The sequence below is a fragment of the bacterium genome (assembly GCA_016716565.1).
In the GTDB taxonomy this organism is placed as follows: Bacteria; Bacteroidota; Ignavibacteria; order Ignavibacteriales; family Ignavibacteriaceae; genus IGN2.
In genome coordinates this window covers 57,672-115,342 of sequence record JADJWC010000004.1, presented here as the reverse complement: position 1 = coordinate 115,342, position 57,671 = coordinate 57,672, and the positions used below count along the sequence as shown (strand labels likewise).

Annotated in this window: 48 protein-coding genes and 3 pseudogenes (2 of these 51 cut by a window edge); 18 read left to right on the top strand and 33 right to left on the bottom strand. The window is 36.0% G+C overall.

Features of this window, described 5'->3' with window-relative positions:
* The 6 genes from sucD to IPM14_15840 form a co-directional block, all read left to right on the top strand.
* Nucleotides 1–507: the 3' portion of a succinate--CoA ligase subunit alpha gene (gene sucD / locus IPM14_15865; GenBank protein ID MBK9099553.1), read on the top strand. It extends 447 nt beyond the left edge of the window; the window shows 507 of its 954 coding nt (coding positions 448–954); its start codon lies off the left edge, out of view; the stop codon is at nt 505–507.
* Between the two features lie 32 nt (nt 508–539).
* A complete protein-coding gene (locus tag IPM14_15860) occupies nt 540–743 on the top strand; it encodes a type II toxin-antitoxin system HicB family antitoxin (GenBank protein ID MBK9099552.1) in 204 nt (67 codons plus the stop codon).
* A gap of 10 nt (nt 744–753) precedes the next feature.
* Complete coding sequence (locus tag IPM14_15855; protein ID MBK9099551.1) at nt 754–966, top strand: type II toxin-antitoxin system HicA family toxin; 213 nt, start codon at nt 754–756, stop codon at nt 964–966.
* Between the two features lie 23 nt (nt 967–989).
* On the top strand, nt 990–1,421 hold the full coding sequence (gene ndk / locus IPM14_15850) for a nucleoside-diphosphate kinase (protein ID MBK9099550.1): 432 nt from the start codon (nt 990–992) through the stop codon (nt 1,419–1,421).
* 70 nt (nt 1,422–1,491) lie between these two features.
* Entirely contained in the window at nt 1,492–2,535 is a 1,044-nt protein-coding gene (locus IPM14_15845; GenBank protein ID MBK9099549.1) for a hypothetical protein, read from the top strand.
* A 193-nt stretch (nt 2,536–2,728) separates the two neighbouring features.
* Entirely contained in the window at nt 2,729–3,091 is a 363-nt protein-coding gene (locus tag IPM14_15840; GenBank protein MBK9099548.1) for a hypothetical protein, read from the top strand.
* A gap of 184 nt (nt 3,092–3,275) precedes the next feature.
* On the opposite strand, the gene IPM14_15835 is transcribed toward IPM14_15840, so the two are convergent.
* From IPM14_15835 to IPM14_15745, 19 genes are all read right to left on the bottom strand, one after another.
* Nucleotides 3,276–6,119, bottom strand: a complete 2,844-nt coding sequence (locus IPM14_15835; GenBank protein ID MBK9099547.1) for a T9SS type A sorting domain-containing protein — start codon at nt 6,117–6,119, stop codon at nt 3,276–3,278.
* Between the two features lie 89 nt (nt 6,120–6,208).
* Complete coding sequence (locus tag IPM14_15830; protein MBK9099546.1) at nt 6,209–8,671, bottom strand: T9SS type A sorting domain-containing protein; 2,463 nt, start codon at nt 8,669–8,671, stop codon at nt 6,209–6,211.
* Between the two features lie 21 nt (nt 8,672–8,692).
* The gene (locus tag IPM14_15825; protein MBK9099545.1) at nt 8,693–10,291 is read right to left on the bottom strand and encodes a T9SS type A sorting domain-containing protein; all 1,599 of its coding nucleotides are present in this window, start codon (nt 10,289–10,291) and stop codon (nt 8,693–8,695) included.
* Between the two features lie 32 nt (nt 10,292–10,323).
* Nucleotides 10,324–11,895, bottom strand: a complete 1,572-nt coding sequence (locus IPM14_15820; GenBank protein MBK9099544.1) for a T9SS type A sorting domain-containing protein — start codon at nt 11,893–11,895, stop codon at nt 10,324–10,326.
* Between the two features lie 19 nt (nt 11,896–11,914).
* Nucleotides 11,915–12,247, bottom strand: a complete 333-nt coding sequence (locus tag IPM14_15815) for a hypothetical protein (GenBank protein MBK9099543.1) — start codon at nt 12,245–12,247, stop codon at nt 11,915–11,917.
* A 244-nt stretch (nt 12,248–12,491) separates the two neighbouring features.
* Nucleotides 12,492–15,491 carry a response regulator gene (locus IPM14_15810; protein ID MBK9099542.1) on the bottom strand — a complete coding sequence of 1,000 codons (3,000 nt, stop codon included), beginning with the start codon at nt 15,489–15,491 and terminating at the stop codon, nt 12,492–12,494.
* A complete protein-coding gene (locus IPM14_15805; GenBank protein ID MBK9099541.1) occupies nt 15,461–16,558 on the bottom strand; it encodes a hypothetical protein in 1,098 nt (365 codons plus the stop codon). The genes IPM14_15810 and IPM14_15805 overlap by 31 nt, the downstream gene beginning before the upstream one ends.
* A 263-nt stretch (nt 16,559–16,821) precedes the next feature.
* A complete protein-coding gene (locus tag IPM14_15800) occupies nt 16,822–18,138 on the bottom strand; it encodes a nodulation protein NfeD (protein MBK9099540.1) in 1,317 nt (438 codons plus the stop codon).
* Nucleotides 18,139–18,284: 146 nt separating this feature from the next.
* Nucleotides 18,285–18,572 (bottom strand): preprotein translocase subunit YajC, encoded by a 288-nt coding sequence (gene yajC, locus IPM14_15795; protein MBK9099539.1) that lies wholly within the window; start codon nt 18,570–18,572, stop codon nt 18,285–18,287.
* A 20-nt stretch (nt 18,573–18,592) separates the two neighbouring features.
* Entirely contained in the window at nt 18,593–19,753 is a 1,161-nt protein-coding gene (gene tgt, locus IPM14_15790) for a tRNA guanosine(34) transglycosylase Tgt (protein MBK9099538.1), read from the bottom strand.
* Between the two features lie 32 nt (nt 19,754–19,785).
* Nucleotides 19,786–20,349, bottom strand: coding sequence for an elongation factor P (gene efp / locus IPM14_15785; protein ID MBK9099537.1), 564 nt, complete (start codon nt 20,347–20,349; stop codon nt 19,786–19,788).
* A gap of 143 nt (nt 20,350–20,492) precedes the next feature.
* Nucleotides 20,493–20,894: a DUF393 domain-containing protein gene (locus IPM14_15780; GenBank protein MBK9099536.1), complete on the bottom strand. Its 402-nt coding sequence runs from the start codon at nt 20,892–20,894 to the stop codon at nt 20,493–20,495.
* Nucleotides 20,891–22,120: an HlyC/CorC family transporter gene (locus IPM14_15775; GenBank protein MBK9099535.1), complete on the bottom strand. Its 1,230-nt coding sequence runs from the start codon at nt 22,118–22,120 to the stop codon at nt 20,891–20,893. The genes IPM14_15780 and IPM14_15775 overlap by 4 nt, the downstream gene beginning before the upstream one ends.
* A 44-nt stretch (nt 22,121–22,164) precedes the next feature.
* The gene (locus tag IPM14_15770) at nt 22,165–23,067 is read right to left on the bottom strand and encodes a decaprenyl-phosphate phosphoribosyltransferase (GenBank protein ID MBK9099534.1); all 903 of its coding nucleotides are present in this window, start codon (nt 23,065–23,067) and stop codon (nt 22,165–22,167) included.
* Nucleotides 23,067–24,722, bottom strand: coding sequence for a methylmalonyl-CoA mutase family protein (locus IPM14_15765; protein ID MBK9099533.1), 1,656 nt, complete (start codon nt 24,720–24,722; stop codon nt 23,067–23,069). The genes IPM14_15770 and IPM14_15765 overlap by 1 nt, the downstream gene beginning before the upstream one ends.
* A 53-nt stretch (nt 24,723–24,775) precedes the next feature.
* Complete coding sequence (gene mutL, locus IPM14_15760) at nt 24,776–26,626, bottom strand: DNA mismatch repair endonuclease MutL (protein MBK9099532.1); 1,851 nt, start codon at nt 26,624–26,626, stop codon at nt 24,776–24,778.
* Nucleotides 26,610–27,104, bottom strand: a complete 495-nt coding sequence (locus IPM14_15755; protein MBK9099531.1) for a dihydrofolate reductase — start codon at nt 27,102–27,104, stop codon at nt 26,610–26,612. Before IPM14_15755 ends, mutL begins: the two co-directional genes overlap by 17 nt.
* On the bottom strand, nt 27,101–27,940 hold the full coding sequence (gene thyA, locus IPM14_15750) for a thymidylate synthase (GenBank protein ID MBK9099530.1): 840 nt from the start codon (nt 27,938–27,940) through the stop codon (nt 27,101–27,103). Before thyA ends, IPM14_15755 begins: the two co-directional genes overlap by 4 nt.
* A gap of 77 nt (nt 27,941–28,017) precedes the next feature.
* Nucleotides 28,018–29,157, bottom strand: coding sequence for a glycerate kinase (locus IPM14_15745; GenBank protein ID MBK9099529.1), 1,140 nt, complete (start codon nt 29,155–29,157; stop codon nt 28,018–28,020).
* A gap of 37 nt (nt 29,158–29,194) precedes the next feature.
* On the opposite strand from IPM14_15745, the gene IPM14_15740 reads away from it, so the two are divergent.
* The 6 genes from IPM14_15740 (at nt 29,195) to IPM14_15715 (ending at nt 34,138) form a co-directional block, all read left to right on the top strand.
* On the top strand, nt 29,195–29,815 hold the full coding sequence (locus tag IPM14_15740) for a glycosyltransferase family 39 protein (protein ID MBK9099528.1): 621 nt from the start codon (nt 29,195–29,197) through the stop codon (nt 29,813–29,815).
* A gap of 92 nt (nt 29,816–29,907) precedes the next feature.
* Entirely contained in the window at nt 29,908–30,513 is a 606-nt protein-coding gene (locus tag IPM14_15735; GenBank protein ID MBK9099527.1) for a hypothetical protein, read from the top strand.
* The gene (locus tag IPM14_15730; protein ID MBK9099526.1) at nt 30,500–31,966 is read left to right on the top strand and encodes a glycosyltransferase family 39 protein; all 1,467 of its coding nucleotides are present in this window, start codon (nt 30,500–30,502) and stop codon (nt 31,964–31,966) included. Before IPM14_15735 ends, IPM14_15730 begins: the two co-directional genes overlap by 14 nt.
* Nucleotides 31,967–32,038: 72 nt before the next feature.
* On the top strand, nt 32,039–32,998 hold the full coding sequence (locus tag IPM14_15725) for a GNAT family N-acetyltransferase (protein ID MBK9099525.1): 960 nt from the start codon (nt 32,039–32,041) through the stop codon (nt 32,996–32,998).
* A 19-nt stretch (nt 32,999–33,017) separates the two neighbouring features.
* A complete protein-coding gene (locus tag IPM14_15720) occupies nt 33,018–33,461 on the top strand; it encodes a hypothetical protein (GenBank protein ID MBK9099524.1) in 444 nt (147 codons plus the stop codon).
* Entirely contained in the window at nt 33,461–34,138 is a 678-nt protein-coding gene (locus IPM14_15715) for a glycosyltransferase (GenBank protein MBK9099523.1), read from the top strand. Before IPM14_15720 ends, IPM14_15715 begins: the two co-directional genes overlap by 1 nt.
* A 92-nt stretch (nt 34,139–34,230) precedes the next feature.
* Here the strand turns inward: IPM14_15715 and IPM14_15710 are convergent, their stop codons facing one another.
* A complete protein-coding gene (locus IPM14_15710) occupies nt 34,231–34,953 on the bottom strand; it encodes a class I SAM-dependent methyltransferase (GenBank protein MBK9099522.1) in 723 nt (240 codons plus the stop codon).
* A 1,109-nt stretch (nt 34,954–36,062) separates the two neighbouring features.
* Between IPM14_15710 and IPM14_15705 the strand changes: the two genes are divergently transcribed.
* The 4 genes from IPM14_15705 to IPM14_15690 all read left to right on the top strand — a co-directional run bounded on the left by IPM14_15705 (nt 36,063) and on the right by IPM14_15690 (nt 41,555).
* Nucleotides 36,063–36,413, top strand: a complete 351-nt coding sequence (locus IPM14_15705) for a T9SS type A sorting domain-containing protein (protein MBK9099521.1) — start codon at nt 36,063–36,065, stop codon at nt 36,411–36,413.
* A 46-nt stretch (nt 36,414–36,459) separates the two neighbouring features.
* On the top strand, nt 36,460–38,823 hold the full coding sequence (locus IPM14_15700; GenBank protein MBK9099520.1) for a T9SS type A sorting domain-containing protein: 2,364 nt from the start codon (nt 36,460–36,462) through the stop codon (nt 38,821–38,823).
* Nucleotides 38,820–40,994 carry a T9SS type A sorting domain-containing protein gene (locus IPM14_15695; protein MBK9099519.1) on the top strand — a complete coding sequence of 725 codons (2,175 nt, stop codon included), beginning with the start codon at nt 38,820–38,822 and terminating at the stop codon, nt 40,992–40,994. Before IPM14_15700 ends, IPM14_15695 begins: the two co-directional genes overlap by 4 nt.
* A 90-nt stretch (nt 40,995–41,084) precedes the next feature.
* Nucleotides 41,085–41,555 carry a hypothetical protein gene (locus IPM14_15690; protein MBK9099518.1) on the top strand — a complete coding sequence of 157 codons (471 nt, stop codon included), beginning with the start codon at nt 41,085–41,087 and terminating at the stop codon, nt 41,553–41,555.
* On the opposite strand, the gene IPM14_15685 is transcribed toward IPM14_15690, so the two are convergent.
* The 12 genes and pseudogenes from IPM14_15685 to IPM14_15630 all read right to left on the bottom strand — a co-directional run bounded on the left by IPM14_15685 (nt 41,552) and on the right by IPM14_15630 (nt 52,866).
* The gene (locus IPM14_15685) at nt 41,552–42,448 is read right to left on the bottom strand and encodes a PorV/PorQ family protein (protein MBK9099517.1); all 897 of its coding nucleotides are present in this window, start codon (nt 42,446–42,448) and stop codon (nt 41,552–41,554) included. The two genes, IPM14_15690 and IPM14_15685, sit on opposite strands and share 4 nt — an antisense overlap.
* A gap of 124 nt (nt 42,449–42,572) precedes the next feature.
* Nucleotides 42,573–43,574: a hypothetical protein gene (locus IPM14_15680; GenBank protein ID MBK9099516.1), complete on the bottom strand. Its 1,002-nt coding sequence runs from the start codon at nt 43,572–43,574 to the stop codon at nt 42,573–42,575.
* Complete coding sequence (locus tag IPM14_15675) at nt 43,574–45,151, bottom strand: hypothetical protein (GenBank protein MBK9099515.1); 1,578 nt, start codon at nt 45,149–45,151, stop codon at nt 43,574–43,576. Before IPM14_15675 ends, IPM14_15680 begins: the two co-directional genes overlap by 1 nt.
* The gene (locus IPM14_15670) at nt 45,148–45,915 is read right to left on the bottom strand and encodes a hypothetical protein (protein ID MBK9099514.1); all 768 of its coding nucleotides are present in this window, start codon (nt 45,913–45,915) and stop codon (nt 45,148–45,150) included. The genes IPM14_15675 and IPM14_15670 overlap by 4 nt, the downstream gene beginning before the upstream one ends.
* A 60-nt stretch (nt 45,916–45,975) precedes the next feature.
* Nucleotides 45,976–46,986 (bottom strand): site-2 protease family protein, encoded by a 1,011-nt coding sequence (locus tag IPM14_15665; protein ID MBK9099513.1) that lies wholly within the window; start codon nt 46,984–46,986, stop codon nt 45,976–45,978.
* Nucleotides 46,987–46,988: 2 nt separating this feature from the next.
* Nucleotides 46,989–47,816, bottom strand: coding sequence for a DUF1207 domain-containing protein (locus IPM14_15660; protein MBK9099512.1), 828 nt, complete (start codon nt 47,814–47,816; stop codon nt 46,989–46,991).
* Nucleotides 47,816–48,811, bottom strand: a complete 996-nt coding sequence (locus tag IPM14_15655; protein ID MBK9099511.1) for a radical SAM protein — start codon at nt 48,809–48,811, stop codon at nt 47,816–47,818. The genes IPM14_15660 and IPM14_15655 overlap by 1 nt, the downstream gene beginning before the upstream one ends.
* Nucleotides 48,811–49,926, bottom strand: a pseudogene (locus IPM14_15650) (glycosyltransferase). Before IPM14_15650 ends, IPM14_15655 begins: the two are co-directional and overlap by 1 nt.
* Nucleotides 49,927–50,104: 178 nt before the next feature.
* Nucleotides 50,105–50,554 (bottom strand): annotated as a pseudogene (locus IPM14_15645) (polysaccharide deacetylase family protein).
* 7 nt (nt 50,555–50,561) lie between these two features.
* A complete protein-coding gene (locus tag IPM14_15640; GenBank protein MBK9099510.1) occupies nt 50,562–50,900 on the bottom strand; it encodes a hypothetical protein in 339 nt (112 codons plus the stop codon).
* A 58-nt stretch (nt 50,901–50,958) separates the two neighbouring features.
* Nucleotides 50,959–52,414, bottom strand: a pseudogene (locus IPM14_15635) (RtcB family protein).
* 23 nt (nt 52,415–52,437) lie between these two features.
* Nucleotides 52,438–52,866 (bottom strand): archease, encoded by a 429-nt coding sequence (locus IPM14_15630; GenBank protein MBK9099509.1) that lies wholly within the window; start codon nt 52,864–52,866, stop codon nt 52,438–52,440.
* Nucleotides 52,867–52,968: 102 nt separating this feature from the next.
* Here IPM14_15630 and IPM14_15625 point away from each other — a divergent pair, with 102 nt between their 5' ends.
* Nucleotides 52,969–53,829 carry an EamA family transporter gene (locus tag IPM14_15625; GenBank protein MBK9099508.1) on the top strand — a complete coding sequence of 287 codons (861 nt, stop codon included), beginning with the start codon at nt 52,969–52,971 and terminating at the stop codon, nt 53,827–53,829.
* Nucleotide 53,830: 1 nt separating this feature from the next.
* Here IPM14_15625 and pdxH read toward each other — a convergent pair whose 3' ends face one another.
* Nucleotides 53,831–54,478 (bottom strand): pyridoxamine 5'-phosphate oxidase, encoded by a 648-nt coding sequence (gene pdxH, locus IPM14_15620; protein ID MBK9099507.1) that lies wholly within the window; start codon nt 54,476–54,478, stop codon nt 53,831–53,833.
* 93 nt (nt 54,479–54,571) lie between these two features.
* Here pdxH and IPM14_15615 point away from each other — a divergent pair, with 93 nt between their 5' ends.
* Nucleotides 54,572–57,671, top strand: partial view of a multifunctional oxoglutarate decarboxylase/oxoglutarate dehydrogenase thiamine pyrophosphate-binding subunit/dihydrolipoyllysine-residue succinyltransferase subunit gene (locus IPM14_15615; GenBank protein MBK9099506.1) — the 5' portion only. The gene runs 512 nt beyond the window's last position; 3,100 of the gene's 3,612 nt are visible here — the first part of the coding sequence; its start codon is at nt 54,572–54,574; its stop codon lies off the right edge, out of view.

The window sequence follows — 57,671 nt, the reverse complement described above, 5'->3', positions numbered from 1 at the left end:
ATTGTTTCAAGAAGTGGAACATTGACTTACGAAGCGGTAAAGCAGATTGTCGATGTTGGACTCGGTCAATCAACGGCAGTTGGAATTGGCGGAGATCCCGTGATCGGTTCAAAGTTTATTGATATCATAAAATTATTTAATGAAGACCGCGAGACAAAAGGCATCGTAATGATTGGTGAAATCGGCGGAAGTGCTGAGGAAGAAGCTGCTGAGTTCATCAAAAAAAATGTGAAGAAACCAGTTGTTGGATTTATCGCAGGTAGAACCGCACCTCCAGGAAGAAGAATGGGACACGCTGGTGCAATAATCTCCGGAGGAAAAGGAACAGCTGCAGAAAAGATGGCAGCAATGAAGAAAGCCGGTATTCAAGTAGTCGAAAATCCTGCAGAGATTGGTATTACAATGCTTAAAGCAATTTCAAAGAAGAAGAAAACTACTGCCAAAAAAGTTTCTTCAAAGAAAAAAACATTGACAAAAAGATCTTCGATAAAGAAGAAAAAGAAATAAATATATTTCGAAAAATAAAGTAAGAGACTTAAATGAAAGTTAAAGTTGCTCTCGAAAAAAGTGATGAAGGTGGATATACAGTTTATGTCCCATCTCTTCCCGGGTGCATCAGTGAAGGTGAATCAATTGAAGAAGCAATAGATAATATAATTGAAGCCATAGAACTTTATCTTGAACCAATCGAGGATGATACTGCCGGGTTAAGCGATGTGATTATTAAAGAAATTAACTTATGACAAAGGTTACATCCTTCCATACTTTAAAATCATTAATACACTTCAAAGAAATGGATGGGTGGTAGTCAGGCAAAAAGGAAGTCATATCAGGATGCATAAACATATTCCGGGTGAACTTTTAAAGATTACTGTTCCAGCTCATACACCTGTCAAACGATCAACTTTGTCTCACATCTTAAAACAAGCACGAATCGAGACCGAGGAATTTTTAAAACTATTATAAGACATATTTAATTAGGAGAAAAATTGGGTAACAAAACTTTAGCTATCATTAAACCTGATGCAGTTCAAAAAGGATTTACAGGCGAAATAATTTCAATGATCTTAAAAGCCGGATTTAAAATTAAAGCGATGAAGATGGTGCATCTTACAAAATCTTCCGCTGAAGGATTTTACGCTGTGCATAAGGAAAGACATTTTTTCAAAGATCTTGTAGCCTATATGACTTCAGGCCCTTGTGTTCCGATTGCACTTGAAAGAGAAAATGCAGTTGAGGAGTACCGAAAACTTATTGGTGCAACTGATCCAAAAAAAGCCGCTGAGGGAACTGTTCGCAAACTTTATGCGGTTGATATTCAGCTTAATGCTGTTCACGGATCCGACTCCGATGAAAATGCTGAAAAAGAAATCTCACATTTCTTCTCAAAAGATGAATTACTGAACAATTATTCAGAATGAGATTAAATTTTTCTTCAGAATTTTCGCTTAAAATTAATTAATTGCAATTCGAATTTTTCCAGGAAAACCAATGAAAAATATTTTTATAATCATTTTACTATCACTCACTCTCATTCTTTCATGTTCTAAAGAGAATAAACAACAGGATAATAAAGAGCAGGAGAACATTACTTTCTCGTTTGATAGTACATCTCTGAAAACCACTGTTATTGATAATGCAGAAGAGCAATATTTTTTCATGAGATATAAATTTATTCCGGGAGAATCATTCAGGTACAGATTAACAACTATATCTGAAAGATCTCAGAGTATCGTTACCGACAGCACTATGAATGATAAGATGGGCCAGACAATAATATTCATAATTAATTTTAAGACTTTGAGCGTTGATAAAGATAGCGTTGCTGAACTACAATGCACTTTTAGTTCAATAAACTTAAAAGCTAATGCGCAAGGAAGAGATATTACTTATCAATCGGGAACTGAACTTGATACAACTGATAGAATCAGATTTGCAGAGTACGAATCCTACATTAATAATCCGTTTAATATCAGAGTAGGAAAGCAAGGTGAGATTTTAGACATTTATATGATTGATAAAATTATAAATCGGTTTCTTGAGCTGCGTAAACTTGCTGATTCACTCACTGCTCAGGAAAAGGTAATGGTTTCACAGGAACTGACAAACAGTTCCATTAAACCAATTCTTTCTCAGATCTTTCGTGAGGTGCCGGCTGATAAAATGGCAAAAGACTCGACCTGGTCGTATAAGCGTGAATCATTGCAGGTAATGGTCTTTAAAGTCGATTATGAAAACAAGTACAAAATAGATAATCTTGAAATGCTTGGTGATGATAAGATCGCTGTTATATCCGGCTCAATAAAAACTAATGTTAATGGTAAATCAAGTTTCACTGAGCAGGGTGTGAGTTATAAATTTGAGAAACCAATTTCCACAGCTAACGGTAAAATCTATTTCAACCTTGATAAAGGAAGAATTCAAAAAAGCAGGTCGCAGTCGGAAATGAAAAATGCTTATCAAATGGAACAAGGTATTAAGAAAGCACGTGCAAAAGAAGAAAGTTCCAATGTAAACATTCTGGAGCTGCTTTAACAAAAGTTTATGATCATATTGGCTTGATAAATTTGAGGAGTCTGCGTGTTTTACCTTTCTGAATAATTAGGAGGAATATTTTGCGATGTTCCTCCTTTTTTCTTTACAAATATTTCGATTTTTAATTCTTTTCGACTTATAAGACTGGTTAAATATTTGATGCAACTGACTAAAAATCATTCAGGAGAAAAAATTGAAAAAGTTATTCGTATTTATTTTGCTTGTTGCAGCAGGATTCCTGGTCTATAAATTTGTATTTGAAAAGAAAGAAGTGCTTGAGATAACTGCTGATAAATCCATCTCAACGCAGCATTCAATGGATATTGATGCACCTGCATTATCTCCTTCCAGATTTGGGTCTGTTCAGGGAACAGTTAAAAATGTGAGCGATAATCCAGTCTCGAATATTGTCCTAAATTACAAACTCAATGCTCAGCCTGTTGAAGCAAGAATCGACAGACTTGAACCGGGTGAAACAAAAAACTTTTCCACACAGAGTGTAAGACTAACACACCAGGAAGTTACGTTCTTTCTTGAGAATATGAGTTACGAGTGATCCAATAAAATTTTACTAGTACTTTACTGAAAGGTCGGGATTTTATCCCGACCTTTTTTTGAGAGGAATATATTCTTTACTTCAACAAACTTGTCTACCGTAGTATCAGCGAGGGAGAATCAATCCCTTTCTCACATTACCTTCGTAGGGGCACAAAATTTTGTGCCCCTACAATGTTGTTTGTTCACTTCAACAATAACATCTTCTTCGTTTCAACAAATGAACCTGCCTTGAGTTGATAGAAATAAACTCCGCTTGGTAGTGTGATTCCGTCAAACTCAACTTCATATTTCCCTGCTGTCTTTTCCTCATTCACAAGTGTTACTACTTTACTGCCGAGTATATCGTAAATGACAAGCGTTACAAATTGTTTTTCTCGGATCGAATATTGAATCTTGGTTGTTGGATTGAATGGATTCGGATAATTCTGTGAAAGTGAATAGGTCGAAGGAATTAGTTCTCCAGATACCATCAGTTTGGTGATAGTTGAGTTATCAATTATTACATTTTCCCCATCCTTCATATTGACATTCAAGATCTTTCCTGTCTCATCCTGAAGTCTTATATCCATATTTTCTACTTTTACTTTTAACGGATAAACTACCCCACTCATCTCAATAGCTTGAGTATTATTCAAGTCTTCGGCTATTCTTCCGCTTGAATATCTGATATCAAACATTCCTGCTGGTGGTGCTGGTGGCAACTCATACAAATTGAGATCAACCTCAATGTTTGCTGCATATAGTGTATAACTTCTACCCGCCGCATCTGTCAGTACTATTCTTCCCCAATCTTCCGGGAAGTATTCTACCACTTCACCTTTTGCCATAGTCTCTGGTATGATTATCTGTCCTGCCCCTGTCAGCTTAATCCAATAACCGAATCCCGGATCCAATGTTGTTGCTGGTGAGTATCCACCTGAATACTTATAGATCGGCCCACTCTGTAATCCAGGAGGATTTGTTGTTACGTTAGCTGCTGTTACACTTAGCTCATATCCACCAAACAAATTCCAGCCTGAAGCTGCTGTTAACGGAGCGTGTGGGACTATCTGTATTCCACCTGCTGGCCATTCGTCTCCTGTGTTATAGGTTCTGGCTCCTGAGTGTTTCATCCAATAACCTGTGCCTGGTACTGCATCAGTTACAGTCTGATATCCGCCAGCATATCTGAAGACGTTTGCACCCTGATCTCTGAATGCCCACCAGGTGTCTACATTTTGATCTGTTGGATGCAAGCCCGGAATGGAAACCATATTCCAACCGTTGGCTATTTCAACTGCTAGCTGAAAAGTGTTTAATGTGAATACTTTAAGATGGCTTGAATCTTTATATACTTTGACTTCGGGGATAGTAATTAAATTTCCTGTATATGTGAAAAATCCTTGCTGAACAAGAAGGTTATTTTGATAATTTTCCCAAAATACCGTCTCACCCACCGAAACAGAGAATTCCTGTAATCTTCTGAGTGTAATATCCGTAGTTCCTGAATCTGGCGCTGCTAATGTGCCTTGTGTAGTAATTAGATCGTGCACAAACAAGTTAACCTCCCAGCGGTCCGTCGAATCTATGATGTCGTCTGTCCAGTCAAGATAACCATTAATGCTTCCTATTGGATCTCCGTTCGTCGGCGAACCATTACCCGGATTATCATTGAATGAACAATTTGAAAAAGCCGGATAAGAAACGTTAGTACTATATCGAATAAGGAAATGGAAGTTTGGAAAGTTTGGGACCCATTGAGTATAAACATTTTGGTGATCCGTTTGACTCCAAAAGTGGAAACCACCGTGATTAGAATTATTCATTGAATCGTAGAAAGCTATCTTTTCAGTCCAGCCAACATTTACATCATTCTTCCCACAAAAAGTGTACATAACGGGAATTGAGGTGTTTTTTTTCTCAGTAATCATATAGCAAGAATTTAATCTCTCATTCCTCGTGTAATCTTCGTTTGTTGGTAGGTTTGTAGCCAACGTTCCCCACAATTGATTTGCGTAAGAAAAAGGAGAGGTCGCCATATTAAATTCTGGAGCAGAAATAAAAATAGCTGCAATTTTTTCGGGTACCATAATAAAATTTACTACATTACCAATTCCACCCATAGACCAGCCTGTCATATATACTTTTGTTGTATCCACCGGTAAATTGTTTAAACACCAGTTTACAGTAAATTCGACTCTTGCAGCAGTGTATTTGAAAATAGTGCCACTTGTAGGTATTGGATTACTATTAGAAAAAATATCAAAATCTTCATGGTATCCATAATATAATGAAGCTAATTGGTTTCCGTTTGGTAACCAGTCATCTATCGTTACTACATATTCATTTGGATCATCAATTCCCCATATATATTCTAGAAAATTTCTTCCACTAGGTCTCATATAAAATATTACCGGATGATCTTGAGAAACAAATCCATTTTTGTTTATTGCAAAGTGGAAGGCGAATGATCCTTCATTAGTCATCTGAGGATAGATTGATGAGGTTACTTTAGAAACAAATTGCACATATATTTCAAATACTCTTCCAGTTACAGATGCTGTTTCCTGCCAGACTGGGCGAGGTATAGCAACCGTCTCAGCAACAGGAACTGACAGTGAATTCTCTGAATAAATTATTGTAGTATCTTCAATCCCTCCGACCGATGTTGTAACAGTATAGTAAAAGGAACCTTCTTCTGTAGAGGTCGCAACAAATAAACCTTTAGTGTTTGGTAGCGGCGTTCCTGCCGAATCAATTTTAAAATATCTTGTGCCAGTTAATAATATGTTTGTTAGTCTGAGATTTCTAGCCGAGTTATCCCGGACTAAACCCAAATTTTGTGCGGATGCAAGTTGAAAACCATAATGGATTGGATCTGGTGATTTATACAAGTTATACCTAACACCAGTTACAGTTAAATTATCCCAGGTGACAAACACCTGTCCATCACGGTAAAACGCGTTGAGGTTAGTTACTGTTGTTTGTGCAAAAACGTTTAATTGTAAAAGAAATAATCCAGCAATCATTAAGTATGACTTTTTCATACTATCCTCCTATTTATGAATAATTAAAATTTTTAATTTCGGATGCGACATTTTCTCACCCCTAATACCTTCTGTCTTCAAACTCCTGATTACTTTAAAAGAATCATTTTCTTAACAGATGAATATTCTCCTGCTTTTAATTGATAGACATAGATTCCGGATACAAGGTTCGGGTTAATGGATGCCTGATTGAACTCAACTTCATATTTTCCTGCTGTTTTGTAATCATTAATAAGTGTGGCAACTTCATTTCCAAGTATGTCAAAAACTTTTATTGTTACATCACTGCTAACTGGTAACTGATAACTGATCACCGTATTTGGATTAAATGGATTCGGATAATTCTGATCAAGCGAGAATACTAACAGTGCAGAAACTACTACTTCAGCTTCCGGTGAGTATTCATAACTGCCATCAAAGTCTATTTGCTTTAAGCGGTATGTGTATCTTCCTGCTGAAACTTTTGAATCTGTGTGGCTGTATGATTTAGGTTCTGTTGTGGTTCCAAATCCCGAAACATAACCAATGGTTTCCCACTCATTGTCATTCTGAGCAAAGCGAAGAATCTCAAATCCCTGATTATTAGTTTCTGTTGCAGTTGACCAGTTTAGTATTACTTCTTTACCGTTTGCTGATGCAGTAAAAGATGTGAGTTCGACAGGAACACCACTGTTGGTTGTGTGAAGGATAAGACCATTGTCACCAACAGCCCATCCTGTAGTAGAATTGACAAAGCAGATATCATTTAATGAATTATTATATAAACCCGAATCAATTTGACTTGTCCAATTTAATCCATTATCACTACTAAATAGAATTACACTACCTCTGGAAAAATCAAATCCACTAACCCAGAAATAATTTGAATCAGAAGAAGCAGCACTAGTGAAGAAAAAACTATAGAAATCATTTTCAAAAGCTAATATCCAATTAACACCGCCATCGGTTGTTCGAAATATATCGCCCCAGCCAGACATAGTCTCGCATCTAGTTCCAACTGCAATGCCATTTTGACTATCTGAAAACGAAATACTATGCCATGCATTCCATTCAGTAGAATCCTGGACTGGTTGCTCGCTCCAAGTCTCCCCTCCATTTGTGGTTTTTAGAATCGAACCATCACAACCTTCACCCCAATATTGTGCGGATGCTATGAAACCTGTACTCGCATCAATAAAGTGAACATCTCTAAGTGAACCTGCTGGAGTTGATTGGTTTATCCAACTAATCCCTCCGTTTGTAGTTTTTAATACTACATCGCCAATTACCCATCCAATATTTACATTAATAAAATGAACTGCAGTCAGGGAGAAAACGGAATCACCCATTTGCTGAAACCAACTAACACCTCCATTGGTGGTCTTTATTATTGTACCGTTATCACCAACTGCCCAGCCATAATTATCATCAACAAACTGAATATCATTAAGAGTTTGATATATTCCACTTGTATGTGGCACCCACAATGATCCTCCATCAGAAGTTATCAACATTCTGCCACTATAGCCAACAATTATCCCATTGTTTTCATCTCTGAAAGCAACTGCATTTAAATTGTAAGTGAATGCATTATATAAAATACTCCAATCATTACCTCCATTAGTTGAATTTAGAATTGTTCCCACTCCCCCAACTATTATACCCACACTAGTATTACGAAAAGAAATGGAACAAAAAAAGTATCCAGGAAATGATTGGGGTGTCCATTGTATGCCTCCATCTGTAGTTTTGAATACTCCATTATCCCCTACAATCCAACCGGTATTTAAATCTTCAAAATGTATCTTTCTTAACCACGAGGAATAAGCGATAGTATGAGAGATCCAATTTGTACCACCGTTGGTAGTTTTTAAAACAATCCGATCCTCTACTAATCTCTTAGCAGTAATCCAACCAGTGTTATCATCAATAAAAAAAACATCCCAACAAAATTCACATGTGAGTGGTAGATCTTTCTCAATCCAAGTTTGCCCACCGTCAGTAGTTCTAAATATTAATCCCCGAGAACCTAAAATTGTACCTTTACTACCAACTATCCATCCTACATTTGCACTAATTAGATATGCGCCAGAAAATGAAATTGAATTACCTAATGTCTGTGAAGTCCAGTTATTGCCGCCATCTATTGTCCTAAGGACTTTACCATTATCACCAACCACTAATCCTCGATTGTCATCACAAAAAGAAACCTCATTTAAATTTTGACTTACCCCTGGTGATTGTTGTAACCAGCTAACGCCTCCATTTGTCGTTCTTGTGATGGTGCCGCCATCACCAACTGCCCAACCATTATTTGCATCAATAAAACACACAGCATTTAACTTATTTGTAACGTTGCTCTGCTGTTCAATCCAATTGATACCGTCATCAGTGGTTTTAAGTATTGTACCACTATCACCCACAGCCCAGCCGTTGTTTGCATCAATAAGTGTAACATCATATAGATTGCTGAATGTTACTATATTTAATGCTGGATACTGTTGATACCATTGTGCAAAACAAAATTGAGTTGCCAGTAAAAAGAAAAACAAAGATTGCAAAAAAGTTTTCATGACATCCTCCTTGGTAATATTTTATTTTATTAAAGTCATTTTTTTAACTGCAGAATATTCTCCAGCTTTCAACCGATAGAAATAAACTCCACTTGGTAGTTGTTCTGCATACCAGGTTACTTCATAAGTTCCTACCGGTTTTTCTTCGTTAACTAAAATTTCTATTTCGTTACCAAGTACATCGTAAACAACGAGAGTTACATATTGCTCACTGCTTACTGAATACTGAATACTGGTTGTTGGGTTGAATGGATTCGGGTAGTTTTGTTCAAGCGAGAATAATAACGGTGCAGAGATTTCTACTTCGGTTTCCGGTGAGAATTGAAAACTTCCGTCCAAGTCTTTTTGCTTTAGGCGGTAAGTATATTTTCCCGTCGAGACTTTTGAATCTGTATAGCTATAAGATTTAGGTTCTGTTGTGGTTCCAAAACCTGGAACAAATCCAATTGTTTTCCATTCGTTGTCATTCTGAGCGAAGCGAAGAATCTCAAATCCTTGGTTGTTTGTCTCCGTTGCAGTTGACCATTTGAGAAAAACCTCTTTGCCATTTGATGTTGCAGTGAATGATGTGAGTTCGACAGGAATAATTTCAGAAAGCGGTCTTCGCCAAACACCGCCTGAACCAAACATTATATTTGCTCCTTGCCCGAGATAAGCGTACCCATTATTATCTGAGCTTAGCGTCAACACTTCCCACGAATAGTTTAATCCTTCATTCCATAAACCTAGACTGTCTCCTTCATCAGAAAAGAGGAATACGCCCGCATCTTCAGTACCAACTAACATTCCTTCTGAAAATCCAATCGACCAGGAAAGACCAACTTGACAATTAATTGAACATATATACGTCCAACTGATACAATTATTTGTAGAAATTAAAATGTCTCTCTGCCCAGTCCCGCTCCCGTTCCATACTCCAACGAGAATTTTGCCATTTGAGAAAAGACCGAGAGAGTTCGTCATAGGTCCAGGGGGATATCCTAAAAAATTCCAAGTGCATCCATAATCTGATGATAAGTACAAATAATCCCCATACGCGCAGCCAAACCAACTTGATCCTACCGTCAACACGTAAGGCTCTTTAGAGGCGAATATGTTTCCACCTCTAACTTCCATGCCAGGTGTACTCCAGTTTAATCCGTCATCAGTTGATTTTGCTAAAGCAGATTGACCAGTAAAAGACCCACCCGTAATTATTCCACAGAAAACTATTCCAGAAGGATTTATTGTGATGTTTCTTGGCCAACTCCATCCAGTCGGAATGGAGTCTACTAATTGCTCCACAATGTCGGATTGAATCCATGTGTCTCCGTTATCAGTTGAAAAAAATAGAGTTGAATATGACCAATAATCATGTAATGTATCTTTTATCATAAACACTTTTCCTGATGGAGATATCGCAATATCAACTGCATTAGAATCAACAATTAGTGTCCAATTCATTCCTTTATCATTAGAGCGATACACTTCTCCACTAACTGCAGTAACTGCAAATATATTTGAGTCTTGAACGGCTATATCTTTTATGCCTTGTCCACTAAGTCCAACTGGTATCCACTGCCCAAAACAAATTTGTGTGGTGAGCAAAAAGAAAAACAGTGAGTACATTATTTTTTTCATCTCATCCTCCTAGTTATGGATTGATAAAAAATTTACTTCAATAACAACATTTTTTTTGTTTCGATATAATTGCTTGCTTTTAGTTGATAGAAATAAACTCCGCTCGATAAGTTCTCCGCATACCAAGTTATCTCATAAGTGCCTGCTGGTTTTTCTTCGTTTACTAATGTTGCAATTTCATTTCCCATAACATCAAATACTTTTAATGTTACATCACTGCTTACTGGTAACTGATAACTGAACACTGTTGATGGATTGAATGGATTCGGATAATTCTGTTCAAGCAGGTATGAAGTAAATGCTCTCCACTCTACTTCTACTACATCTGAGTACTCATAAGTACCGTTGAAATCAACTTGTTTTAATCTATAGTAGTATTTCCTGTTTTCTAAATTCTTATCCAAATAAGTGTAGTTGTGTTGCTCGGTGGTTGTTCCGTGACCATTCACAAATCCAACTGTGAAAAACTCTTTAGAGTCAGTACTTCTTTGAATTTCAAACCCCTGGTTGTTAGTTTCCGTTGCAGTTGACCAGTTGAGTATTACTTCATTACCATTTGAAGTTGCGGTAAATGAAGCGAGTTCGACAGGAATTATTTCAAATAGTGGTCTTCTCCATACACCATTATCCGTACCTGCATATACGTAACCGTTGTTGGCGAGAGTTAGTGCCTGAACATTAAGATTTGTTAAGCCATCATTCCTCGAACCCAAACTATCACCTTCATCGGAAAACAGAAATACACCCAAACTATCTGTGCCAATTAACATACCTTCTGAGAACTCACTTTGAAAAGAAAGACCAACTTGGCAATTAATTGTACATATATACGTCCAACTGATACAATTATTTGTGGAAATTAAAATGTCTCTCTGCCCAGCCCCGTTCCAGTTCCATACTCCAATGAGAATATTGCCATTTGAGAAAAGACCGAGAGAGTTCGTCATAGGTCCAGGGGGATATCCTAAAAAATTCCAATTGCTTCCATAATCTGATGATAAGTACAAATAATCCCCATGCGCGCAGCCAAACCAACCTGATCCTACCGTCAGCACGTAAGGCTCTTTAAAGGCGAATATGTTTCCACCTCTAACTTCCATGCCAGGTGTACTCCAGTTTAATCCGTCATCAGTTGATTTTGCTAAAGCAGATTGACCAGCAAAAGACCCACCCGTAATTATTCCACAGAAAACTATTCCAGAAGGATTTATTGTGATGTTTCTTGGCCAACTCCATCCAGTCGGAATAGAGTCTACTAATTGTTCCACAATATCGGATTGAACCCATGTATCTCCGTTATCAGTTGAAAAAAATAGAGTTGAATATGACCAATAATCATCTAATGTATCTTTTATCATAAACACTTTTCCTGATGGAGATATCGCAATATCAACTGCATTAGAATCAACAATTAGTGTCCAATTCATTCCTTTATCATTAGAGCGATACACTTCTCCACCATCTGCAGTAACTGCAAATATATTTGAGTCTTGAACGGCTATATCTTTTATGCCTTGTCCACTAAGTCCAACTGGTATCCACTGCCCAAAACAAATTTGTGCTGCTATCAAAAAGAAAAACAAAGTTTGTATAAATAATTTCATTTCATACCTCATTTATAAATTATTTTTGTAAAGACATTTTCTTTTCACATTTATAATCGCCAGCTATAAGACGGCAGTAGTATGTATTTCCATTTGGATCCCTGCTTTCGCAGGGATGACAAGTGGAAGCATCAAATTCTATTTCGTATGTGCCGGGATTTTGTTCTTCATCAACAAGTTTTTCTATCTCTTTACCCTCAGTATCAAATACAGTCAATATCACTCTTGCTCTAAAAGCCACACAATATTTAATTACTGTTCTCTCTTTAAATGGATTTGGGTAATTCTGGCTCAGGTAGAACTCAGATGGTTCAAATTCGTTTATAAGTGAATTATTTAAATGACCGTACATTGAAATTTTGTTTTTCTTCCTGAGACATATAAACAAAAAGTTAATTTCAGGATATATTATAATATTCGAGGGTGGCGATTATCTACCACAAATCTCCAAAAAACTATCACTTTTCTGTAATTCGCAAGAAAATGAATTTGGTGATTGGCAACAGTTAGTAATTTTTAGGTTGAAATTGCATTATTGATCCTCTACGAGGATCTATTTTTCAGCTGGTAGATTTTGAATTACAATTATTAAACATCTACGATGCTCTATTATTCTTATGGTATTGCGAGGGCGGGATACCAAATTGTTTCTTAAAACATTCGGCGAAGTAGGATGGATTGTTAAAACCGACTTCCAGTGCTATTTCTGAAAGATTTCCGAATTTATTTTCAATAAGTTTCGCTGCTCTGTTGAGCCTTATTCTTCTTATAAATTCAACAGGTGATTCACCGGTTAATGTAACTATTTTTTTATGTAGTAGTGACTTACTTACAGATAGATTCTCTGCAAATACTTCCACGCTGAACGATTCATTCGAAATATTCTGAGAAATGATACTATATGCTTGCTGTAAAAACTTTTTATCAACTGGTGTAATCTTTGTCTGGTTTAATTCAAAAAATCCTTCTTTTTGAAAATGCTGGTGAAGTCTCTTTCTCTGTTCAATTAGATTTTTTATCCTCGCTCTTAGCTCATCTGGTTCAAACGGTTTCATTAAATATTCATCGGCACCGGTTTCATAGCCAGTTAGTTTATCTTCCTTCGCCGCTTTTGCTGTAAGAAGAATTACTGGGATATGACTGGTTCTCTCATCAGTCTTCAGTTTTTCACACAGCTTAAATCCATCTATTTTCGGCATCATCACATCACTCACAATTAAATCAGGTATCTGTTCAATGGATTTGTTCCATCCATCTTCACCGTCTACTGCTTCCAGAACTCTGTATTCATTATTCAAATTTTCTTTAATGTAATTTCTCACGTCGGAGTTATCGTCCACTATAAGTAACAACTGAAGTTCTTCTTTTCCTAAGAACTCAATGTCAATCCTTTGTTCAGATTTGTTTTCAGTTTCCTCATAGTAATTCCGTCTTTCTTCCTCTTTTTCATACTCTTGCTCTTGATCTACTTCGCTTATCTCTTCGGGTTTTAAGTGCTCTTTGCCCAGAGGAATTTTCACTATAAAAGTTGCTCCTTTTCCTTCTTCGCTTTGAACATCAATCTTTCCTTTGTGAAGTTCAACTAGTTCCTTAGTTAATGCTAATCCTATTCCCGTGCCTTCCTGTTCTCTTGTGTGACTTCCATCCAATTGGTAGAAACGATCAAATATCTTTGACATCTTTTCTTTTGGAATTCCAATACCAGTATCACTGATTGAAATATCAATGTAATTTTCATTCCGACTAACATTTGTCTCAACGCTTCCACCATCTGCAGTAAACTTGAACGCATTCGAAAGAATGTTAGTAACAATCTTTTCAATCTTATCTTTGTCAAGGTAAACAATTATTTCATCCTCAACTGAATTGAACTTCAAAGTAATTCTTTTTCTCTCAGCATAAGAAGTAAATGACAGCAGCAATGCCTCCAATAATGATACTATGTTTTGAGGACTTGTCTGAAGCTTCATATTTCCGGATTCGAGCTTTGAGATATCAAGCAGCTGGTTTACAAGTCCGAGCAATTTCCTTGCGTTTCTGTGAATCATACTTATCTCGGACTTTATTTTTTCATCTTTTACTTTTTCAAATATTTGTTTGGCAGGACCAAGAATTAGTGTAAGAGGAGTTCTGAATTCGTGAGAGATATTAGTAAAGAACCTGGACTTCAACTCGTCGACTTCGTGCAGTTTTTGTGCTTCAAATTTACTCATTTCATATTCTTGCCTGGTCCTAATTCTTCTAAGCTGCGCTTTCCAGATGATATAAACGGCACTCACAATAAATAAAATATAGAAGAGATATGCCCAGGCGGTTTGCCACCAGGGAGGAAGTATAATAATTTTTATTGATGCACCAGATTCATTCCAATTACCGTAATTGTCAGATACTTTGACTCTGAAAAAATATTCTCCCGGATCTAAGTTAGTGTAAGTTACTGAGCTTTGGGTTAGGTCAGTATAAGTCCAATCTTTGTCAAATCCTTCCATAATGTAAGCATATCTGTTGTTTTCAGGTGAATAAAAATCCAGAGCAGCAAGCTCGAAAGAAAAAACTTTATCGTCATAATTCAGTTTGAGTTCATCACATTCAATAATAGATTTGGTTAGTATTGTCCGTCCGCTGAGGCTGTCATAACCAATTGGAACAGGTTTGTTAAATAATGAAAAGCCAGTTATATATACTGGTGGAGTACTGATATTTTCTTTAATACTATCTGGATGAAAAAATATAAATCCGCTGCTGCAACCATAAACAAACTCACCGGCTTTGGTTTTAGATCCCGACCATAATGCGTTACCTGGAAGTCCATCTTCAGTATCAAAGTTTCTAAAAGTATTATGTTGAGGATTTAACTTTGAAAGTCCATTATTTGTACTAATCCAAAGGTTACCCTGACTATCTTCTAAAATGCTATAAATATAATTTCCGGGTAAACCATCTTTAACTGTGTAATGTTTGAACTTGCTATTCTCTTTATCAAATTTATCCAAACCACCATCCAATAATCCAAACCAATAATTACCAAATTTATCTTGATAGATTAAGTTTACCGAGTTACTGCCCAGACTATTTGCATTCTTAGGATCATTTTCATAATGAACAAATTTGTTTTTCCAATAATCGTATGAAAATATTCCGTCAAGCCGCGCACTTACCCAGAGCAATCCGATTCTATCCACAAACAAGTTAGCAGCATAAGTCGAGCTAAAATCACCAGGGTGATCAAGTTTATACTTAATGTAAGTAAAGATTCCTTTGTCTTTATCAAACTTATGTAATCCATTGTCCGGTGTTCCAACCCATAAAATTCCTGATGGATCTTCGGCAATGCTTATTACTATATCTTCACTGATACTATTCGGGTCAGATGGATCATATCTATATGAATAGAATTTTTCTGTTTTTCTATCAAACTTGTTCAACCCTCCAAAATATGTTGCTACCCACAAATCACCTGATTTATCCTCATGAATATCCGTTATACGGTTATCGCTTATACTATTAGGATCGTTTGGATTGTGCTGATAATGAGTAAACTTATTTGTTGTTCTATTCCATTGATTTAATCCTTTATCGTAAGTTCCAATCCACAACACTCCGGATTTATCTTCACAGATTGCAGTAACATTGTTGCTGCTGAGAGAATTGGAATCATCCGGTTTATGACTATAAAGTTTGAACTGTCTCTGCTTTGTATTAAAATATTCAGCCCTTCGCCCTGGTTTGCAATCCAGAGCAATCCGGATTTGTCCTGATAAATCCAGGAGACATAGTTCCCCAATAGACTAAATTTATCAAGAGGATCGTGTTTGTATGATCTGAATGATAATCCTGAACTTTCATTAAGACTTGAGACAGACCTGCATAGTCCTTCCTCGGATGTACCTAGCCAAAGAATATCGTTATCATCTATGTGAATGAAGACAAGATAATTGCTGCTTAAACCGGAAGGAATCTTAGGATCGAATTTATGATGAACGAAAATAGGAATTTGATTATCATCTTTGTAAGTAAGCTTGTCCAGTCCACCCCCAAATGTTGCTATCCATATATTTCCAGATTTATCTTCCCGAACTCCTGCGATAGTATTAAAGCTGATGCTTGTGGGATCATTTGGATTATGCAGATAGCGAGTAAATTTTTTAGTAGTCCGATCGAATTTGTTCAGCCCGCCGGATAAAGTACCGACCCACAGATTATTTCTTGAATCTTCGAAAAAAGTCCAGATCCTGTTTTCGCTTACGCTTGTGGGATCATCAGGAATATTTTTATAATAAGTTGATTTCTCTGTTTTAGTATCAAATGAAAATAATCCGTCGTATTGTGTTCCTGCCCAAAGGGTGCCTGATTTATCCTCGTAAAGTGCTAAAATAAAATTATGCATAGCTGAAGAATCTTCAGGATTGAGGAATCTGGTAAAATTCTCCTGATCAGCATTGTATCGATTTAATCCGCCTCCGCCTGTTGCAATCCAGAGAACTCCTGATTTATCTTCACATAAAACAAATACTCCACCTCTGCCCAGACTATTTGGATCATCTGGCGAATGCCTGAACACTTTAAACTTCTGCCCATCATATCTGTATAATCCTTCTTGAACCCCGATCCAGATAAATCCTTTCTTGTCTTGAACTATACATTGAATATAAGTGTCAGTCAAACCATCTTCATTGGTAATATGTATGAATTGAATTTTTTCCGGGATATTAGTTTGAGTAAATGTCTGATGTGACAAGAACAAGGTGAGCAAAGATAGCAAAACACAATATTTGGTCGGTTCCCTCATTTGAGTAATAGTTATTTAACTCAAACGGAAGTTCTTAAGAAAAAATTAAAGTTGCAAGAGGTTTCCTCTTGAAAAAAATAAAATCATACTAGAAAGCAGAATAAAAGTACGCTTTGTGTGTTGGAATTAATATGATTTTACTTCTTCTCCCGCACAACAATCCGCATACCTTCAACTGCTGTGACGATAATCGGCTTTCCGTGTTCAATGTATTCTGAATCTGTGACAACATCAACTCGCTTGCCGTTTATTTCTGCTGTGCCTGCGGGACGTAAAGTTGTAATTGCAACTCCTTCTGCACCCAACAGTTCTGCATAATTTGTTCTGGAAGTGTATCCTTCAGCAGCTTTTTCTTCTTCAGAGAGAACAAATTTTTTGAATAAGTTTGACTTTGGCAAAAACTTTGCGAGCAGGAATATCAAAATCAGCGCTGCTGCCAGTCCGATCGTTAATTTGATTATTGCCGCTGACACCACATTAAAATCAAGGAATGGATCCGCACCGAGCATTGACAAAAACAATGATGCAACTATCAAAATAATTCCGCTGATACCTGCAACTCCAAAACCGGGAATTACAAAAACTTCGATCAGAATTAATCCAAGTCCGACAACAAACATTAATATTTCAATTACTGATGCAAGCTGAAGTATGTAAGATGATCCGAAGAAAAGAGCAAGTGCAAGCACTCCCGCAGTTCCGGGAACACCCCATCCGGGCGATTTAACTTCTGCGATCAATCCAAATATTCCAATCATTATTAAAATTGAAGAGATGATAGGATTGTTCAGGAAGCGTACTACATCTTCTGCCCAATTGGATTTCTCTGAAATTTTTTCTGCATGCTGCAAATTAAATAGTGAATAAACATCATCAATATGTTCAAGCAATGCGTCAGCAATTCCGTATTCTAATGCTTCTTCAGAAGTGAGTGTAACAAGCTGGGTTGAATCTACAAGTCCGGGAATAACAACCCGTTCATCAACCATTCCTTCAGCAATATTTACTGGCCTACCATTCTTCTCAGCAGTCGAACGCATCTCAGAACGCATATAAGATTGATACTTCTCCCCTACTTTTTCACCTGTCTGATCAACAACAGTGGCTGCACCAATTGAGCTTCCGGGAACCATAACAATTTTTTTGCAGGAAAGCGCTATCAATGCACCCGCAGAAATTGCCCGGTTGTTGATAAAAGCAATTGTAAGAAGATCAGTACTGATAATTGCATCTTTAATCTGTGTTGCAGCATCAACCCTTCCGCCGAATGTATTTATTTTGAATATGATTGCTTCAGCATCCTCTTTTTCGGCATCGGTCACTACCCTGCTTATGTAAGGCGCAAGTCCGAGATCAATATCTCCTTCGATGTATGCAACATATACTTTCTTCTGGGGAATTATTAGTGAAGATATCAGAAGGACGAATAAAAATATTTTGGTGAATGTTCTCAATTTGTTTCCCTGATTTCAATTTGAAGAAATTACTCTGCTATAAAAATAGTTCTCTAGCGAATAAAATAAAAAACCCCGGTTGTTGATCCGGGGTTATCAGTTCAAGTTAAAATATTCAAGAAAATAAAAGCTAAACTGATTCTTCCTTATTTAGGAAGAACAGTAGTTATTGCTGAACGCTCAACCTTTATTTTCGTGTTTTCGCTTATTTGTAAAAGCGCTGTCTTTTCTTCCAGACCAGCAATGATTCCATGGATTCCGCCATTGGTAACAACCTTATCACCTTTTTCAAGATTCGATAGCAGTTTCTCTCTTTCCTTTGCGCGCTTCTGCTGCGGTCTGATTATCATAAAATAAAAGATAAGAAAAATAGCTCCGAACATGATCAGCGTACTTACTAAACCGCCGCCGCCTTCACCACCTTGTGGAGCCATTGCAAATAATAATTGATTCACTATTCCTCCATCCCGTTTTCACGGGGATTATTTTTGATTGATATTTTTTCTATTGTTTTATTTTTCCATTCTTTGAAAGAACCGTCAAGTATCTGTCTTCTTGATTCACTAATCAGTGATATGTAGAAATGCAGATTGTGAATACTTGCTAACTCCAAAGCTAATAATTCTCCGGCATTAAACAGATGCCTTAAGTAGGCTCTTGTAAAATTTTTGCAGGTGTAGCAATCGCAATTATTATCGACTTTTTCAAAATCATCTTTAAATTTTGCGTTTGTTAAAGTCAACACGCCTTCACTTGTAAAGAGAACTCCGTGTCTTGCATTACGTGTTGGCATGACACAATCGAACATATCTATTCCGCGCTCGATTGATTCAAGAATATTTTCAGGACGACCAACACCCATTAAATATCTTGGTTTGTTTTCAGGCATAAAATCAGTTGTAAAAAATGTGATATCATACATCACTTCTGCTGGCTCACCGACAGCCAAACCTCCGATCGCATACCCATCGAAATCAAATTTCAGAAGGTCCTTCGCTGATCTTTCCCTTAAATCTCTATAGGTGCTTCCCTGAATAATTCCAAATAGAAACTGCCTGTGACCATATAAAGGTTTTGAATTTTCGAATGCTTCTTTATTGAGTACAGCCCATTTACTCGTGAGTTCAGTTGATTTATCTGCGTACTCATAGTCGCATGGATACGGTGTGCACTCATCCAATACCATCATTGTATCCGAACCAATGCTTCGTTGGATTTGGATTACTTTTTCAGGTGAAAAAAAATGTGAAGAACCATCAAGATGCGATCTGAATTCAACTCCGTCTTCTTTTAATTTTCTGAGACTCGAAAGACTATAAACCTGATAACCGCCGCTGTCAGTAAGAAGTGGTTTCTTCCAGTTGATAAATTTGTGAAGTCCACCAGCTTTCTCAAGTATTTCTGTACCCGGTCTAAGATAAAGATGATATGTATTTGAAAGAATGATCTGTGCGTTGATATCTTTCTCAAGAAAATCCTTGTTAACGGCTTTTACAGTTCCTTGAGTCCCAACAGGCATAAATGCTGGAGTTTCCACAACACCGTGATCAGTTTCAAAAAATCCAGCTCTGGCTTTCGAATTTTGATCTTTAGCAACGACTGAAAAATTAAGCAACTTGGCTCGGTTGGTAGTTTATAAAATGTATTTCATTTTGCCCGTTCAATATATCTCGATTCGTTTGGATTAACACGTATGCGTTCTCCTGTTGTAATAAAAGGCGGCACCTGAATTATCACTCCATTCTCTAACTTTGCTGGTTTGTTAAGATTTGAAATTGTTGCACCTTTCATTTGAGGTTCTGTTTCAACGACTTCTAAAATCATAGAAGAAGGAAGTTCTACACCGATTGGGGTTCCATTATAAAACTCGACATATATTTTCAGCCCAGCTACGAACCATTGTTCAATATCACCAACATCATCTTTTGCTAATGAAACCTGTTCGTAATTTTCGGTGTTCATAAAGTGATGAAGTGATTCATCCGAATAAAGATATTCCATTTCATGTTCTTCCAGAATTACAACCTCAAGTGATTCATTCGAACGGAAACGATGCTCGAATGAATTACCGCTGATAAGATTACGCAACCGTGTTTGCACCATCGCCCGAAGGTTGCCAGGTGTATGATGATGGAATTCCATTACTTTGCAAGGCGCGCCTTCAAAAAGAATTACCATTCCTTTTCGGATATCATTTGCTTGAATTGCCATAATTAAATTTTCTTTTAATAGTTAGTGATATTTGCAGACAAAATATGGCTGCAAATTTACTGAATTTTGATCTTTTACCGTATAAAAATTTAGTCTCGAGTTAAATAAATGATTGATAATCTGCTGGTTCTGATGAACAATTTTTATTCGAGAAATTTATTGACATTATTCGACGGAATATAACAGACATCTCTTCTTCCAAAGATTTTATACCGATGTTTAGCTATCAGGTCGTAAAATAAATCCCGTACAAATTTTGGGAAGATAATCAGCGGATAAATTAATTTAACCGGACTTTTAAGTTCTTTACTTACAAGAAGCGCCGCTGTGGACTTAGTGTACAATTTGTCATCAGAAATCAAGATGAAAGTATCAAGAGTAGAACTATCAAAATTAAATTTTCGAGTCAGTTCTTTTGCTAAATCCGATTGAAGTGATGCAAATCTGAAAATATCTTTTGTATCTCTTTTTATTACGAAGTTCACCCAGAAACTGCAAAAATTACAAACTCCGTCGAAGAGAATTATCTTCTTTTGATTTTTCAATTTGAAGGTGTGAGAAGAGAAAGTTTAACCAGATCTATTTTCTGTACAGTTGCACGGATTATTTGTATGCTGAAGTTATCAACAGTGATGACTTCACCGGGCGCAGGTATTTTTCCGCTCTTAGTTGTAATAAATCCGGAGAGTGTCTCGTAATCGCCTTCTTCAAAATTAAGATTATACTTTTCATTTATATGATCAACTTCAACTTTACCGCTGATGATATATGTGTCTTTTGCGATTCTTCGGCAAATAACTTCCTGAATATCAAATTCATCCTCAATCTCACCAAATAATTCTTCGAGAATATCTTCAAGTGTTACTATGCCTGCTGTTCCGCCGTGTTCATCCACGACTATTGCAAGTGAATTTCTTTTTTCTAGAAAATCATTAAGCACTTCAAAACTTTTTTTCGTCTCCGGAATGAAACTAACTTCACGAAGAATATCTTTGATACTTGCCGGAGATTTGAAGAGATCTTTTGCAAGAAGTACACCTTTAATGTTATCCAGATTATCTTCATAAACCGGCAGCTTTGAAAAATCTGATTCAACAAAAATTGTTAACACTTCTTTAATATCACTCGTAATTTCAACCCCAACAATTTCAGTCCTCGGAGTCATAGCTTCATAAACTCTCTGATCACCAAGTTCAATAACTTTGTTGATAAGAACACTATCTCTTTTATCAACTATTCCTGCTATTTCACTTTCCTTAACAAGACCTTTAATATCATCCTTATCAAAAAGGTGGTAGAGGTTATCGGTTTTAAGACTTGAAGTCTGAACAACTTTATTTGAAATGGCAGAAGTGATTTTAACAAAAGGAAGCAGCAGATAGGAAACCATACGAAGCGGAAGAGCAGTTAAAAGAACAATCCTATCGGCAAGCTCTCTGCCAAAATATTTAGGAATAATTTCACCAAAAAAAAGTAAAACGACGGATAATACTATCAGGATTGTCAGATCACCCCATCCAAAAAGTGAAGCTAGAAATACTGCGCCCAATGAAGCGTATGTAATATTGACAATATTATTTCCGATTAGAATTGTAGAGAAAAAGTTTTGTGGACTATTTATAAAATATTTTGCACTTAATGCAGCAAGATTTTTTTTGCGTGCTCTTACTTCAATTTTCAATTTGTTGGCTACAACAAAGGCAAGCTCAGTCCCTGAAAAGAATGCACTGAGTGCAAGTAAAATTAAAAGATATATTATCTGATGTTCCATAAAATCAACTTGTAAAAAACGTGTTCAGATTGTAGTTAGAATTTTTATATCAATTTATAAATAATAAAAACAGTAACGAATGCATATACCAGAACATTTAAGATCATGGGCAAATCAGTAGCAAGAGTTCTTGTAGTATTTTCTCCTTTTCCGCTGATGTATTCAAGATACATAAATCTAAAAATCCCAAATACAACAAAGGGTGTTGTGTAGATCAATCTTTCAGTTTGAAAAACTGATACGGTTCTCGGCGCAACCGTATATAGAGCATAACAAACGATAACTCCTGTTGCTGCAACAGTTGCCATCTGATCTGCAAAATTAAGCGAGTATTGTGTTAAAACTTTTCTGCTCTTTTGTTCTACAGTTTCAAGAATCTGTTTACTATTTTCGGTAACTAAAACAAGCTCCGACCTTCTCTTCATCACACCGAGGAACAAAGAAATAAACATTGTTGTCAGCAAAAGCCAGCTTGATATCGGTACCTGAATCACAAATGCTCCGGCAAGCACTCTTATCGAAAATCCAGCAGCGATTGAAAAAATATCAAGTAAAACAATGTTCTTAAACCAGAATGAATACAAAATATTCATCACCACAAACGTCACTACCAAAAAGATAAATTCTCTGTTGAAGTACATCATCATCCAGAAAACTAAAACTAGAAATAATGAAGATGTAATTATTGCCGTTGTTTTGGAAATCGCACCAGAAGGAAGAGGTCTGTTCTTTTTTAAAGGATGTGCTCTGTCAGATTCAATATCAACGAGATCATTGATAACATATATTGCGCTTGAGGCCAGGCAAAAAACCAGAAATGCATATAACGTTGTCAGGAAATAATCTTTATCAAACAGATGCAGCGAGAAAAGCAAAGGAACAAAAACGAATACGTTTTTTATCCATTGGTGAACACGGATAAGACGAAGAAACTTGAATAGTTTCATCAGAACACAACTACTTCCTCATAAGTTCCGAATACTTTTTTGAGTTCTCCGACCATTTCACCGAGTGTAACTTTATTATGTGCGGCTTTTACAAATATCGGCATTAAGTTATTTCCATTTTCAGCCGCAGCCAAAATTTCCGAAAGACTATTCTCTACCTCCTGCTGGTTTCTGCTCTGCTTTAGATCTGCCAAACGTTTCTTCTGAGCTATTTCAACTTCAGGAGAAATTGTAAGTATCGGGATTTCTATTTTTTCATTCTCTTCTACAAATTCATTTACACCAACGATAAATTTTTCTTTCTTTTCAACTTCCTGCTGATACCGGTATGCAGCGTCAGCAATTTCTTTCTGGAAATATCCGGACTCAATTGCAGGAATAACTCCGCCGATAGCATCAATCTGGTCAAAGATTTTGTTTGCTTCTCTTTCCATTTTGTCTGTCAATGCTTCAACGTAATAACTTCCGCCGAGAGGATCGACAGTGTTAATTACTCCTGTTTCATAAGCAATGATTTGCTGGGTTCTTAACGCAATACGTACTGCTTTTTCACTCGGAAGAGCAAGAGTCTCATCCATTGAATTTGTATGAAGTGATTGTGTTCCTCCGAGCACGCCGGCTAAAGCCTGGAAAGCTGTTCTTACAATATTATTTTCGGGTTGCTGTGCTGTTAAAGTGCATCCTGCTGTCTGTGTATGAAATCTCATCCACCACGAACGAGGATTCTTTGCACCGTATCTCTCTTTCATTCTTTTTGCAAATATTTTTCGTGCGGCTCTGTACTTTGCTATCTCTTCAAAAAAATCAAGATGTGAGTTGAAGAAAAAAGAAATTCTCGGAGCAAATGCATCGACATCAAGTCCTCTTTCAATGCATGCTTCGATATAAGCAAATCCATCGGCGAGTGTGTAAGCTAATTCTTGAGCAGCAGTTGAACCTGCTTCCCTGATATGATAACCGCTTACCGAAACCGGATTCCATTGCGGAACTTCGTTAGTACAGTATTCGATCATATCAGTAATTATTCTCATCGAAGGTCTTGGTGGATAAATATATTCTTTCTGTGCGATGTATTCTTTTAAAATGTCATTCTGAAGTGTTCCGCGAAGCTCCTTAAAATCGATTCCTCTGTCACGAGCAACTGCAAGATACATCGCAAATATCATAGCTGCAGGTGAATTGATAGTCATTGAAGTTGATACTTTATCGAGAGGAATTTTATCAAATAGTATTTCCATATCTTTGATTGAAGAAACTGCAACACCGCAAATTCCAACTTCACCTTCGCTCAATGGTGAATCAGCATCCCAGCCCATAAGTGTCGGAAGATCGTACGCAACTGAAAGTCCGGTTTGTCCTCTTTTCAATAAGTAATGATATCTTTCATTTGTGTCTTCGGGGGTCCCGAAGCCAGCAAACTGTCTCATCGTCCATATTTTTCCTCTGTACCCATTTGGATGTATTCCTCTCGTGTAAGGATATTCACCCGGGAATCCAATATCATTCAGATAATTTATGTTCTCAACATCATCCGGTCCGTAAAGCGGTTCAATCTTTTCACCACTGACTGAAGTGAACTTCATTCCGGTGGTTTTCATAGTTTTAACCTTCTCATCGTACTCTGTTCTTTTCTCGAGATACTTTTTATCAAGCATAAATTTTCTTTCTTTTGTTTGATAAGGAAATTAACTGTTTATTAAACTTAAATTTAAGTTCTGCCGAATCTTCTGTCAAACTCATTTAATGATATTTTAATAACAATTGGTCTTCCGTGTGGACAAACATAAGGCATTGTTGTAGCAAATAGCTGATCAATCAGCAATCTCATTGCCCTTTCATCTAATCTATCACCAGCCTTTATAGCTGTTTTGCAAGAATATGATTTTGCAATATTATCCTTTTGTTCAAGATGTTTTTCTCTTTCATTTGAAGCATATTCCTCAAGCAACTCGAACAGGACTTGCTCTTCACTACCCTTTTTTACATCGTCAGGAACACCCTCAATTTTTATTGTATCTTTTGCCTGAAACTTGATTTGAAAACCAAGCCGGCTTAAATAAGGCTCCAACTCTTTCAGCATTGCAATTCTTGCAGCATCAGTTTTAACTTTTTTAGGAAAAAGTAATTGCTGAGAAAACGGAATGTCAGTATCAAGTCTGTTCAATGCTTTTTCGTAAAGAATTCTTTCGTGCGCTACATGCTGATCAATTATCATCAATCCGGATTTTATCTGAGATAAAATATATTTGTTATGAAGTTGAATGATGAACGGTGACTCTTCGCTCTGATCCAGCTTGCTTTGATCAGCTTTTTGATGTGGAATTTCTTTCTGCTCTAATTCGATTGGCAGCTTATTATCAGGTCTGTTTCCAGGTTTAAAAACAACATCATCCGTAATTGAACCAAAGAGTAAATCAATTTCTTCTTCGGAATATCTTTTCGTTTCAGGTTGATATTTTTCTCTTGAAGGTCTGTCAGAAAAATCGCCATGATGAACAGGTTGGAATTTATTTACAACAAGCTTTTCTTCGGAAAATTCATGCTCGCTGAATGCCATTGATGGCACAAGGTCGTAAGAGGCCAGACTTCTTCTTACAACAGAAAGAATAAAATTATAAACATCCTTTTCGTCATCAAACTTTGCTTCAAGTTTTGAAGGGTGAATATTAACATCAATCCGTTCTGGATCAATCTCTATGAAAAGGAGAAAGAGCGGGTAGTCACCTTTTTCAAGAATATTTTCGAACGCAGTGAATACTGCATGATTTATATTTTTATTTGAAATATACCTTGAATTCAGAAAAAGATACTGCTCACCTTTTGTTTTTTTCAGCAGACTTGGCTTGCCAACAAAACCATGAACACTTATTAACTCAGTTCTTTCCTCAACTGGAATCAGTGCATCAGGCATATTCTCACCAAATACCTGTCGAACTCTATTCTCAAGAGATTCAGCCGGATAATCAAATACAATATCAACACCATTTAACAACTTGAATGATATCTGACAATGACTAAGTGCAATCCGGTTGAATGTGTCAACAATATGTTTGAATTCTGTTGTATCAGTCTTCAGAAATTTTCTTCTTGCAGGAACATTGTAAAAAAGATTTTTTACTGTTACGCAAGTACCTTTTGGAAAGGAACCTTTATCGACTTTGATATTTCCAGTTTCATCATTCCTGAGAACAGTTCCAATTTCTTCCTCGCGGGTTTCGCTTCTGATTTCGAATTGACTAACTGCAGCAATTGAACTTAAAGCTTCACCGCGGAATCCGAGTGTTTTAATTGCTTCAAGATCTTCAAATGCTTCTATCTTACTCGTTGCGTGCTTTTGCACAGAAAGAATCAGATCTTCCTCACTCATTCCGGTTCCGTCATCGCATACCTGAATTAAATTTTTCCCTGCTCGTTTTATACTAACTTCAACTGTTTTTGCGCCTGCATCAATTGAGTTTTCCATAAGTTCTTTGACAACTGATTCAGGGCGCTGTACAACTTCACCGGCTGCAATTTTACTAGCGATGTTCTCGGGCAATATTTTAATTCGCTTTGCCATTCCTTTTCACATATCTTCTGATTTCAAATTGCTCTCTGTCTTCCGTTGATTTAATCTCCCAATCGCTTTGCTTTATTTCCGGGAAGGTAACTTCTCCATCAGCTTTAAATTTCATAAACGATAATATCATTTCATCTGCCAGTGACATAGCCTGTTTATAAATATTTCCACCACCAATAATAAAAGCTTTCTCATACTTATTGGATTTACAATATTCAATCGCTTCATTAAGCGAATGAGTTAATACCGTTTCATCAAATTCAACTTTAAAATTTTTATTTCTCGTAACAATTATATTCTCTCTGCCTTTCAATGGTTTACCAAGTGTTTCAAAAGTCTTTCTTCCCATTATAACGGGTGAGCCCAGAGTCGTCTGCTTAAAATGCTGAAACTCTTCCTTAACATGCCACGGCATTTCACCGTTAGTTTTGCCAATAACATTATTTTCTGCAATTGCTGCGATGATGATTAACTTCAAACAGCAACCTCAAAAGAGATTTTATCATGATACTGATAATTTATAAGCTCGAAATCTTCAAACTTCAATTCATCCATCGGCTTGTCAGCAATTTTCAATTGAGGAAGCGGCAGAGGTTCCCGTTTCAATTGTTCTTTCAGTCCTTCAAGATGATCATACCTTTCAGTCTCGGTTCCCTTTTCACCGACGTAAATATGAGCATCCACGATTGTATGAGCAAATTGGCCAAGTTCTAATTCAACTTGCTGTGCTATCACCTGAGTGAGCAATGAATAAGCTGCCAGATTAAATGGTATTCCAAGTGCAATATCACCTGAACGCTGAGTAAGGTGACAATTTAGTTTCCCATCGTTCACATTGAAAACAAATGTATAGTGACACGGCGGAAGTTTACTTGTGGTTGCGTTTCCAGGTTCCCATGCTGAAATCACGAGTCGCCTGCTATTTGGATTTCTCCTGATCTCATCAATCACATACTGAATCTGATCCACCTCTCGAACCACCCAATCGCCATTCTTATTTTTCTGTGCGCTCGGAAAATGCCGCCAGTAATATCCGTATGCTGTTTCCAAAACTCCGTTTTCATCAGCCCACGCATCCCAAATTTTAGTATGCTGCCTCAAATTTCTGATATGGTTATCACCGGATAGATACCAAAGAACTTCGTGAAGCAATGATTTCCACTGCATTTTTTTAGTTGTCAATAATGGAAATCCATCACTCAGATCTACTTTGTAAAAGGCTCCGAAGTAAGAGATTGTATCAACGCCAGTACGAGTTTTCTTCCTCACACCATTTTCTATTACAGTCTTTACAAGATCGAGATATTGCTTCATCTTTGTATAAATTCTTTAGTTAGAAGTGATATTGATTTTGATGCTAATTTAGCAATTTTTCACGATGTGATAAAATATTAAAAGTTTAGCTCACCCTTTATTTTCTCACAAGCTAATTTCAATCCTAACTTATAATTAGCTATTGATTCTGCAGGATTTTCAAAAAAGCTTTGTAATTCAACAGGATAGATTTTTTCAGGTAATTCTTCCCTGGATTCTTTACTGATCCCCCCACAGACAAGGAAGATTTTTTCAATATTTGAATAGAATAATTTAATCAAAATTCCTGCTCCCTTACCAAAACCGGTTTGTATATCATATGCTCCTTCACCAGTGATGAGATAATCAACTTTATTAAGATGATATGCGAATCCAAGATTTGACACTAGAAAATTTTTGGATTTTATCACTGATGAGTCATAAAAAAGTTGTATCGCAGCCGGGATTCCTCCTCCAGCCCCGGATAAACTTTGAGTAATATAGACTAAGTTATTGTTTTTTAATAGATTCAATAGATGATTAAATCCTTTAATAAGTAGTGAAATCATCATTTCATCTGCACCTTTTTGTTTTCCATAGATCATTATACCACTATCGTTTCCCATCAGTAAATTATCGACATCAACTATCGGAATAATTTCAAAAGGCAATTTTATTGGAGTGTATTCTAATTTGGAAACACTTAAATAATTCTCCGGGATCACGTTTAGGAGTATATTTGACGAATCATACAATGTAAGACCTAATTCAGACATCATGCCCATTCCCATATCGATTGTTGCTGTTCCTCCAATTCCAATAAAGACTTTGTTTACACTGATTTTTTTCTGCTCAATTTCTTCATTTATTTTGAGTAACAACTCTCCTAATCCTTTGGAGGAAAGTTTTAGGGGATTCCTGAAATGCTTCGGTATAACCTTCAATCCCAGTACTTCTGCTGATTCTATATAAATCTCTCGCCTTTCGTGACAATAGAGAACCGGACATTCAAAGCTAGAATCATCGTATGCTGTTGATATTTTATAATTTCTGATTTCTCCACCAAAATAATATTTACAAACATTCAGGAAACCATCTCCCCCATCGGAAATAGGTCTGACTAATAGTTCAGCATCTTTAATATCAGACAAATAATATTTCATCGTTTCAGCTATGGTTACTGAATCATCACACTCTTTAAAACCATTAGGAGAAATCAAAATTCTTTTTCTTTTCAAAGTATAAAAACCAATTTATTTATATTTGAGCAAGTTTATGGAAAAGCTAATTAAATTCAGTGTTTCAAAGATAAAGTTAATTGTACTTATTTATATTTTAATTCAATTAACTCTTGTTTTTACTAAGAATATAACTTACAGAAGCGACTCATTATATTACTACAAACTTGCGCAGGAATGTATTTCGCTGAATGAATTTTATCCGGCAGACAAACACTTGTACGAGGATTACATTACAGCTCCTCTTTACATAAACACTCTTGTCCTCATTCTACATATTTACAATTCACCTGTAATGATTGGTTTACTGAACATAATAATAGTTCTTGCTCAATTATTTTTTACATACAAAATAACAAAGAAGATTTTTAATGAAGAAGCATCAGGTCTATTAGTTTTACTATATGTTTTATGCTTAAATACTATGGGAATGGTTTTGCAGAATTACACTGAACTTCTCTTCACATTTTTGATTAGTATTTCGATTTACCTGTTTTCATTAAAAAAAATTATCTTTAACATATTATCAGGGGCTTTTATAGGTGCAGCAATTGCTGTACGCCCTTTAGGCTGGGCATTGATTGTTGCATTAATTATGGTTCAGATTTTTTATAGCATTAAAAAAAAAATTATGCCAAATATTCCTACGTTTATATAGGAACTTTAATATTCATTTTAACTTTTGGTGCAATCACATATTCACATTTTGGTCAGTTTGAATTTACATCCACAACCGGACCTGTTAATCTTTTGATTGGTGCAAATGACGATGCAACGGGCGGATTTAATGCAACTGTTCATCAACCAGGAAAAAGCGGCTACATCGAGAATAGTGATAAATTAACCTACATTCAAAAAGGAGAGTTTCATAAAGAACAGGCATTCAAATGGATAAAAGAGAATCCGATCAAATGGCTTTTGCTTGCACCACTTAAATTGCTTCACGCATACGGATGGGATGATATTTCAATTTCAACTTTGCTTGGTTTTGATGATACAAACTTTTTAAGAGTGATAAGAATTCTGTTCATAGAAAATGATTTTGAAAAAGCTTTACCGAATACAACGACAACAGGAAAAATCTTTTACCTTTCAATCCTAATAATAACACATTTGTTTTATTACTTTATGCTAATAGCTATGGTGTTCGGTATTTACAAAATATTAAGACAAAAAAATAATAATGAGCTGGTTCAGATAATTTTACTTTTTATCCTTTTCGCTACTTTGATGTTAATGTTAACTGTTGGAACTCCACGATACAAATATCCAATGTTCATTCTTCTGCTTCCATTTGCAGCATATTATATTCAGACAAAATTCAAGTTCGGAGTAAACAAACTTGGCAAAAACTGATAATGGGACCAGACACGTTTTACTATTAAGCTTTGTATTTCTTATCGGAATTCTCGTCAGACTTTTTTTCTTTACAGGTCACATTTTTTCTGATGATGCTTATTATACGTATCTGAGCCAGACACTAGTCAGCCGTGATATTCTGCACGATTATCTTGGCTATCCTGTTTTTCCGTTGCGGTTGGGATTTATCGGACTTACAGCATTTTCAATGATGATTTTCGGAGTAACTGAATTCGCTACAATCTTCTTCCCATTCCTGTTTTCTATTCTTAATATTTTTTTAACGTATAAACTAGCCGAACTTTTTACTGCAAAAAAAGAAATTGCTTTAATGTCAGCTTTGTTGATTGCGTTTTTTCCTACTGATGTAATTTTTGCCTCGATTGGTTTTCCTGATTTGATTAATATCTTTTTTATAAATCTTGGAATTTATTTGCTCTTCAAATCCTACGTAGAGAATAAGAAACTGCTGTCTTTTCTAGGAGGATTATCTTTATTTCTCTCAATGCAATTCAAAGAAACTATATACTATGTTTTAATCCTGATGATCGCTATGATCATCTACTTCTTTATTAAGAACAGGAGAATAAATTTTCAGCTTGCAGTTGGACTAATTTTTATTTTCTTAAATTATTTAATTGAAGGATTTGTTTACCTCCTGTTGCACAATGATTTTTTCTATCGGATCACGACTACTAATCTCAATTACCAATACAGCTTTTATGATTTCTTTCCATACACGGCGCAGAAATTATCAGGTTCAAGAAACTATTTGCGAAATTTATTTGATCAGATTTTCCTGATAAACATAAAATCAGTTTTTTTGCGGAGGTTTTATTTGTTTCTTCCACTTGTGACTATGGTACAGACCTATTTTAGCTTACGAGATAAGAAGAACAGCCTTTTATTATTTTGGTTATGGGGAATGGCAATTCTACTCATTGCATTCACAACTTCATTCTCTGAATACAAACCTCTCGACCTTGCAAGAAGCTGGTATATATATCCATTACTGATGCCGATGATTATTTTATCAGCTATCTTCATCAATCGTTTTTCAAAACTTATTAAGACTGGATTGATAGCAATATATATTATTGGAAGCTTAATAATGTGTTTTGAATACCAAATCTTTTTTAATACAGAAAATCTAAATTCACTAAAAACTTTTCTCAGACATAATCCAGCAAAAACCATTTACACCGACCATTATACAAAATACAGCGTCGATTTGATTCGCGATTATAATGCTGATTCAAAAAAAATCTCAGGCAAAAATTTTAATTTTAGTCAAATAGCAAATAGTGATTGGATTCTGTTTAACAAAAAGCATATTGAAGAATTGCAAATGCAAAAGTATACGTTACCTGATTTTTCAATCTTAAATTCGAATCAATATAGAAAAGTTGCTTCATTCAATGACTTTATTTTCTATGAGAAATTAAACTGAAATTTATCTCATTATTCCTTCAAACATTTTAGTAAATTTACCGCAATATATTTTTAATACTTACTAAACCGAATGGAAATAATCGAATACTCCGAGCAATGGAAAGATAAGTGGGATCAATTTGTACTTGAGTCGAATAACGGTACGATGTTCCATATGCAGAAATTTTTCGACTACCATAAACCCGGTAAATTTAATTTCAACCATCTGATTTTTCTGGACAAAGGAAATATTGTAGCACTTCTCCCCGGTTCTCGAATCGGAGATTTGTATGAATCACCAATTGGTGCAAGTTACGGCTCCATTGTTACAAAAGATGTGAAGTTTGCTGAAGCAATGGATATCGTATCAACATTAATTGAGTACGGAAAGAAAACAGGAATAAAAGAATTTCTCTTAACTTCTGCTCCTCGTGTTTATGAACGACATCCAAATGAAAATCTTGATTTCGCAATGCTGTGGCAGGGATTTAACTATGATCTTCATTACATTTCAAGTGCGATAAAACTTGATCCAAACGAGGAGATTATTTCAAGATTTCAACAGACAGTGAGAAGGAATATAAGGAAGACATTAAAAGATCCCGACATCAAAGTTGAAATTAATAATCGTTACGATGAATTTCATCCTATACTTGTTGAGAATAAAGCCAGACATAATGTAAAGCCAACTCACTCACTTGAAGATTTAATTAAGCTGACACAGCTGCTTCCGGATAACCTTGTATTGTTCATGGTTTATTACAAGGATAAACCAATTGCCGGTTCGTCTTTGTTTGTTGCGAATCAAATTGTGACGCTTTGTTTTTACAATATGCTTCTTTATGAATACGAACATTTAAAACCAATTCATCGTGTGATGTACGAGGTTGTTAAATGGTCTACAGAAAAAGGATACAAGTATGTTGATATTGGCGTATCGCAAGATACAAAAGCTGAAAATCCAATGACACCAAGTATGAATCTTATCGACTTCAAAGAAAAGTTTGATGCGAAGACTGTTATGCGCAACACTCTCCGTAAAAAATTATAAATCGAGTTGAGCTGAATTGATGAGCTCGAATAAAAAAGTTCTTATTACATTCCTCGGCAACATCAATTATGATACGCGATGCAAAAATCTTTACGATACACTTTCAGCAAATAATTATGACGTTGAATTTATCGGCTTTGACTGGCTAACTGCTGGATTTAAGGAATCTAGTGGTGCAATTTCAATCTACAAACTGAAAAAAGGTTTTCTCTCACTTTCCTTCTATCTGAAATTTTTATGGCATTTGAAAGTTAAACTGCTCAGGACAAAAGCATCGATTATTTTCGCAGAGGATATTTACACACTTCCTTTTGCTGTCATTTTTGGAAAGCTGAAGCGTGCAAAAATCTATTATGACTCGCGTGAACTATTCGGTTACTTAGCAGGATTAAAAGAAAAAAAGTTTAAACAGGCTTTCTGGAAATGGATTGAAAATTATTTATTAAGCGGGCAGATTTTGTAATGGTAACGGGTCCGATGGATGGTGAATTCTTGCAGAAGGAGTTTCGGATAAATAACTTAATCCTTTTGCGAAATCTTCCGAGATACTATAAACCTGTGCTCCAACTTGATCTTCGTTCACAATTACAAATTGATAAGACAAAAAGAATAATTCTCTATCAGGGAGTTCTTCTAAAAGGTAGAGGAATAGAACGTGTGTTTTCAGTGTTGAATGAATTGACAGATAATGTTTTTGTAGTTGCCGGTGGTGGTGAATATGAAGAATATTATAGACAACTTGCCATTGAAATGAATGTCAGTAATAAAGTTTATTTCCTCGGTAAGTTAACACAGGATGAACTGCCAAAAATTACTTCATCTGCTGATATCGGAGTATCTTTGATAGAAAATGTTAGTATTAGTTATTATCACGCACTTCCAAATAAACTTTTCGAATACATAATGGCTGATGTTCCGGTTATTGTCAGCAATCTGCCACAAATGAAAGAAATTGTTGAGAAGTACGATGTCGGTTACGTAGTTGAATTGGAGAATAAAGACGAATTGATTTCTGCAATAAAAAAGCTGACCGAGGATGAAAGTCTTTACGAAAGTAAGAAGCAAAACTGCCATATTGCTTCGCAGGAATTGAATTGGGAAAAGGAAGTTACCAACCTACTACAAACCTTTAAGAACTAGAATGCTTTTGTCATTCCCACGCAAGTGGGAATCCATTTATTTCCATAGTCTTGGATTCCTGCTTTCGCAGGAATGACAGTGAGGTGGCAACTTCACTTCTTCTTAAACTCACAGATGATATGCACAGGTTTATGATAAATCCAGTTTGCGAATTTATCTTTTAACTTCCACAACCAGAACGGAAAAAACTTGAGTATCACGTGGGTTCTTAAAAAAAGAAGCGCTTTATTCCCGAAAGTCTCATAATTGAATTTTCCCAGATCATTGCCCGTATACAAACTTTGAAGTTTATGCTCATCGAAGGAATGGATGTGAGCATTGGCAGGTGTTTTTTGATTGCAATGAATACAGAGATAATATATAATTTTTTCCTTGTATGGAGTTGTAACTATCAGACTTCCTCGCCTTTTCACTACACGGAATAATTCTTTGATAAAAACAGCTGGATCGAAAACGTGCTCGATTATCTCCGATGCAATTACACAATCGAAAGAATCATCGTTAAAGGGAAGATGAAATGAATCTGCCGTAACTGCAAAATGTTTTGGATTGGAATAAAGCTTTTTGACAATTGACGGATTTGTAACAGAAATATCCATCGAAACAATTGACTTCCCTTTTGGAAGAAATTCTTTTGCAACCCAGCCATTCCCGCAGCCGACATCGAGAATTGAATTAACACTATTCGGAATTTTTGCGATGATAAATTCCCTTACACGTCTTTCATCGTGTGCTGTGGCACCTTTGCGTTCCTCGAAGTAATCGAATTCGACAGCGTCTTTTTTGTAATGATCTACGTAATTGAAATCGCTCAAATGACTTATTCCGTTAAAATTTATGAGCAAAGATATTAAAAATTGTCGGATGCTTCTTATCTAAATTGAATCTTAAAAAGTAATTTATTACGTTTGAAGCAACAAATCAGGGAGTAGTAGCCATGAAAGCTCTAAAATATTTTGCCTGTTTTCTGTTTCTCGCCCTCACTTCAAGAATTTATTCTCAGGACCATAGTATATATATCTTCGATCCGGATGATGTATCATCAAGTTTCCAATACACCCTCTCACAATTGACAGAAGATTCTGTTTTCATTGCCGAATCACTGGATGATTCAATTTACAATTTTGATGCAGCATTTCTATTCATTGATTTTCCATATGTTTTGTCAGAAATAAATGCTGACATATTAAAAAATTATTCAGCAGAAGGTAAACCGATGTATTTAGTTTCCAATCCAGCTATTGACTCAACTAATCAGGCATTCTGGAATCACATCGGATTAGATGAAATGCTTTACCTACTTGTTTCTTCATTTGTAGATTCAGTAACAGGTATTGATACAACTTTCACACACGGAATAGTTATCGATACAAGTTTTATGAGCTCGGGCATTCCTGCACCGATAGGCACCATTTCACCGATTCTAATAGGGCAATCTGCAGGTCTTGATATTCATCCAACTTATATATCAACGGTTGATACATTAAACGTTATTCTAGATTTATACAATCTGATAGATGACTATAATTTCCTGGAAAGAGTACTGCAAAGATTTGAATTAATTCCTACACCAATTAATGTACAAATACAATTTTTCCCACAAGTTGATACTGCGCTAGTAAATGGCGGATGCACAACTCCTGAAATTATTTGTAAAAATTTAATCAGTACGAATGAACGTGACAGCATTTCAATTGAACCGGGTTTTAATACTTATTTCTATTACTATGATTCTACAGGTACCCAGATACCGCTTGATAATTATTATTTCATTGTGATTGATTCACTAGATGAATACGATTACGAACTTTGGTTTCATCCAAAATCCTGGCCACCTTATGATCCAGTTATTATTCCGTTTGATTCTATTTTTTATTCAGAGCAGAACAAATATGACATTCAATTAATAGTTAGGCAAAATGGAATGCGAATAGATTCTCTTTCGCAGCCATTTCACGCTGATTTTGGTTTGTCAGTTGATGACTCAGGAATATTCCCTAATGAATTCAGTCTCTCTCAAAACTTCCCCAACCCGTTTAATCCAAGCACGGTAATCAGTTATCAGTTACCTGTGGCTGGTAATGTTACGCTTAAAGTTTATGATGTTTTGGGAAATGAAATTGCAACTCTTGTTAATGAAGAAAAACAGGCCGGCACTTATGAAGTTGAGTTTAATCCATCATCCAGCATCAAGAGTCCAGTATCTGGTATCTATTTCTATCGATTGAAATCTGGTAATTATATCGAAACTAAAAAGATGGTGTTATTGAGGTAACAAATAATGCAAACTAAATTTATAAATTTTAAGAGCAGAGCTAATTATGAATAAATTATTCATTTCAATATTTATAACCATTTTATCTTACATTCAAATTCCAGCACAATGGAATGTCATACATAATTTCCAGCAGAACGATTTTTATTCTATAGATTTTATTTCAGAGCAAAAAGGATTCCTCAGTGGAGAAGCCCTTTTCGCAATGACTAATAACGAGGGAAAATCTTGGTTTAACATAAGTAGAGTTTTTGGGAATGAATTATTATCTATAAAATTTTTAGATGAAAATAACGGTGTAGCAATAGGTCAATATTATTTATATGGTCCTGGCTTTATTTATTATACTAATGATGGAGGATTTAATTGGGAAGAAGGGTATCACTTGCCATACGCTTATGCTGCAGTTAAGGATGTTTTCCTTTTGGATAACAATCATGGCTGGGCTGTTGGAGATGATGGTAATATTTTTAAAATCATTACTGATATTAGTTACTGGGATTATGTAATATCACTCCCTGTCGATTTATTAGCAGTTTATTTTATCGATCCAAACATCGGCTGGACTTCAGGTTGGGGAAAGTTATATAAAAGTACTGATGGTGGTAGTACGTGGATAGAAAAACAAACAGGAGTAAATAATAGAATTTGGGATGTATATTTTTTAAATCAAAATATTGGCTGGGCTACCGCATATCCAAATAATTTACTGCATTCAACCGATGGTGGTGAAACATGGACTACTACAGTAGCAAGTATTCCTTCTGTATATAAATTGTGTTTTATTTCAGACAGTTTGGGATTCGTAACTGGTAATAGTAAGCTTCTTAAAACTACAAATGGCGGAAACATCTGGACTTCAATCTCAATTCCTGGAGCATCATGGTTTGACGGAATTTCATTTGTTAATGATTCGACCGGTTACATCGCTGGAAGATATAGTAAATTATTCAAAACAACTGATATTGGAGAAACGTGGACTGAAATGATGCTTACAGAATTTAATAATTTAAATTCGATTGATATGTATAGTTTAACACGAGGTGTTGCTGTAGGTGATAGCGGCACAATAATCAAAAAAAATAATGACTCTTGGTTCTCAGGGATTACAAATACATTGCAAGATTTAAATTCAGTGTACACTTTCAATCAATCAACTGCCATAGCTGTTGGTAATAGTGGGGTTATCATTAAATCAACCGATAATTATCTTAACTGGATTGAGAAAAATTCCGGAGTTAATATAAACTTGAATTCAGTTCAGTTTCTTGATAATAATGTTGGATGGATTGCTGGCGATAATGGAGTGATATTAAAATCAAGCAACACTGGAGAGACTTGGAATATCTTCACTTCTGGATTTTCTAACAATCTAAATTCTGTTCAATTTATTAATACTAGTATCGGTTGGATTGCAGGTGATAATGGCTTGATTATCAAATCACTCGATGGAGGGCTGAATTGGTTTCAGCAAAATTCAAATATAACCAGTAATATTTTAAAGATTCAGTTTTGTAATCAGGATACTGGCTTCGCGTTGGCAAAAAATGGAATTATTCTCAGATCAAATGACGGTGGGAATAATTGGAATACCATCTACGATGATCCTTATTACGAATTATATGATGTAAACTTTGTAAATACACGTAAAGGTTGGTCGTGTGGTCAATATGGATATATTTATCGAACAACCAATGGGGGATTTTCTTGGACACCTCAATTCAATTCGCCATATATTGGTCTTAAAAATGTTTGTATAGTTGACAGTAATATAGTTTTCACTGCTGGTGATGATGGGGTGATAGTTCTTACAACCAACGGCGGTCAAGGACCACCAGTTCCAGTAGAATTAATTTCTTTTACAGCTGTCTCAAAAGGCAATGAGGTTGTACTTAATTGGTCAACCGCTACAGAATTAAATAATCACATTTTTGAGATTGAAAGAAAGACAGAAGATCAGGAATTTTATACTATAGGATATGTTGAAGGAAATGGAACAACTACAGAATATCATGATTATACATACACAGATAATCATCTTGAACGAGGTGAATATTTTTACAGATTAAAACAGATAGATTATCTAGGAACATTTCAATACTTAGATGATTTGAGAGTAAACGTCAATGGAGTATTTGAATTCAGTCTCTCTCAAAACTACCCCAACCCTTTTAATCCAGTAACCAGTATTCAGTATGCAGTAAGCAGTACGCAATTTGTCACGTTGAAAGTTTATGACATTTTAGGGAATGAAATTGCAACTTTGGTTAACGAAGAAAAGCAATCCGGTACTTATGAAGTTGAGTTTAACACATCATCCATCAAACATCTCCCATCTTCCGGAATTTACTTCTACCAACTTCGCGCTGGTTCTTTCATTGAAACAAAAAAGATGGTATTAATAAAATGAAGACTTTGAAATATATCTACTGTTTTATTTTCTCCTTAATCCCTTCTTTATCTGCCCAAAACTTTTGGCAGCAGACAAATGGACCTTATGGAGGTGATGTAAGAGCAATTGCCATTAATTCCAATGGCTACATTTTTGCTGGAACGGATTATGCAGGGACTTACCGTTCAACCAATAATGGCGAAGATTGGGATCAGATTAATAATGAATTACCAATGACTTATGCTCGTGGTTTAGTTATAAATTCTGACAACATAATCTTTATCGGATTTAATGGAGACGGGGTCTTTCGATCCTCTGACAATGGAGAGAATTGGATTGCAATAAACAACGGATTACCTTCAAATGCTTTAGTAAAAGCTATAGCGATAAATTCAAATAACCACCTTTATATTGCAACTTCAAGTCCCGGTGTTTTCCGTTCAACGAATAATGGCGATAGTTGGACACTTGCTAATACCGGATTATCTACAAATGCTCAGGTCCTAGCTATAAATCAGAGTGATCATATATTCGCCGGAACATCATCGTCTGGTATTTTTCGATCAACAAATAACGGAGCTAATTGGATACAATTAAATATCGGTTTACCTTATGCCGATGTCAGATCGCTAGCTATTAATTCAAATGGTCATGTTTTTGCAGGTACGTATGGAAACAGTATATATCGTTCAACCGACAATGGTGAAAGTTGGATCCACTTGACATCGGGACTTAATCAACCATATATTATTTCCATAAAAGTCGCATTGAACAGTTATATTTTCGCCGGGACTAATTATGGTGTTTATCGCTCTACAGATAATGGAGAAACCTGGGAAGAAGTAAACAATGGTTTAGACCATCCTTACGTACTTTCATTAACAAGTGATACAAATGGATATATTTATGCTGGAACCAAATTTGGAGATGGTATATTCATTTCAACAAATTATGGAGATAGTTGGTCACAAATTAATGAAGGTATAACAGGAACATACCTTACCTCTCTGGTGATCAACTCTGATGAATATATTTTTGCAGGCACTTTCGGTGGTGTTTATCGGTCAAGTGATGGGGGTGAAAACTGGATCCAAGCAAACAATGGCTTAACCTACCCCTGGGTTCAATCACTCGGAGCAAATACTTACGGGCATATTTTTGCAGGTGCTGGTGCCGGAGGTGGAATATTTCGTTCAACAAATAATGGAAATAATTGGATTGAAGTTAATACTGGTATAACAGTGCCTTATATTTATTCTTTTACCTGCAATGCGCTGGGGTATATATTTGCCGGAGGTGCAGATGCCTATATTTTTCGATCTACAAACAATGGAACAAATTGGACTGAATTACATCTGAGTGGAACCTCAAACTCAGCTATTCAAGCATTAACAATCAATAATCATGATCATTTATTTGCTGGAACCACAAATGAAGGTATATTTTATTCTTCGGATAATGGTGAATCTTGGTCTCCGAAAAATAACGGATTACTCTATCCGTACGATATAAGAGCTTTAGAAATAAATTCATTAGGATATATTTTTGCTGGAACTGTAGTCACAGGAGTCTTCAGATCTACTGATGATGGTGAAAGCTGGGTTCAAATTAATAATGGATTAACTAAACTTGATGTTCTTTCTTTGGAAATTGACTCAGAAGATAAAATCTTTGCTGGAGCATTTGGTGGTGTGTTCCTCTCACGCGACCATGGCGAGAGATGGGATGAAATTAGTACTGGGTTAACTGACACTTATGTTCGTTCATTAGCTATTGATTCAAATTATTTTATGTATTGTGGGACCGTTTTTGGTGGTGTAGCAAGAAGTGAAAATCAAATAATTACTTCACAACAAGATTCGAATCCACTCAAAATTTACTATTCCTTGTCCCAAAACTTCCCCAATCCGTTTAATCCTTCGTCGAAAATAAAATTTCAGATTCCGGATCAAGTCCGGAATGACATTCGTTTTGTAACCCTGAAAGTTTATGATGTTTTGGGAAATGAAATTGCTACGCTGGTTAATGAAGAAAAACAGCCCGGAACTTATGAAGTCGAGTTTAACACATCATCCATCAAATATCTCCCATCTTCCGGAATTTATTTCTATCAACTAAGAGTCGGAAATACTTCAACAGGTTCAGGGCAAGTTTACATCGAGACAAAGAAGATGATGCTGCTAAAATAGACTATCTGGAATTTTAAGCGGCAAAATCTTTGGCCGAATTATTGCACTTCGTTAATTTTCAATAAACAAAATTTTCAATTAGGAGATTTGATGAAAACCTTTTTCGTTTTTATTATTTTAACCATCAGCATTATTGCACAGGACGAAACAATAAATCTGCGCGGATACGATGTTAAACTTGGAATGACTATGATGGAAGTTTGGGAGAATTTAAAATCAGGTTTCAATGTTGTTGAGGAAGATGATGGGACTTTCTATATATCAGATAAGAATGACTCCCCTGTCGGTATTGTAAAGTTCAAAGATGAAATTGCTGTATCAATTATCAAGGATTGGGGAACAACAACTAAAACCAATTCAGGTCAGGTTTTCAAAACGCTCTGGAACATATTAAAGCAATATGAAAAAGATCTAGATGATGTGAAGATTATTCCGATTGAAACGTTTACAGCAAAGGGAAGTAAATATTCGTTTCAGATTTATATTACGGAGAACAGGTACCTGGATGTAACTATCCAGCACACAGTAACAATACTGGAAGTGCTTGAGAAGAAGAGTTAAAATTTAAATTGAATAGAAAACAGGTTTGCGTTTCCTAATCCAAGAGAGAAAGGCATATAGGCATAATCTAGCCTGAGACTTCCCCAGGAAATTCCGAGTCCGCCTGTAAATCCTCTTGATTCATACCCGGACTGATAACCAAGACGCAATGCAAATGTCTTGTTATACATTATCTCCGTACCACCGATTAAATGAATATCATCAGTATCAAGATATTTTTGGAATTCAGCAGCTAAAACGAAATCAGTCTTTGAGCTTTCGTGATTAAAATTGTACGCACCGCCCAAACGAAATTCTGTCGGTAGTTTAGTTTTTTCGACTCTTAGTTCACTCATTGAACCGATATTCCTAATTACAGTTGACGCAGTCAAACCCTCGATTGGGGTTTTGTAATTTAATCCAAAATCGAATCCAAAACCGGTAGACTCATCACTAAGCAAGCTTTCATAAAGATATTTGACGGTGAGTCCAAAATCCAGATCATCAACAACATTAAATCCAGAAGATAAACTTCCGAAAAAATAATTAGCATTGAATGTTGTGATAGGATCACCCGGACGCTCCCTGACTTCAATATCATCCACTGTGGTTACATTAAATCCAACCGCCCAGGGAAGACTGAACATATTCCATTTAATTCCGCCGACTTCACTCCTTATGTCCTGGATCCATTCGTTATGCATAAACATTGCTTCATTATGATCAAATGAAACCAATCGTGATGGATTATAAAATAACGCTGATAAATCATTTGAAGCAACTGCACCTACATCACCCATTGCAATATTCCTTGCACCAAAACCAAATTTCAGGAATGATAAACCACTGCTGCCGGCTGATTGTGCCAGAGAAATTGTCGTAACAGCTAATATTATTGTAACTATTTTTTTCATCATTTATTCGTTTATTGAAGTCATTGTGAATCCGGCGATTGCCGGATGAAGCAATCTCAAAAATGAACTAAAGATTCTTTCGTCGTCCGGAAATCTCCGGACTCCTCAGAATGACAGTCTTTTTCTAAAAATTAAAATTAACGCTTACGATATGCCTGTCAGCACTTGAATATTGTTCAATCTGAAAAGCATAATCAACACCTACTACTAAATTACTGAACGGCTGAAAGAATGAAAAACCAAATGATGGTTTAACAGGCCAATCAGTATTGCTTGCATTAAACTGGTCGACTCCGCCGCGAATATAAAATCGATCGTAGATGTTATATTCAACTCCGGCTCTGAGGATATTCGTTTTTACTGAACTGTTTTCAAATTCTATTGATCCCAGCAAACCGAGTTCTTTATTTCTGTAGCTCACACCAAGTTTGCGGAGATTCGGAAATTTATCTTCCGTATTTAATCCATCCTGCTGGTAAATTGGTGAAGTGTCCCATTCGTATTTACTCATCAAATCTGCAACTACGAAGGAGATATTAAAATTTTCATTGATTCTGTACAAAGCACCGATGTCCAAACCAATGCTGGTTGAGCTTACTTCTTCGTAAAGATTGTAGTAGAAAAATTTAGTTGAAATTCCGATTGATATTTTTTCAGAAATTCTTGCAGCAAGTCCAATAAAAAATTGATTCTCTGATGTTGAGAGTTCACCAGTCGGCAACCCGTTATTATCTCTTCCATCAATATTACTGACGCCGGAATTGATTACACCAACACTGATACCTGCTGTGGTTCTCGGTTTGCGTGTTTCTGTAACTGTATCCTTTGATGAGTAAAAATCAAATCTTCTTGTGTAGTTGAAAAAATTTAATGCTCTGTCCAGAGTAAGAAATGAATAACCTGCCTGGAAAGAATTGTTTTCCTGGAAAGGCGTTATCGCGGGATTATAATAAGAAACCAACTCGCCTTCAGTAATTGATGACATCGCATTTCCCATTCCGATTCCTCTTGCACCAAAACCAATTCTGCTGAAAGCTCCGGGGCTAACTGACATTTCACTGAATTTCGGCTGAGCAAATATCAGTGAAGAAAAAACTAATAGTGATATGAAAAAATAATTCTTCATCATTGCATATAAATTATTTTTCCGAATAATGGTTCGTCATCATTTATGTCGATACGATAAAAATAAACTCCATTCGGCAGATAGTTTCCATTATCATCTCGTCCATCCCAGAATTCAGGAGCGCCCTCAAGATCTCTGTTACGCGGTGCATTTTGTATAATTGTTCTTATATAGTTCATCCCGAAATCAAAAATTCTTATCGTTACATCAGCTTCTGCTCCACCAGTGCTATACTTTATCTTAAGCTGTTCCTGTCTTGGAGAAAACGGATTTGGATAAGCATAGGTTTCAGAATTTGATTTCAGTGGCTGCGAAGCAAAATAAACCTTCCAATCTCCATTATATGCACTTGTTTCAATGATTCTTGCAAGTCCGTCATTTGAACCAAGCCAAACAAACTCATCATCGGAGGCAGCACTGTAAAAGATGCTGGTTGTTAACTCTACACCCGATTCTTTATCCACAATATTATTTGGAAGAATCCAGGTTCTGCCCTGGCTCAAAGATCTGAAAGCTCCATTATCTGTTAAAGCGATTACATCCCCATTCTTAAATCCAAAATTATGACCACGTTCCTCATTCAGAGATGTCTTCCAATTATTTCCGCCGTTCGTTGAAAAACTTATCGCATAAAACTCATTCGGATCCTCAGCTTTCCAGGAAGAAGCCCAAATGCTGTTGTTATAATGATTAAATCCAAGAGCAGTAATAAAATTTCCGCTGATTGGTTGATTTTGATTTTGGTGATTTAATTTTATCCATGAAGGATTTTGTGCGGAAGCATTTGTAGTTTTATTAATACCATTTGCAGTTCCAACATAAACCGTTGAATCATTAGCCGCAACAACTGAAAATGCTCTGTAATTCAGCCAGCCTGTACTGCAGAAATTTCCAGCTGTTGGTGAAATACATTTATCTCTTTCAGAAAGTATATCCGAGGGAGAAATAGAATTCAAACTATCGGTAGGAAGAATAATTCTTTGCCAGGTTTGTCCCATATCTGTGCTTCTTCTTGTTCCACCAGCAAAAGATGTAATCCAAACTGCATTTGGAGTGAATGCAATATCATAAGTCAGATTTTGTTCTGCGACAGTTATCGGGAGAACATTTAATACATTTTGTCCGAAAATTACCACTGATGAATCAGGATGATCTACAGGCTGCGGAAGAGCTGTCCAGGTTGAACCACCATCTGTTGTAAATTTCAATCCTGTTCCTTTCGGTACATTTCCGCCACCGGGACCAGGAACAGAAGTAGCAGTTGCAGCCCAAATTGAACCATCGTATTTGTTATATGCTAAAGCGGAGACGTTATCATCACCGAATGGTGAAGTTCCATAAAAGTTTGTCCAATTAATTCCTCTGTCAAATGAAACACTCACACCTCTGCTGGTTCCGAGCCAAACTTCATCACCGATTGTAACAATATCAAGAATGCTGTTGCTTGTGGGATTTGAAGAAGTAATTTTGGAAAAATAATTTTGGTCACCGGGAAGTTCAAATGTTTCAGGCTTGACCTGAGCTGAAACCTCAACAACGATTAGGAAAAGAAAAAGGTTAAAAAATAATTTTATCATTGAATCAATACAAAATGATTTAAGATATTACTCAAGTCACCTATTCTATCTTTAGCTCTGAATTCAAAACGGTAAGTTCCTTTTTGATTGCTTTGATCAACCTGAATTAATCTTGAGAATATCCCATCTCCAGCAGTCACATCGCCATGTTCCGATGTACCATCATCATAAAGGAAAACTTTACTGTTATTTGAAGTACCATCAGGACGATATACAATAAAATAAACTTCCAGAATATCATTCAAACCGTTTGGATCTGAAGCTTCGACGGATGTGAAGATCACAGTAGGTTGAGTAACTACAACTGTATCGGGATCAATTGCCGTATTAGCAATCGCAGGAGGAACATTCTCCTGACCATTCTTAAAGTAAAATGTTGCGTGAGCAACCTGCTTAATTCCCCCTTCAAATCCTTCAGCTGAAAATCTGACAGTATAATTACCAATAGGGTTTTCCCGTTTTAGAATAAATTGATTTTCATAAAGATCATCAATGATTTCATACATCTCTATCGGTGCTGAATTTAATTTTGAATTATCAGATGCATATACATCAAAATAAGCTTTGTAAACCTGACTGGGCGGAGTAAAGATAAGTCTGAGATTAAGAAGTGAATCTCCTGGAATTTTCATATCAACAGTATCTTTTATTCCAGCAATAGAGCTTACCTGGTAATTATCAGTTCCGGAATCGATAATATCATCGTAAGTTTTTTCACATCCCCACAAGAGAAGTGGAATCAGCAAGAAATAGATTTTTCTCATAGTAGAATAATATTTTGATGCAAGTACTCTCACAAGGTAAAAATTAAGATATTTTGCAATTTATTGGGGTAATGTAAGCATAATAGGCATCGGAGAAAAAGATATCAGGAAAATAAAAAAAGAAAAATAACCAACAAACATTCTTCGTGAATCAAGATGAGTAGCATCGAGAACAGGTGGATGTTTAAGCTTAATTACAAAGTAAAGAACCAGTGCCCAGAATAACCACCCTGACCAGCCTATTCCATAATCCAATTCCAGGAAGGTATCTGCAAATCCTATTAGTCCAAATACAAACATTATTGAAAACGCAATCACAGAAATTTTGTAATGTGTTTTTTCACCGAACATTGCAAAAGAAATATGCCCACCATCCAACTGACCAACTGGAATCATGTTCATTGATGTGATGAAAAGTCCAAACCATCCGACACATAAATATGGATAATGATAAATTTCACTCATTGGCGGGAAAAACTGTCCGGGTCTGACAAACCTTTCCTTTAAGAAAGAGAAAAGGAGTGAATCACCGAAAACTAATCCGTAACCCTCTTTTCCATAAGTTGGTTCGAGATAATCAGGATGAATTTTTATTAAATACTCGATACCCGGAACATTTAAAAAGCCGTAAATGAGAATAGCAATTGTTACAACGAATCCTGCAATAGGTCCTGCAACACCAATATCAAACATAGCTTTCTTAGAATGTATGCGCGACCTGGTTCTTATAACTGCCCCCATCGTTCCAAAATTTATCATATATGGAATTGGAGGAAACGGAATATAAAATGGAAGTGTCGCTTTCACTTTATGATAAACAGCAGCGAAATAATGACCAAATTCATGAAAAGTTATTATCAGTAAAATTGAAATTGAATATGGTAACCCAGTCAACAATTCAGTCAGTTCATACGGACCGCCAGAAGCACTAATCCACTGAACACCAGCGAGTGTAGTCGTGATGAATGTAATGATAAATAAACCGAGATGAAGAAGCGGTCGTTCTTTTTTTGGTTTTGGAGTAGGTGTGGAGAAATTTGAAAAATAATTCTCCCCGTAAGGTTCAGGCATTTTTAAATATCCAGGTTAATTCCGATTGTAGCATAATTTTCATTTAGATCGTAAAACTCTCCGTGTACACTCTTGCCAGAAAAGTATGATGCTAAAATACTGAAACCTCGTGATTCAGGATGACCAAATTTTATTCCTGCAGAAATGATATTGTTGCCTACATATTTATCTGTTCCAACTAATTTAAAATCATAAGCAACGAAAGGTGTAAATACTGATGTTGCAAGTTTATCAGGGTAGTAATCAAATCCAATCTGAAAAATTTCTTTTTTAATTTCATCCGGGACGATATGAATATTATAAGTAATTCCGAGGTAAACGCGTAAATCATAAATTTTATAGTAACCAATCAGCTCAAAAAATTCTTTGCTGTAAACAAATGGTTCTCTGCCATTCATCCAGCTTTCTGTTCCAGCATCGTAATAACCATCAACAAGATGTGCACTGATGTGATTGAAACGAAGCCTCACACCCAATTCGCTTTCATCAATTTCATACTTGTAACTTCCATTAACTCCAAATAGATAATCGACGGTTTCAACCGGGAATTTAAAATTTGCTTCCGATCGTGCACGTGTGTAAGTAAAAAAATCAGCGCCAAATGAAAATGATCGGTCCTTATCAATCCAGTGAATAATATCGTGTGAAGTTCCTATATCAATTCGTACTTTTTCAAGATCGAAGAGATATTGAAATCCAGTTTTTGGTTCAAGAAAATTAGCAGTGAATGGTTGAATATTTAAATCAGCCGGAAACCATTCAGTTGTCGTTTGTGCAAAAGAATTAATTCTGAGGATAAGCAATAATGAAACAATAAGTATAAATCGCATTAATTACTTTCTGGTTTCGAGATGAGTTTTTTCTGAATCTTCTGTTTGATGAGTTTGTTGTAGCTGTATTTGAATTTGGAAGTCAAACTTGAAATTGCGTACAAGTTTGTTGGGAATGCAAACGAAGGTTCGAAGTAACAATTAACTGTGCAGCCCTGACAAAAATCAAATCGTCCTTCCATTTTAAGAAAGTGTTTTATCTTTTCAGATTTTCTGATTTCACTAATTGGTTTGTCAATTTTAATTTTATCATTTGCAAAATGATAACAGGGCAGAATAATCTCATTATAGGGTGAAATGACAACAACTCTTGAAACAGCTTTGCAGCTTGGATTGCTGATATCGTTTCCTCCATCTCTTCTTAATTTCATAAAAGCTTTGTTAAGATATACATTCATTTTCCCATCACAATAATCATCGACAAGATCAACTGCTTCCTGAGTTAATCCGGGATTACCAAAATATGAAAAAACCGGATTTACCAGTAAAACCAAATCATACTTTGCAGCTAATTCGTGCATTCGTGGCAACTTTTTGTACGTCTCGTTTGTTACAGTGAAAAGAACATCAGGAAATTCACCAAGCGATTTTGCTATTTCAATACTTTTGAAAATTGATTTGTAGCAATCAACTTTTCTAATTTTATTGTGCTCTTCTTCATCGGGTGAATCCAATGAAAAGTGCAGTAGATTAATTTTTCCCGCAAGCTTTTCAGCGAACTTTGGATAAAGAAGCGTATTGGTTGTAATGCTTGTCTGCATTTTAAGTTCGTGAGCAAACTCAGCCATTAAGTGAATGTCTTTATGCAGAAGAGGTTCACCACCGGTCAGATCAATAAACTTTACTCCAAGCTTTGCAAGCTGCTCAACATTTGATTTAAAATCTTCAAGATCGGCATATGGTGTATCCTTAAAATTGGTGTGATCACCAAAATGGCAGAACTCACAAAAAGCATTACAACGATATGTCACATAATAATTGCAGAGAAGCAGCATCAGTACGTTCTATCTTTCCATTTTACTTTTTTGTTGAATAATATTGCAAACGGCAGTACAACCACATAAACGAGATAATAAATTTCAAACACTAAAAAATATTTCAAATTCTTCTGAAGACCTAATTTTTGATGAATTGGATAGAGCACGAATAAATCAATAGATATTTTGAACACAACAATGTAAAGCAGGACCGCACTAAATATAAACGGGGTCACAAGAATGAATAAATTAGTAAGAAATGCCCAAGTCATCAACAAAATACCAAGCGGTGGTGCATCAATTCCGCCAACTGCCCAGCGTTTCTTCTGCCGAAAAAGTTCAACAAGGTTTTCTGCTGGTTTTGAAATTACTAACGAATCTTTGTTTAATGGATAGACTGCCTTGTATTTTTTTAGTTTATGAATCGAGTTAAGCAACAGAAAATCTTCAGTCACACTGAAAGTCAAATTCTCAAATCCACCTACCTCATCATAAGCTTTTTTCCGGAATGACATATTGTTGCCAATGCAGCTGACTGGTTTTCCAAGATTTATCGTACCCGCGGAAATAAATAACAAATAAATAAAATCTATTGCCTGCATTCCGCTAAATACACCATTAACGTTTTGAGAAGTGTATCCATTTACAACTCCAACATTATCAGTGTAATATGAAGCTATTGTTTTCGCCCAGAATGAACTAACTACGCAATCCGCGTCTGTAGTTAAAATAATTTCCCCAAACGCAAGTTTAATTCCTTCTGCCATTGCTCTGACTTTGCCTTTTAAAACTGATTGTTCATTTTCCTGAAGGTGAATAATTCTGAAATGCTTTTTACCATGAATAAATTTTGAAGCTATTTTTAATGTATCATCAGTCGATGCATCATCAACGATGATAATTTCAAGTTTTCCTTCCGGGTAGATAAGTTGGGCCAGCGATTCAAGACAAGTTAGAATATTATTTTCTTCATTCCTTGCTGCAACAATAATTGATACTGACGGCAATTTCTCTTCAGTTAATTGCGGAAAGTTTTTCTTTGCACCAACAATGAGAACCGCTGAGATAATAAAGTATCCCGATACAAGAATTAAAAAATTATTTCAAACAATCTGCAGGTTCTCCGAATTCATAATTTCTCTTTCCAGCGAGATCAATCGTGTAGTTCAACGCTTTTTCAATTATAGAAGCACTCTTTACGTTGTCGTGAAATACTATAATTGAATTTCTATCTAAATACTTTTCAATAGCGAATTTTACTTTTTCAATATTATTCTCAAAATCATATGTAAGCAAATTCCACATTACACATTTCATATTTAATTCTTTCATCAATCCATTTGTCTTCAGGTTAAATTTTCCGTGTGCCGGTCGGAAATATTTTATATCATAATTGAATTTTTCTTTCATCAAACTATTAAATGCAGATAATTCTTTAATGGATTCCTCATTGTTCATAGCGGTAAGCAATTTATGCTTCATAGTGTGGTTTGCGATTGTATGTCCGGCGCTCAAAATTTTTTCTGCTAATAAAGGTTGGTTAATAATGTTATCCCCCACACAAAAAAAGACTGCTTTTATTTTATTTAAAGAAAGAATTTTAAGAATCTTTTCGGTAGCTTCTATTGTCGGACCATCATCAAAAGTTAACAGGATTTTATTATTAACAGTTGACCATATAAAATCATGAAACAGTTTTTGAATTAATAATGGTGGTTTGAATCGATTCAATGTATGATTATCCGTAATCTTTATAAAAATATTTTAATCAGGAAGCCTGTGACTTTAAATATTTATTATACGCATTCTTTAAATTCTCTTCCAGATTATGATATAATTCTTTATGCTTCTCCCCTTTTGCAAATATATCAGTTGCACAATAACTGCAAAGAAAATAACCGATCAGCGTGTTGAGATCGCGATAGATGAATGCGTTTAAAGATAAAGCCGGGTCATTCCCAATAACCAATGCATCAATCTTTCGCTTCAAGCAGCTAGGACATAAGTCGCCATCATAAAACCAAATTTTCTCAACTGCTTCGCCGTAAATTTCATCTGATCTGTTCAGCAATTCGAGGAGTATATTATCAATAAATTCTTTATCCAAATTCTACCTGTAATGAAAACTTCAATCTTCCATCATCCATTTTACATTTTCCATTCGATCAACCTTTAATCACTCCAACAGGTTTTATTTTTGCAACTTTCCGGGTAATACCTTCTTTATGCATCACATCAACCACATCTGACACATCCTTGTACGCATCTGACATTTCTTCAGCAATCGTCTTATACCCTTTTGCCTGAATTGCTATTCCCTTTTTATTGAGTTCAGCTACAAGATCTCTACCCTTTGCACTTTTCAGCGCTTTGGTGCGGCTTAAATTTCTTCCAGCACCGTGACAGGAACTCCCGAATGTTTCTTCCATTGCTTTGTCTGTTCCGACTAGAATGTAGGAATATCTTCCCATATCACCTGGAATAAGAACCGGTTGACCAACATCATGATATTTTTTCGGAATCAATTTACTTCCTGGAGGAAATGCACGTGTAGCTCCTTTCCTATGAACACACACTTCTTTTTCTTCATTCCCGATTTTGTGCTTTTCAATCTTTGCAATGTTATGACACACATCATATAAAAGTTTAAATCCCAATTCTGATTCATTGATTGTGAATGTCTCTTTGAAAACTTTTTTTAGCAAGATGCATTATCACCTGACGGTTATTCCATGCAAAATTAGCAGCGGCTTGCATTGCAGCCAGATAATCCATTCCTTCCTGAGAATTGATTGGTGCGCATGCGAGTTGTCGGTCGGGCAATTTGAATCCATATTTATTGCTAGCTTTAAGAAGGATTTTCAGGTAATCATCACAAACCTGGTAGCCAAGTCCGCGGGAACCAGTATGAATTTGAATTACAATTTGTCCGGGAAATAATCCAAATACCTCCGCAACTTTTGAGTCGTAAATATCTTCAACAACATCAACTTCAAGAAAATGATTTCCTGAACCGAGAGTTCCCAGCTGGTCTGCTCCCCGTTCATAAGCACGCTGACTGACTGCATCGGTGTCTGCATTTTTTAACGTTCCGCTTTCTTCAGTAAAATCAATATCTGAAGAAACTCCAAGATCGTTTTCAAGTGCCCAAACAGAACCTTTTGACAAAACTTTTTTTAAATCTGGTATTGAAAGTTTTTTAATTGCACCACTTGCACCAACTCCTGTTGGGACAGCATGGAACAATTTTGAGACGAGGGTATCAATTTTATTTTTTAGCGGTTCATATTCCAGATTTGTTGTTGCCAGTCTTACTCCGCAATTAATATCATAACCAACTCCTCCCGGAGAAATTACTCCTTCATCAAGATTTGTTGCTGCGACACCTCCTATTGGAAAGCCATAACCCCAATGGATATCTGGCATGGCAAGTGAATATTTTTCTATTCCCGGAAGGTGGGCAACATTTACAACCTGCTTTAATGCCTCATCATCTTTCAAACCTTTTTCAATCATTTCCTGCGAGATATACACTCTTCCCGATACTTTCATATCTCCGTTAGCGGGAATCTCCCATAAATTTTCTCTCACTCTGGTTAATTCAATTCCGCCGATATTCATGATTATTCTCCTCGAAGAAATTGTTAAATATCAAAAACAACAAGGGTTGAGTACTTGCCATTTACTTCCACTATCTCAACTTGATGATACGTTACAGATTTTATTTCGTGCTTCATTGGAAAATCGATTGACACAGGTGCTCCTTTTAATTCGGCAGATAGCTCAAAACCTTCAGCATCCTCAAATAGTTTAAATGATTCGATTGATACATACAACCATCTTTTTGCAAGCAGTAAATAATTAAGCTCATTTAAGAAAGTAACCAGAAGCTCTTCTTTGGATGAAGCTGAAAGTTCAATTTCCATATAATCATCTGCTTCAATGGATTCATCGCTGGTTATTGCAGTGAACCATGCTTTTGCACCAGCTTCAAATAAATCCTGAAGACTGCTGCCTTCCAATTCTGCTGCAATGTCAGCAGTGTGATCCACGAATTTGTAATTGCCATTCATACAATAAAAAATATCCGATTTGTTGAGCTTAATTTAGTGATGATTTTATAAAAAATAACTTTAATTAAATCTGTTTATCCGGTAGTTATATTTGCTGAACAAATGAAAAATCTTTCCGAACATCAAAAAGGAATACTTTACGTTTTCACTGCTGCCTTACTCTGGAGCAGCGGTGGACTCTTTATAAAGCTGATTTCCTTTAATGCAATGCAGTTATCTTTTTTCAGATGCTTGATAGCTGCTATCACATTTGCTCTAATTTTTAAAAAACGAACACTTATTTTCAATAAGCTCAGCCTGATCAATTCATTTATTTATGCGATAGTTTTAATCACATTTGTTATTGCCACAAAAACTACAACTGCTGCAAATGCTATTTTCCTGCAGGCAACTGCACCGATTTACGTATTGATATTCGAGCCTCTGCTAAATAAAACACGATACGAAAGAATCAACATCATTACAGTCGGTGTCTGCATAATCGGAATGATTTTGTTCTTTGTAGGAAAGCTTGAACCAGGACATCTTGAAGGAAATCTTGTTGCATTAATTTCTGGAATTACGTTCGCGGCATTGTTTTTAGGGATGAAACAGAATGACCAGAAATATCAACAGAGCAGTATTTTCTGGGGAAATATTCTTGTTGCATTGATATGTATTCCTTTCCTGTCGTCACTAAAAGTAATCAGCTTTTCAGATTTGTGGATGGTTAGCTTTCTCGGAGTTTTTCAGATAGCACTTGCTTATGCATTCTTTGCTTCGGGACTAAAAAGAATTTATGCAGTTGAAGCTTCCATCATTTCAATGATTGAACCTGTACTCAATCCGGTTTGGGTTTTCATTGGATATGGCGAGACACCATCAGTAACGGCAATTATCGGAGGAGTAATTATTTTGTGTGCAATCCTAGTGAGAAGTTTAATTTCACAATCACCTATGATTAAGAAGAGATTCAATTTTTAGTTTAAGGTGCAAGCCTGAAAATTTTCCAACCACTTTTCATTTTCCTGTAACAAATTCTGTCGTGCAAACGGTTTTCCCTTCCCTGCCAGAATTCAAAATAATCCGGGACTAAAACAAAGCCTCCCCAATTTTGAGGAACCGGTATTCTTTTCCCTTTAAACTGATTTTTTAATTCTGCGAACCTGAGGTCAATAAAATGTCTGTCGGAAATTATTTTACTCTGTTCTGAAGCCCAGGCGGCGATGCGACTAGCAAGTGGTCGTGAATTAAAATACTTTTGTGATTCCAAACGTGATATTTTTTTTACTTTACCTTCAATCCTAACCTGTCTTTCCAATTCAGCCCAAAAAAATAAAAGTGCTGCCGATGGATTTTCTTTTAGACTTTTTCCTTTAGTGCTGTTATAGTTGGTAAAAAAAACAAATCCATCTTTTCTAAAACCCTTTAGCAACACAACTCTCGCAGAAGGCTTTGCGTTTTTATCTGAAGTTGCGAGAACCATTGCGTTTGGCTCTTTTAATTTCAATTTTATCACTTCCGAAAACCATATTTCAAACTGCTTAAAAGGGTTTTTGTGAACCGTTTCCTCAGATAATTTGTTTACCTTATATTCACGCCGTAAATTATGAATAGATTTTTGTACTATCATAAAGATTATTAATCGAATTGATTGATATTCATCTATTTAATAAAATTAATCTTAAATAAGTTACTAAAAGAAATAAAATTCTGATAATATCAAATGAAAAGTAAATCGTTATCAAAAAAGCAGTTGGAAGAACTTGAAAAGTTCGGTGCAAACACATGGTTCATTGAATACCTATATGATGAATATGTTAAAAGTCCCGATAAAGTCCCTGAGCAATGGAGAAAATTTTTTGGAGATATATCCAGTCCAGAAGGTGGAAACGGGAAGAATATGAGTGGCTCAACTCTGCAATCAGTGAACATACCTCTTCCTCAACCAGGAGAAAATGATGAAGTCCAGATAATCGCAGGAAGTTCAGAAAAAATTCTGGCAAATATGGTAAACAGTTTGTCTGTCCCAGTGGCAACATCACAAAGAACAATTCCTGTAAAACTGCTTGAAGAGAATAGAACTCTGATAAATAATCATCTTCAGAGAACGATTAAAAAGAAAATCTCTTTCACCCATCTAATCAGCTGGGCTATTCTTAAAGCAGTTCAATCAATGCCGGTGATGAATAATGCTTATACAATCATTGATGGTAAACCTCAAATCATTAAAAGAAAAGATGTTAATCTTGGACTCGCTATTGATATCGAACGAAAAGATGGCTCACGTTCATTGATTGTTCCGAATATTAAAAGTGCAAATAAATTAAACTTCAATGAGTTTTGGAATGCATACGAAGATCTTATCAGCAGATCACGAAAAGGAACTATTGATCCAAATGAATTTCTCGGAACTACTATAACACTAACCAATCCGGGAACAATTGGAACAGTGGCTTCTGTCCCAAGATTAATGGTTGGTCAGGGAACCATCATAGCAACCGGTGCAATTCAATATAACGCTGAATACCAGGCAATGTCTCAAACAACAATTTCAACTCTTGGTATCAGCAAAACGATGAACATTACAAGTACTTATGATCATAGAATAATTCAGGGAGCTGAATCCGGATTATTTCTTAAAGCAATAAATGATCTTCTTTTAGGTCAAGATGATTTTTACGATGATATTTTTGAGTCGTTAAAGCTTCCTTTCAAACCTCTGAGATGGCAGACAGATTATCAGCCGGGAATATTTGAAACCACTGCAAACACAGAAGAGATTGTTAAGCAGGCAAAAGTCTTGCAATTAATTAATTTATTCAGAGTAAGAGGTCATCTTATTGCTGATCTTGATCCGCTTGGTTCTAAAACTCAATACCACGCAGAGTTAGATCCCGTAAGTTATAATTTGACAATATGGGATCTGGATCGACATTTTATTACCGGCGGTTTTGGCAATTTGAATACTGCTACACTACGTGAAATCCTCAATATCCTTGAGAAAACTTATTGTGATAAAATTGGTGTTGAGTACATGCACATCCAAAGTCCGGCTGAGAAAGCTTGGCTTCAAAATAAAATGGAACCAGTGAAGAACACCCCAAACTTTGATAATGAAACAAAGATAAATATTCTGAAAAAGCTTATCGCTGCTGAATCATTTGAACATTTCATCCACAGCAAGTTTGTTGGTCATAAAAGATTTTCACTAGAAGGCAGTGAAACGTTAATTCCTCTGATTGATTTGATACTTAGTGAATCTGCAGACCATAATATTAAAGAAGTAGTGATGGGGATGGCTCACCGCGGAAGACTAAACGTTTTAGCAAATGTCATTGGTAAATCTTATGAATCAATCTTTGTCGAGTTTGAAGATATCAGGGATCCGGATTCAATCGGGGGTTCCGGTGATGTAAAATATCATCTGGGTGCAACAGGCAATTACAAAACATTAGGTGGAAAAAGCATAACTGTATCTGTAGCCGCAAATCCAAGTCACCTTGAATGGGTTAATCCTGTTGTTGAAGGAATGGTTAGAGCAAAGCAAACACGAATGGGTGACAATAAAAGTCATGTTAAAGTGATGTCTCTATTGATTCACGGAGATGCTGCATTTGCCGGACAAGGAATCGTTGCAGAAACTTTGAATCTTTCGCAATTAAGCGGATACAGGACCGGCGGAACTGTTCACATAATAGTCAATAATCAAATTGGATTTACTACCACTCCTGATGAAGCCCGGTCTTCACAATATGCAACTGATGTTGCAAAGATGATTCAGGCGCCAATTTTCCATGTAAATGGTGATGATCCCGAAGCGGCTCTTTGGGTTACCAAACTTGCCTGTGAGTACAGACAAATATTTAAGAAAGATGTTGTTATTGATTTATTCGGATACAGACGTCATGGACACAACGAAGGTGACGAACCAGGATTCACGCAGCCGATATTGTACGCAAAAATAAAGGAACATCCTTCGGTAAGACAGATTTACCAGGAAAAATTAATTAGCGAAAAGATTATTTCTGAGAATGAAATCAAGAAGTTCAATGACAGTTTGAACAACACAATGAATGCTTCCATCGAAAAGATCAGGAAAGAAAGTAAGAAATTCGAAGGTGATCTTATCCTTGCTGTTCCAAAAAAGGAAATTGAAGTAATCCATTCAGAAAAAAATACTTCAATTTCAGATGAAGCACTGAAAACTATAATCGATGGTATAACAAAAATCCCGCAGGATTTTAACGGACATCCCAAACTCGCAAAATTTCTTGAAAGTAGAAGAAAATTAATTGATGGTTCGGGAAAAGCTGATTGGGCATTTGCGGAATCATTGGCTTTCGGCAGTTTACTTCTTGAAGGAATTCCAGTGAGACTTAGCGGTCAGGACAGCGTGAGAGGAACATTCAGCCAGCGACATCTTGCTTTTACTGATATAAAAACCGGGGCCGAATATTTTCCATTAAACCACCTAAACGAAAATCAAGCCCATCTGGAAGCACTGGACAGCTTACTTTCTGAAGCTGCTGTACTTGGATTTGAATTTGGTTACAGCGTTGTCGATCCTTTATCTCTCGTTATTTGGGAAGCCCAGTTCGGTGATTTTGCTAACGGCGCGCAGATCATCATTGATAACTTCATCGTAGCATCTTATGAAAAATGGCAAATTCCGAATAATCTTGTAATGCTTCTACCACATGGATTTGAAGGACAGGGTCCAGAACATTCCAGTGCACGACTTGAAAGATTCCTCATACTCAGTGCTGAGAATAATATGCAGGTTTGCAACGTTACTACTCCAGCACAATATTTTCATCTTTTAC

Coding starts and splice junctions, on each gene's coding strand:
- IPM14_15860 (MBK9099552.1), top strand. CDS start 540: ATGAAAGTTAAAGTTGCTCTCGAAAAAAGTGATGAAGGTGGATATACA.
- IPM14_15845 (MBK9099549.1), top strand. CDS start 1,492: ATGAAAAATATTTTTATAATCATTTTACTATCACTCACTCTCATTCTT.
- IPM14_15835 (MBK9099547.1), bottom strand. CDS start 6,119: ATGAAAAAGTCATACTTAATGATTGCTGGATTATTTCTTTTACAATTA.
- IPM14_15830 (MBK9099546.1), bottom strand. CDS start 8,671: ATGAAAACTTTTTTGCAATCTTTGTTTTTCTTTTTACTGGCAACTCAA.
- IPM14_15825 (MBK9099545.1), bottom strand. CDS start 10,291: ATGAAAAAAATAATGTACTCACTGTTTTTCTTTTTGCTCACCACACAA.
- IPM14_15820 (MBK9099544.1), bottom strand. CDS start 11,895: ATGAAATTATTTATACAAACTTTGTTTTTCTTTTTGATAGCAGCACAA.
- IPM14_15815 (MBK9099543.1), bottom strand. CDS start 12,247: ATGTACGGTCATTTAAATAATTCACTTATAAACGAATTTGAACCATCT.
- yajC (MBK9099539.1), bottom strand. CDS start 18,572: ATGGCTCCACAAGGTGGTGAAGGCGGCGGCGGTTTAGTAAGTACGCTG.
- efp (MBK9099537.1), bottom strand. CDS start 20,349: ATGGCAATTCAAGCAAATGATATCCGAAAAGGAATGGTAATTCTTTTT.
- IPM14_15775 (MBK9099535.1), bottom strand. CDS start 22,120: ATGGAACATCAGATAATATATCTTTTAATTTTACTTGCACTCAGTGCA.
- IPM14_15770 (MBK9099534.1), bottom strand. CDS start 23,067: ATGAAACTATTCAAGTTTCTTCGTCTTATCCGTGTTCACCAATGGATA.
- IPM14_15765 (MBK9099533.1), bottom strand. CDS start 24,722: ATGCTTGATAAAAAGTATCTCGAGAAAAGAACAGAGTACGATGAGAAG.
- mutL (MBK9099532.1), bottom strand. CDS start 26,626: ATGGCAAAGCGAATTAAAATATTGCCCGAGAACATCGCTAGTAAAATT.
- thyA (MBK9099530.1), bottom strand. CDS start 27,940: ATGAAGCAATATCTCGATCTTGTAAAGACTGTAATAGAAAATGGTGTG.
- IPM14_15740 (MBK9099528.1), top strand. CDS start 29,195: ATGGAAAAGCTAATTAAATTCAGTGTTTCAAAGATAAAGTTAATTGTA.
- IPM14_15725 (MBK9099525.1), top strand. CDS start 32,039: ATGGAAATAATCGAATACTCCGAGCAATGGAAAGATAAGTGGGATCAA.
- IPM14_15720 (MBK9099524.1), top strand. CDS start 33,018: ATGAGCTCGAATAAAAAAGTTCTTATTACATTCCTCGGCAACATCAAT.
- IPM14_15715 (MBK9099523.1), top strand. CDS start 33,461: ATGGTAACGGGTCCGATGGATGGTGAATTCTTGCAGAAGGAGTTTCGG.
- IPM14_15705 (MBK9099521.1), top strand. CDS start 36,063: ATGCGAATAGATTCTCTTTCGCAGCCATTTCACGCTGATTTTGGTTTG.
- IPM14_15700 (MBK9099520.1), top strand. CDS start 36,460: ATGAATAAATTATTCATTTCAATATTTATAACCATTTTATCTTACATT.
- IPM14_15695 (MBK9099519.1), top strand. CDS start 38,820: ATGAAGACTTTGAAATATATCTACTGTTTTATTTTCTCCTTAATCCCT.
- IPM14_15690 (MBK9099518.1), top strand. CDS start 41,085: ATGAAAACCTTTTTCGTTTTTATTATTTTAACCATCAGCATTATTGCA.
- IPM14_15685 (MBK9099517.1), bottom strand. CDS start 42,448: ATGAAAAAAATAGTTACAATAATATTAGCTGTTACGACAATTTCTCTG.
- IPM14_15680 (MBK9099516.1), bottom strand. CDS start 43,574: ATGAAGAATTATTTTTTCATATCACTATTAGTTTTTTCTTCACTGATA.
- IPM14_15675 (MBK9099515.1), bottom strand. CDS start 45,151: ATGATAAAATTATTTTTTAACCTTTTTCTTTTCCTAATCGTTGTTGAG.
- IPM14_15670 (MBK9099514.1), bottom strand. CDS start 45,915: ATGAGAAAAATCTATTTCTTGCTGATTCCACTTCTCTTGTGGGGATGT.
- IPM14_15665 (MBK9099513.1), bottom strand. CDS start 46,986: ATGCCTGAACCTTACGGGGAGAATTATTTTTCAAATTTCTCCACACCT.
- IPM14_15660 (MBK9099512.1), bottom strand. CDS start 47,816: ATGCGATTTATACTTATTGTTTCATTATTGCTTATCCTCAGAATTAAT.
- IPM14_15655 (MBK9099511.1), bottom strand. CDS start 48,811: ATGCTGCTTCTCTGCAATTATTATGTGACATATCGTTGTAATGCTTTT.
- IPM14_15630 (MBK9099509.1), bottom strand. CDS start 52,866: ATGAATGGCAATTACAAATTCGTGGATCACACTGCTGACATTGCAGCA.
- IPM14_15625 (MBK9099508.1), top strand. CDS start 52,969: ATGAAAAATCTTTCCGAACATCAAAAAGGAATACTTTACGTTTTCACT.
- pdxH (MBK9099507.1), bottom strand. CDS start 54,478: ATGATAGTACAAAAATCTATTCATAATTTACGGCGTGAATATAAGGTA.